This is a genomic window from Pseudomonas sp. Fl4BN1 (genome assembly GCF_009908285.1).
Taxonomy (GTDB): Bacteria; Pseudomonadota; Gammaproteobacteria; order Pseudomonadales; family Pseudomonadaceae; genus Aquipseudomonas.
In genome coordinates, this window is the sequence record NZ_JAAARM010000004.1 from 1 (window position 1) to 57,671 (window position 57,671).

51 protein-coding genes and 6 pseudogenes (1 of these 57 running past the window's edge) are annotated in these 57,671 nt (G+C 55.2%); 17 read left to right on the forward strand and 40 right to left on the reverse strand.

Annotation, left to right across the window (positions count from 1 at the left end):
* The 11 genes and pseudogenes from GV818_RS05455 to GV818_RS05510 all read right to left on the reverse strand — a co-directional run.
* A pseudogene (locus tag GV818_RS05455) lies at positions 1-370 on the reverse strand (transposase); the annotation flags it as partial.
* 345 nt (positions 371-715) lie between these two features.
* Positions 716-997 (reverse strand): sensor histidine kinase, encoded by a 282-nt coding sequence (locus GV818_RS34920; RefSeq protein ID WP_372242062.1) that lies wholly within the window; start codon positions 995-997, stop codon positions 716-718.
* Positions 998-1,016: 19 nt separating this feature from the next.
* Entirely contained in the window at positions 1,017-1,379 is a 363-nt protein-coding gene (locus GV818_RS05470) for a copper-binding protein (RefSeq protein WP_161776005.1), read from the reverse strand.
* Entirely contained in the window at positions 1,376-4,534 is a 3,159-nt protein-coding gene (locus GV818_RS05475) for an efflux RND transporter permease subunit (protein ID WP_161776006.1), read from the reverse strand. Before GV818_RS05475 ends, GV818_RS05470 begins: the two co-directional genes overlap by 4 nt.
* Positions 4,531-6,015, reverse strand: coding sequence for an efflux RND transporter periplasmic adaptor subunit (locus GV818_RS05480; protein WP_161776007.1), 1,485 nt, complete (start codon positions 6,013-6,015; stop codon positions 4,531-4,533). The genes GV818_RS05475 and GV818_RS05480 overlap by 4 nt, the downstream gene beginning before the upstream one ends.
* Positions 6,012-7,268 (reverse strand): TolC family protein, encoded by a 1,257-nt coding sequence (locus tag GV818_RS05485; protein WP_161776175.1) that lies wholly within the window; start codon positions 7,266-7,268, stop codon positions 6,012-6,014. The genes GV818_RS05480 and GV818_RS05485 overlap by 4 nt, the downstream gene beginning before the upstream one ends.
* A 98-nt stretch (positions 7,269-7,366) precedes the next feature.
* Complete coding sequence (locus tag GV818_RS05490) at positions 7,367-7,708, reverse strand: hypothetical protein (protein WP_161776008.1); 342 nt, start codon at positions 7,706-7,708, stop codon at positions 7,367-7,369.
* Between the two features lie 140 nt (positions 7,709-7,848).
* A pseudogene (locus GV818_RS05495) lies at positions 7,849-8,603 on the reverse strand (ISL3 family transposase); the annotation flags it as partial.
* Between the two features lie 240 nt (positions 8,604-8,843).
* Positions 8,844-9,428, reverse strand: coding sequence for a GNAT family N-acetyltransferase (locus tag GV818_RS05500; protein WP_161776009.1), 585 nt, complete (start codon positions 9,426-9,428; stop codon positions 8,844-8,846).
* Positions 9,429-9,551: 123 nt separating this feature from the next.
* A pseudogene (locus GV818_RS05505) lies at positions 9,552-9,701 on the reverse strand (ISAs1 family transposase); the annotation flags it as partial.
* Positions 9,702-9,790: 89 nt separating this feature from the next.
* Positions 9,791-9,997 (reverse strand): annotated as a pseudogene (locus GV818_RS05510) (transposase domain-containing protein); the annotation flags it as partial.
* 13 nt (positions 9,998-10,010) lie between these two features.
* Between GV818_RS05510 and GV818_RS05515 the strand changes: the two are divergent.
* A pseudogene (locus GV818_RS05515) lies at positions 10,011-10,261 on the forward strand (transposase domain-containing protein); the annotation flags it as partial.
* A 143-nt stretch (positions 10,262-10,404) separates the two neighbouring features.
* Here the strand turns inward: GV818_RS05515 and GV818_RS05520 are convergent.
* From GV818_RS05520 to GV818_RS34925, 4 genes and pseudogenes are all read right to left on the reverse strand, one after another.
* Positions 10,405-14,184, reverse strand: coding sequence for a response regulator (locus GV818_RS05520; RefSeq protein WP_161776010.1), 3,780 nt, complete (start codon positions 14,182-14,184; stop codon positions 10,405-10,407).
* A gap of 136 nt (positions 14,185-14,320) precedes the next feature.
* Positions 14,321-15,262 (reverse strand): diguanylate cyclase domain-containing protein, encoded by a 942-nt coding sequence (locus GV818_RS05525; RefSeq protein WP_161776011.1) that lies wholly within the window; start codon positions 15,260-15,262, stop codon positions 14,321-14,323.
* Positions 15,263-15,743: 481 nt separating this feature from the next.
* Positions 15,744-16,131: pseudogene (locus GV818_RS05530) on the reverse strand (Tn3 family transposase); the annotation flags it as partial.
* A gap of 830 nt (positions 16,132-16,961) precedes the next feature.
* Complete coding sequence (locus GV818_RS34925; protein ID WP_161776012.1) at positions 16,962-17,501, reverse strand: N-acetylmuramoyl-L-alanine amidase; 540 nt, start codon at positions 17,499-17,501, stop codon at positions 16,962-16,964.
* Positions 17,502-17,727: 226 nt separating this feature from the next.
* Between GV818_RS34925 and GV818_RS05540 the strand changes: the two genes are divergently transcribed.
* Both GV818_RS05540 and GV818_RS05545 read left to right on the forward strand, forming a co-directional pair.
* Positions 17,728-17,913, forward strand: coding sequence for an AbrB/MazE/SpoVT family DNA-binding domain-containing protein (locus tag GV818_RS05540; RefSeq protein WP_161776013.1), 186 nt, complete (start codon positions 17,728-17,730; stop codon positions 17,911-17,913).
* Positions 17,914-18,058: 145 nt separating this feature from the next.
* Positions 18,059-18,508, forward strand: a complete 450-nt coding sequence (locus GV818_RS05545) for a hypothetical protein (protein ID WP_256679423.1) — start codon at positions 18,059-18,061, stop codon at positions 18,506-18,508.
* 266 nt (positions 18,509-18,774) lie between these two features.
* Here the strand turns inward: GV818_RS05545 and GV818_RS05555 are convergent, their stop codons facing one another.
* The 3 genes from GV818_RS05555 to GV818_RS05565 all read right to left on the reverse strand — a co-directional run bounded on the left by GV818_RS05555 (position 18,775) and on the right by GV818_RS05565 (position 20,705).
* Positions 18,775-19,137 carry a hypothetical protein gene (locus GV818_RS05555; protein ID WP_306108692.1) on the reverse strand — a complete coding sequence of 121 codons (363 nt, stop codon included), beginning with the start codon at positions 19,135-19,137 and terminating at the stop codon, positions 18,775-18,777.
* 282 nt (positions 19,138-19,419) lie between these two features.
* Positions 19,420-19,719 (reverse strand): hypothetical protein, encoded by a 300-nt coding sequence (locus GV818_RS05560; RefSeq protein ID WP_372242064.1) that lies wholly within the window; start codon positions 19,717-19,719, stop codon positions 19,420-19,422.
* A 257-nt stretch (positions 19,720-19,976) separates the two neighbouring features.
* Positions 19,977-20,705, reverse strand: coding sequence for a metallophosphoesterase (locus GV818_RS05565; protein WP_161776017.1), 729 nt, complete (start codon positions 20,703-20,705; stop codon positions 19,977-19,979).
* Positions 20,706-20,986: 281 nt separating this feature from the next.
* Between GV818_RS05565 and GV818_RS05570 the strand changes: the two genes are divergently transcribed.
* From GV818_RS05570 to GV818_RS05590, 5 genes are all read left to right on the forward strand, one after another.
* Positions 20,987-21,466, forward strand: coding sequence for a helix-turn-helix domain-containing protein (locus GV818_RS05570; RefSeq protein WP_178124739.1), 480 nt, complete (start codon positions 20,987-20,989; stop codon positions 21,464-21,466).
* A gap of 189 nt (positions 21,467-21,655) precedes the next feature.
* Complete coding sequence (locus tag GV818_RS05575; protein WP_161776019.1) at positions 21,656-22,414, forward strand: GNAT family N-acetyltransferase; 759 nt, start codon at positions 21,656-21,658, stop codon at positions 22,412-22,414.
* 100 nt (positions 22,415-22,514) lie between these two features.
* The gene (locus GV818_RS05580) at positions 22,515-22,847 is read left to right on the forward strand and encodes a hypothetical protein (RefSeq protein ID WP_161776020.1); all 333 of its coding nucleotides are present in this window, start codon (positions 22,515-22,517) and stop codon (positions 22,845-22,847) included.
* Positions 22,848-23,776: 929 nt separating this feature from the next.
* Positions 23,777-24,598: a GIY-YIG nuclease family protein gene (locus tag GV818_RS05585; protein WP_161776021.1), complete on the forward strand. Its 822-nt coding sequence runs from the start codon at positions 23,777-23,779 to the stop codon at positions 24,596-24,598.
* A gap of 105 nt (positions 24,599-24,703) precedes the next feature.
* Positions 24,704-24,922 (forward strand): hypothetical protein, encoded by a 219-nt coding sequence (locus GV818_RS05590; RefSeq protein ID WP_161776022.1) that lies wholly within the window; start codon positions 24,704-24,706, stop codon positions 24,920-24,922.
* A gap of 171 nt (positions 24,923-25,093) precedes the next feature.
* Here GV818_RS05590 and GV818_RS05595 read toward each other — a convergent pair whose 3' ends face one another.
* From GV818_RS05595 to GV818_RS05615, 5 genes are all read right to left on the reverse strand, one after another.
* Positions 25,094-25,519: a hypothetical protein gene (locus GV818_RS05595; protein WP_161776023.1), complete on the reverse strand. Its 426-nt coding sequence runs from the start codon at positions 25,517-25,519 to the stop codon at positions 25,094-25,096.
* Between the two features lie 104 nt (positions 25,520-25,623).
* Positions 25,624-26,517 (reverse strand): TIR domain-containing protein, encoded by an 894-nt coding sequence (locus GV818_RS05600; RefSeq protein ID WP_161776024.1) that lies wholly within the window; start codon positions 26,515-26,517, stop codon positions 25,624-25,626.
* Positions 26,518-26,584: 67 nt separating this feature from the next.
* Positions 26,585-27,685 carry an XRE family transcriptional regulator gene (locus GV818_RS05605; protein ID WP_161776025.1) on the reverse strand — a complete coding sequence of 367 codons (1,101 nt, stop codon included), beginning with the start codon at positions 27,683-27,685 and terminating at the stop codon, positions 26,585-26,587.
* On the reverse strand, positions 27,678-28,295 hold the full coding sequence (locus tag GV818_RS05610) for a hypothetical protein (protein ID WP_161776026.1): 618 nt from the start codon (positions 28,293-28,295) through the stop codon (positions 27,678-27,680). The genes GV818_RS05605 and GV818_RS05610 overlap by 8 nt, the downstream gene beginning before the upstream one ends.
* Before the next feature lie 260 nt (positions 28,296-28,555).
* Positions 28,556-29,305 (reverse strand): hypothetical protein, encoded by a 750-nt coding sequence (locus GV818_RS05615; protein ID WP_161776027.1) that lies wholly within the window; start codon positions 29,303-29,305, stop codon positions 28,556-28,558.
* A gap of 226 nt (positions 29,306-29,531) precedes the next feature.
* Between GV818_RS05615 and GV818_RS05620 the strand changes: the two genes are divergently transcribed.
* Positions 29,532-33,614 carry a KAP family P-loop NTPase fold protein gene (locus GV818_RS05620; RefSeq protein WP_161776028.1) on the forward strand — a complete coding sequence of 1,361 codons (4,083 nt, stop codon included), beginning with the start codon at positions 29,532-29,534 and terminating at the stop codon, positions 33,612-33,614.
* A gap of 1,477 nt (positions 33,615-35,091) precedes the next feature.
* Complete coding sequence (locus GV818_RS05625; RefSeq protein WP_256679424.1) at positions 35,092-35,433, forward strand: GNAT family N-acetyltransferase; 342 nt, start codon at positions 35,092-35,094, stop codon at positions 35,431-35,433.
* Between the two features lie 283 nt (positions 35,434-35,716).
* On the opposite strand, the gene GV818_RS05630 is transcribed toward GV818_RS05625, so the two are convergent.
* The 3 genes from GV818_RS05630 to GV818_RS05640 all read right to left on the reverse strand — a co-directional run bounded on the left by GV818_RS05630 (position 35,717) and on the right by GV818_RS05640 (position 39,011).
* Positions 35,717-36,202 (reverse strand): P-loop NTPase fold protein, encoded by a 486-nt coding sequence (locus tag GV818_RS05630; RefSeq protein WP_161776029.1) that lies wholly within the window; start codon positions 36,200-36,202, stop codon positions 35,717-35,719.
* Positions 36,203-36,523: 321 nt separating this feature from the next.
* Positions 36,524-37,990 carry a hypothetical protein gene (locus GV818_RS05635; protein WP_161776030.1) on the reverse strand — a complete coding sequence of 489 codons (1,467 nt, stop codon included), beginning with the start codon at positions 37,988-37,990 and terminating at the stop codon, positions 36,524-36,526.
* Complete coding sequence (locus tag GV818_RS05640) at positions 37,959-39,011, reverse strand: hypothetical protein (protein ID WP_161776031.1); 1,053 nt, start codon at positions 39,009-39,011, stop codon at positions 37,959-37,961. Before GV818_RS05640 ends, GV818_RS05635 begins: the two co-directional genes overlap by 32 nt.
* A gap of 681 nt (positions 39,012-39,692) precedes the next feature.
* On the opposite strand from GV818_RS05640, the gene GV818_RS05645 reads away from it, so the two are divergent.
* Positions 39,693-39,860 carry a hypothetical protein gene (locus GV818_RS05645; RefSeq protein WP_372242065.1) on the forward strand — a complete coding sequence of 56 codons (168 nt, stop codon included), beginning with the start codon at positions 39,693-39,695 and terminating at the stop codon, positions 39,858-39,860.
* A gap of 172 nt (positions 39,861-40,032) precedes the next feature.
* Here GV818_RS05645 and GV818_RS05650 read toward each other — a convergent pair whose 3' ends face one another.
* Both GV818_RS05650 and GV818_RS05655 read right to left on the reverse strand, forming a co-directional pair.
* The gene (locus GV818_RS05650) at positions 40,033-40,263 is read right to left on the reverse strand and encodes a DUF2188 domain-containing protein (RefSeq protein ID WP_123487351.1); all 231 of its coding nucleotides are present in this window, start codon (positions 40,261-40,263) and stop codon (positions 40,033-40,035) included.
* Between the two features lie 118 nt (positions 40,264-40,381).
* Positions 40,382-41,689: an RES family NAD+ phosphorylase gene (locus tag GV818_RS05655; protein ID WP_161776032.1), complete on the reverse strand. Its 1,308-nt coding sequence runs from the start codon at positions 41,687-41,689 to the stop codon at positions 40,382-40,384.
* A 209-nt stretch (positions 41,690-41,898) separates the two neighbouring features.
* Between GV818_RS05655 and GV818_RS05660 the strand changes: the two genes are divergently transcribed.
* From GV818_RS05660 to GV818_RS05670, 3 genes are all read left to right on the forward strand, one after another.
* Entirely contained in the window at positions 41,899-42,255 is a 357-nt protein-coding gene (locus GV818_RS05660) for an MbcA/ParS/Xre antitoxin family protein (RefSeq protein ID WP_161776033.1), read from the forward strand.
* Positions 42,256-42,321: 66 nt separating this feature from the next.
* Positions 42,322-43,215 (forward strand): ribonuclease H1 domain-containing protein, encoded by an 894-nt coding sequence (locus tag GV818_RS05665; RefSeq protein WP_161776034.1) that lies wholly within the window; start codon positions 42,322-42,324, stop codon positions 43,213-43,215.
* Positions 43,216-43,481: 266 nt separating this feature from the next.
* Positions 43,482-44,156, forward strand: a complete 675-nt coding sequence (locus tag GV818_RS05670; RefSeq protein WP_256679425.1) for a hypothetical protein — start codon at positions 43,482-43,484, stop codon at positions 44,154-44,156.
* Here the strand turns inward: GV818_RS05670 and GV818_RS05675 are convergent.
* From GV818_RS05675 to GV818_RS05685, 4 genes are all read right to left on the reverse strand, one after another.
* Positions 44,141-44,452, reverse strand: a complete 312-nt coding sequence (locus tag GV818_RS05675) for a hypothetical protein (RefSeq protein WP_161776035.1) — start codon at positions 44,450-44,452, stop codon at positions 44,141-44,143. The two genes, GV818_RS05670 and GV818_RS05675, sit on opposite strands and share 16 nt — an antisense overlap.
* A gap of 73 nt (positions 44,453-44,525) precedes the next feature.
* Entirely contained in the window at positions 44,526-45,260 is a 735-nt protein-coding gene (locus GV818_RS34355; protein ID WP_256679430.1) for a Mov34/MPN/PAD-1 family protein, read from the reverse strand.
* Complete coding sequence (locus GV818_RS34360) at positions 45,260-45,706, reverse strand: ThiF family adenylyltransferase (protein ID WP_306108694.1); 447 nt, start codon at positions 45,704-45,706, stop codon at positions 45,260-45,262. Before GV818_RS34360 ends, GV818_RS34355 begins: the two co-directional genes overlap by 1 nt.
* 483 nt (positions 45,707-46,189) lie before the next feature.
* Positions 46,190-47,242 (reverse strand): NAD(P)-dependent alcohol dehydrogenase, encoded by a 1,053-nt coding sequence (locus GV818_RS05685; protein WP_161776036.1) that lies wholly within the window; start codon positions 47,240-47,242, stop codon positions 46,190-46,192.
* A 460-nt stretch (positions 47,243-47,702) separates the two neighbouring features.
* Here GV818_RS05685 and GV818_RS05690 point away from each other — a divergent pair, with 460 nt between their 5' ends.
* Positions 47,703-48,680: an NAD(P)-dependent alcohol dehydrogenase gene (locus GV818_RS05690; protein ID WP_161776037.1), complete on the forward strand. Its 978-nt coding sequence runs from the start codon at positions 47,703-47,705 to the stop codon at positions 48,678-48,680.
* A 105-nt stretch (positions 48,681-48,785) separates the two neighbouring features.
* Here GV818_RS05690 and GV818_RS05695 read toward each other — a convergent pair whose 3' ends face one another.
* Entirely contained in the window at positions 48,786-49,265 is a 480-nt protein-coding gene (locus GV818_RS05695) for a GNAT family N-acetyltransferase (RefSeq protein WP_161753413.1), read from the reverse strand.
* 256 nt (positions 49,266-49,521) lie between these two features.
* Between GV818_RS05695 and GV818_RS05700 the strand changes: the two genes are divergently transcribed.
* Together GV818_RS05700 and GV818_RS05705 are read left to right on the forward strand one after the other, a co-directional pair.
* Positions 49,522-50,163 carry an HD domain-containing protein gene (locus GV818_RS05700; RefSeq protein ID WP_161753415.1) on the forward strand — a complete coding sequence of 214 codons (642 nt, stop codon included), beginning with the start codon at positions 49,522-49,524 and terminating at the stop codon, positions 50,161-50,163.
* 114 nt (positions 50,164-50,277) lie between these two features.
* A complete protein-coding gene (locus GV818_RS05705) occupies positions 50,278-51,495 on the forward strand; it encodes an MFS transporter (protein ID WP_161776038.1) in 1,218 nt (405 codons plus the stop codon).
* 286 nt (positions 51,496-51,781) lie between these two features.
* Here the strand turns inward: GV818_RS05705 and GV818_RS05710 are convergent, their stop codons facing one another.
* The 7 genes from GV818_RS05710 to GV818_RS05740 all read right to left on the reverse strand — a co-directional run.
* A complete protein-coding gene (locus GV818_RS05710) occupies positions 51,782-52,702 on the reverse strand; it encodes a PfkB family carbohydrate kinase (RefSeq protein ID WP_161776039.1) in 921 nt (306 codons plus the stop codon).
* Complete coding sequence (locus tag GV818_RS05715; protein WP_161753421.1) at positions 52,695-54,161, reverse strand: purine-cytosine permease family protein; 1,467 nt, start codon at positions 54,159-54,161, stop codon at positions 52,695-52,697. The genes GV818_RS05710 and GV818_RS05715 overlap by 8 nt, the downstream gene beginning before the upstream one ends.
* 112 nt (positions 54,162-54,273) lie before the next feature.
* Positions 54,274-55,272 carry an ADP-ribosylglycohydrolase family protein gene (locus tag GV818_RS05720; RefSeq protein ID WP_161776040.1) on the reverse strand — a complete coding sequence of 333 codons (999 nt, stop codon included), beginning with the start codon at positions 55,270-55,272 and terminating at the stop codon, positions 54,274-54,276.
* Positions 55,269-55,982: a GntR family transcriptional regulator gene (locus GV818_RS05725; RefSeq protein WP_161753425.1), complete on the reverse strand. Its 714-nt coding sequence runs from the start codon at positions 55,980-55,982 to the stop codon at positions 55,269-55,271. Before GV818_RS05725 ends, GV818_RS05720 begins: the two co-directional genes overlap by 4 nt.
* A gap of 69 nt (positions 55,983-56,051) precedes the next feature.
* Positions 56,052-56,615, reverse strand: a complete 564-nt coding sequence (locus GV818_RS05730; RefSeq protein WP_161776041.1) for a DUF1285 domain-containing protein — start codon at positions 56,613-56,615, stop codon at positions 56,052-56,054.
* 22 nt (positions 56,616-56,637) lie between these two features.
* Positions 56,638-57,240 (reverse strand): DUF4823 domain-containing protein, encoded by a 603-nt coding sequence (locus GV818_RS05735; RefSeq protein WP_161753429.1) that lies wholly within the window; start codon positions 57,238-57,240, stop codon positions 56,638-56,640.
* Positions 57,241-57,339: 99 nt separating this feature from the next.
* Positions 57,340-57,671 carry the 3' end of a GTP 3',8-cyclase MoaA gene (locus GV818_RS05740; protein ID WP_161753431.1) on the reverse strand. Its footprint extends 637 nt past the window's final position, so the window shows 332 of its 969 coding nt (coding positions 638-969); its start codon lies beyond the right edge, outside the window — the gene reads right to left on this strand; it ends in the stop codon at positions 57,340-57,342.

Here is a 57,671-nt window from a genome sequence, read left to right on the forward strand (position 1 = left end):
TTGTGTAGCCATTGGTAGAACCCGGCACGAGCGATCCGCAATACCCTGCACATCGTGGTAATTGCATACTGATGACGATGCTCGTTCATGAAGCGGTACTTCACTCGGGCTCTCTGGCAAAGTACCGTGCGGCTTTTTTTAAGATATCCCGCTCTTCTTCAAGGCGGCGCATTTGGGCCCGTAGCCGCAGGATCTCACTCTTGGCTTCGAGCAATTCGCTGGCCTGCTTTTCTGATTTATCAGGGGTGACGGCGCTCACCCATTTATAGAGGCTGTGAGTCGAGACGCCGAGGCGTGCGGCAATCTCCGCGACTGAATAGCCGCGTTCAACCACCTGCCTGACGGCTTCCGCCTTGAATTCCGTACTCATAGACTTCCTCCTACGCTCAAAGCATAGGCCGGGGATGTCTACCTTTCCGGGGGCAGTCCAAATGAGCTTGCAAGGTGTCTAGAGAATCCGGGGCGATTCATAGCACGGCAAGAAACCCTGGCAAAATAACGGTTGTTGTCTCGTAGCAAAAATCCCCTAGCGCGCTGGTTATACCAGCCCCTACCACAGTTCGGTTAAGCCAGCCGTGAGGCTTTGACGGCTCACTTTCACTGGTTTCATGAGGCTCATCGGTATCCTCAACCAGCTTGTTCATCTCGGTTCTCTCTATGAGGTAATTGGAAAAAATCACTGGCCTAAAGCCGTTTGGCTATAGCAAAGACGAGGCTATGTAACGATTGGAAGCAGCAATGTGAATCGACTTCCGCCATTCGAAGCAGGGTCATGCTGGATCCACCACCCAAGGTGATCTACTACGCGTTTGACGATGGATAGGCCCAAGTCCGAACCGCCTGCGAAATCATCATCGCCTCGAACAAACCGATCAAAGAGGCGGGCTTGCACCGCATCGGGTAACCCTGTACCGCTAGCTGCTGCCGATTCCGCATAAGAAATCACCAGGATCCAAGTCTTGCAGCACCTTGCTGCAAGGCTTGGAGTTGCCGACACAGCCAAGGATGATTCAGTCTTACTTCAACTTTTTAATGGAAATAATCGTAGCTTTCGCGCCCTCGACTTGAAACTCGAACGCTACTTGATCTCCAGCCTTCAGGCCTGCCAGTTGTTTGGTTGTTGCATTGAATGCCATAGTCATGGCGGGCCACTGCACAGCCGGCACGGCGCCATGGGCGATGGTCACCGTCTGTTTCGTGGTATCGACAGCCTTGATCGTGCCCTCGGCTTTGGCCACAGGAACCTGCTGGGTCTCCTGCTTCATCTGCATGCCTTCCATGGGAGTAGCGTCCATCTTCATACCCGGCATGTCCTCTGCCTGAGCGGAAAGAGACAGAGCCACAACGGTGCTTGCAACGGCAATCAGGGTCAGTTTCATACGACTTTTCCTTGAAGGTTGGTGGGTACAACGGGGAGGTGCCGACGGCGCATCAAACGGTAGGCCGCCGGAATAACGAACAGGGACAACAATGGTGCCGTGACCATGCCACCGACCATGGGAGCTGCGATGCGACTCATGACCTCGCTACCGGTACCACTCCCCAAGAGGATGGGTAACAGGCCGGCGATGATGACCGCCACCGTCATGGCCTTGGGTCGAACGCGTTGTACTGCGCCTTCGCGAATCGCAGCGACGAGCCCACGCTCAGTGTTGTCGCCAAGGTCTTCACGTTCGGCCCAGGCGTTCTTCAGGTAGAGCAGCATGATCACGCCAAACTCAGCAGACACACCGGCCAGCGCGATAAAGCCAACGCCCGTGGCCACAGAGAGATTAAAACCGAGTAAATAGATGAACCATGCCCCACCACTGAGAGCAAAGGGCAAGGTCGCCATGATCAACACGGCTTCATCGAATCGGGCGAAGGTTAGGTAGAGCAAGACGAAAATGATCAGCAACGTGGCCGGCACCACCAGCTTGAGCCGGGCATTGGCCCTTTCGAGAAACTCGAACTGCCCCGAGTAGCTCAAACTCATGCCTGGCTGCAACTTGACCTGCTCACTGACAGCCCGGCGCAAGTCGGCGACCACGGAGGCGATATCCCGCCCGCGTACATCGATGTACACCCAACCTGAAGGTCGAGCATTTTCGCTCTTGAGCATCGGTGGGCCGTCGCTGACCTTGATCTTCGCCACCGTGCCGAGAGTGATCTGGCTCCCCAGTGGGGTGTAGATCGGCAACTGCTCCAGAGCACCCAGCGAGTCACGCCACTCCCGGGGATAACGGACGTTGATTGGGAAGCGGGCGAGCCCTTCAATGGTCTCCCCGATGTTTTCACCGCCGATAGCCCCCGCCACAATGGACTGCACATCGGCGATATTCAGTCCGTAGCGGGCGGCTGCCTTGCGGTCGATATCCACGTCGATGTAGCGGCCACCAGTCAACCGTTCGGCGAGCGCAGAACTTACGCCGGGCACGTCCTTGGCCACATGCTCGACGGCCTGAGTCGCCGCATCGATTTCTGTCAGGTTGGTACCGGCAATTTTTACTCCTATCGGGCTCTTGATCCCAGTAGCGAGCATGTCGATGCGGTTACGAATCGGCGGTATCCAGATGTTGGTCAGCCCTGGGACGCGCACCACTCGATCAAGCGCTTCCACCAGTTTTTCCTGGGTCATTCCGGGACGCCATTGGTCACGCGGCTTGAACTGGATGGTGGTTTCGAACATCTCCAGCGGCGCCGGGTCTGTGGCGGTTTCAGCACGACCCGCTTTACCAAAGACGTGTTCGACCTCAGGGACGGTCTTAATCAGACGGTCAGTCTGCTGCAACAGCTGTGCTGCTTTCTGTGCTGATAACCCCGGCAGCGCCGAAGGCATGTAGAGCAGATCGCCTTCGTCCAGCGGTGGAAGGAACTCGCCACCCAACCGAGACATAGGCCATAGCGCGCTGAGAAACACCAGTACCGCGATAAGCATGGTGATTTTTGGCCGACGCAGCACCGCATCCAAGGCCGGTTGATAGATATTGATCAACCAACGGTTCAACGGGTTCTGTTCCTCATTGGGAATCCGTCCGCGAATCCAGTAACCCATCAGCACGGGCACCAGGGTCACCGATAATCCGGCCGCCGCCGCCATGGCGTAGGTTTTGGTGAAAGCCAAAGGGCCGAACAGCCGCCCCTCTTGCGCCTCCAGGGTGAACACTGGAATGAATGACAGGGTGATGATCAACAGGCAGAAGAACAACGCCGGCCCGACTTCGGCCGCCGCCTCGGTCATCACATGCCAGTGATGTTCGCCCTTCAGTTCTTCCCCTGGATGGGCCTTGTGCCAGGCTTCAACTTTCTTGTGGGCGTTTTCGATCATGACCACGGCGGCATCGACCATAGCGCCGATGGCAATGGCAATCCCGCCCAAGGACATGATGTTGGCGTTGATCCCTTGATGGCGCATGACAATGAAGGCAATCAGCACTCCCACCGGCAGCGAGATAATGGCCACCAGGGATGAGCGCAGGTGCCAGAGGAAGATCCCGCAGACCAGCGCGACGACGACGAACTCTTCAATCAACTTGTGACTGAGGTTTTCAACGGCGCGGTCGATTAGCTTACTGCGGTCGTAGGTGGTGACGATTTCCACTCCGGCCGGCAGGCTGCTTTTCAGTTCGTCGAGCTTGCCTTTCACCGCCGCGATGGTCTCGCGAGCGTTCTTGCCGCTGCGCAGGAGCACCACCCCACCAACAGTTTCACCTTCGCCGTCGAGTTCGCTGATGCCGCGACGCAGCTCCGGCCCCAGTTGGATCGTGGCCACATCGCCAAGAGTCACTGGCACGCCACCAGCCCCGAGTTTGAGCGGGATCGCGCGAAAATCATTCAAGGTCTTCAGATAGCCGGAAGCGCGCACCATGAACTCGGTCTCCGCCATCTCCAGCACAGCGCCACCGGTTTCTAGATTGGCCTTGCCAATCGCCTCGGTGACCTGCACCTGAGTGATCCCCAGGCTGGCCAGTTTGAGTGGATCGAGCTGCACCTGGTACTGCTTGACCATGCCGCCAACGGTGGCCACTTCCGCCACATTGGGCAGGGTCTTCAGTTCGAACTTGAGAAACCAGTCCTGCAGCGCGCGCAACTGCGCCAAGTCGTGTCCACCACTGCGATCCACCAGGGCGTACTGATAGATCCAGCCTACCCCGGTGGCATCTGGCCCCAACGCTGGCTTGGCGCTGGCCGGCAAGCGGCTTTGTATCTGGCTCAGGTACTCCAGCACCCGCGAGCGAGCCCAATACATATCGGTACCATCTTCGAACAGCACATACACGAAGCTGTCGCCGAAAAAGGAATACCCGCGCACAGTTTTCGCTCCCGGTACCGAGAGCATGGTGGTGGCCAATGGGTAGGTCACTTGGTTCTCAACAATCTGTGGCGCTTGTCCCGGATAAGGTGTACGGATGATCACCTGAACGTCGGAGAGGTCTGGCAGTGCATCGATGGGCGTGCTCTGAACCGACCAGACGCCCCAGGCGGTGACGAAGATCGTGGCTAGCAGCACAAGGAAACGGTTGGCCACTGACCAGCGGATCAAGGCCGCGATCATGGCTGGCCCCCTAGTTTTTCCAGGCGCTCAACGCGCAAACCACCATCGGTTTGGCTCACAGCGATCCGAACCTTGTCACCCGATTTGAGCCCTTGCACGAGTGCCGGGTTCGCCAATGGGAAGGTCATGGTCATGCCTGGCATACCCAACGTTTTGAAGGGGCCATGGGCGAGCGTTACGTCTTTGCTATTGATCTCTAGAACTTGCCCCTCCGACTCATGAAAAGCAGTAGCAGTGGTTAGAGGTGCTGGCATGTCCAGCGCGCTGGCGACGATGCCCTTCAGGCTAGCCTCGGAGTCGAGAAGAAACTGTCCGGAGCTGACCACCTGTTGCCCCTCTTGCAGGCCTTGCAATACTGCCGTCCTGCCGTCGTTTTCCTGCCCGAGTCGCACCTCTACCGGCCGATAGCGACCCGCGTCTTCGGCGAGCATCACCAGCGTGCGCCGGCCAGTACGGATGACTGCCTCGCTCGGTACCCACAACACACTTTGCTCGGTCGCCTGGTTGAGGCGCACCTGCGCCGACAATCCGGGTCTAAGTCGCCCGTCAGGGTTGGGCAGCTCGACGCGTACGCGAACGGTGCGGCTGTCCATATTCGTTTCAGGCAGAATCGCACTGACCGTACCGTTGAGCACCGCCTCTGGGAAGGCTGGAAGGCGTGCTTCTACCGTCTGGCCGACGACGATCGATCCGGTCTCCGACTCTGGAACCGCCACCGCCAGCCAGACGCTGCTCAAGCCATTGACGCGAGCCAGTGTCTCGCCGGCCGCCACAGTCATGCCCGTACGAACATCCAGTTCCTGCAGCACACCGCCGATAGGGCTGGTGAGCGTCAGGTTCGGCTGAGTCTTGCCACTACGCTCTACCTGGGTAATCAGCGCTGCCGGCATCCCCGTGAGGTGCAGCCGTTGGCGGGCCGCTGCCAGCAAGTCGGCATCGCCATTACGTTTAAGTGCGAGGAATTCTTCCTGGGCGGCGGCCCATTCGGGTACCAGGATATCCGCCAATGGCGCATTGGCCTTGAGTACGTCACCGGGTGCATGGGCATAAACTCGCTCGATAAAGCCAGCGGTACGCGCCTGGATCACCGCGACATCCCGCTCATTGAACGCCAGCACGCCGACCACGTCCAGGCTGGAAGCGAGGACTCCACGGGTGACAGTGGCCAGACGCAGGCCGAGATTCTGGGTCAGACCGGGGTCGATGCTGATGGCCGCACTGTTCGTTGCCGCGTCGGCGTATTGCGGTACCAACTGCATGTCCATGAAGGGCGACTTGCCCGGTTTGTCGAACTTCTGCTGCGGGTACATCGGATCGTACCAATACAGGGCCTTGCGTTCGTCTTGCGTCTTGGGACTCTGCTCGGCGAGTGCACCAGGTATTCCGTTCATGCGTTGCTGAGCGATCCAGTAACCGCCAGCTCCACCTAGGGCGATCGACAGGCCAGCCACCAATACTACTTTCCAAATTCGAGTACTCATTGGCTGGTTTCCCCATAGCTGAAATACAAGCGCGCGTTGGTCAGCGCTCGCTGTTCTTCGACATCGATCTGTTTGAGGCGGGCCTCGATGAGTTCACGTCGGGCAGCGATGACTTGCGCCAGGTCACCTTTACCGGCACGGTAGCTGGCCATGGTCAGTCCGACCTTTTCCTTGGCCAAAGGCACCAGACTTTCCTGACTGCGGCGCACCGCACGATTCAAGCGTTCGTACTCGGCCAGATCTTCCTCCAATTGCTGGGTATGCTCACGCACCATGGCTTCACGCTCAGCTTCCAGCTGGTTCAGCTCCGCGTGTTTGGCGGCGATCTTCGGGTTTTGTCGGGAACCGGGAAACAATGGCAGGTCGAACGAGAACTGCACGCTGACCATGTCACCGAACTGACGGTCACGGTGTTGGTAGTCGAGCTCCCAGCTCCAGTCGGACTGCTTTTCTGCTTCAGCTTCACGGACTTTGGCCTCCGCTTCGCGCGTCATCGGGACGAAGGCTACCAGTGCGGGGTGATGTTGCAGTTTATGGGAGTAGCCCGAGGTCTCGACGGGCCATTGCGGCAAGCTGCCTGTGGGTGGGTCATTGGCGGCCGGGCCAATCCAGCGCTTGAGTGCAGCTCGAGCCTGCGCACGCATTCGGATCAGGTCGTCCTGTTGATCCGCCAGTTGCGCCGCCTCTTGCTTAGGTGTCACCGCGTCGGCTGGTTGTGCACGGCCCCCGGCGATCTGTGCCCGCACGGTATCGGTCAGCAGACGATTTTCTTTGTAAAAGTCCTGGAACAGCGCCTCTTTACGTTCGACGGAGTAGCTGCTGATCCAGGCCAATGCCGTGGCCTGACGGACGTTCAGTCGCTCAACACGGCCTTCAGCCGCAGCTCGGTCAACGGCCGCATCGGCCACTTCAATGCGTGCTTTGCGCTTGTCGCGGTTGGGCACTTCCTGCATGAGCCCAACCATCTGCATGGTCATGGAGTCCTGATTAATGCTCCAGCGTTCAGGCCCGCCAATGGGATAATTCTGTACGCCGAGTTTTAACTTCGGGTCAGGTAATTCACCGGCTGGAATGGCAGCACTGCTGGCAGCTTGCAGTTTGGCCGCTTGGGCGGTCAGTGACGGGGCATTGTTTTCGGCCAACCGCAAGGCTTCATCGAGCGTCAGGGGGGCGGCTAGGCTCGGCAATGCCAGCACGCTTGCCGCCAAGGCGGCCACGACGGGCCAGCCTGTGCAATAGCGTATGGAGTTCATGCTCACGATTCCTGTGATGTTCCACTGCGCGCCTCTTAGACATGCACGCAGAAATGCCATCCCGCCAAGGCAGGATGAGACTCAGTGTGGTACAGGAATCAGGCGCGGGGCGGTCGCCATACCCCGGACGGGGTTTGGTCAGGCAGGAAGTCGCTGGAGAAGGAAGGCGCTACGGGGCTGGAGAAGGTAACAGGAGGCTTAATGACTGAGACTTGCAGAATGCCGCCAGTCTTGCATTCCTGGCCTGGCTTGCAGGGTTTGCCGTGCTCGGATGGACTTTTCATATCGTTACAGCAGTCCATGCCCATGTCGTCCATCATCGCCATGCCCGCCATTTTCATTGGGCAGGGTTCTGTCGGTGCCTGAATGCCCGCCATCCCGCTGAGGGGAAGCGCCAGGCTAATCAGGAAAATGAGGCAGCACCGCAGGTAGCGTTTCATGCGGGGGAGTCTAGTCGTTGGTAACGAACCGGACAATTACAAATGTGTCAGCAAGAGCCCAGTGGCTGGAGCTTGAGGGTCAATACTCTCCCCTCGGGTACAAAGACTCGCTGAACAACCAAGTTCGACGCCCTGAGCATGGCCTCATCGACTCGTACACGATCAATGACTTCACGGCCGTATTGGCCACGACATGAAACAGGTCATAGACCACACGTGCTTGCGGACAATGCTGGCGCACCTCAATGTTAAAGGCAGTATTCATGTCCATCGCCACGGCCTCGATTTGCGAACAGCCTTCAGGCCCCAATTCCTCGAAGAACGGTCTGATTGCCGCTCGGCTACGTCATTCACCGATCCACAGTATTCGGCAGGTATCGGCATCCAAGACAACGCTGGTATAGCGATGCCCTTTGAACAGGGCAAATTCGTCCATGACCAATCTACGCGGACGGATGACAGGCCGCTTATCCAGTTCTGCTTGTAGCGCCCGTCGCTCCAGTAATCGCACGCTGTCCCAGTGCAATCCGAACAGCTGAGCCACATGCAGGGTCGGCAGTCGCCGGCAAGTCTGGATGACGGCTTCAGCCAAGCGACGCGTCATCCGGGAGTAACGATCACGCCAGCTGACAGCTTCCATTCGTTTGCCGCAAGCACCGCATCCAACTCGCCTGAGTTCGACGTTTAACCGCACCGGATGGCCAAGAATAGGCAGGTCGCGGACGAGCCGCTGACAGTACTCATGGGTGGTTGTGCTGGGCTTGTTGCAACCGCTACAAGTAGGAAACCGGGTGGCCTGAGGGATGAGATCGATCTGCAGTGCGTAACCATCAGGCTTGATAGAGACGACAGAAAAGCCCTCCCAAAACGGAAGGAAATTATTAATATCGCGCATAAGAACGCCGGCTTTTTAGATGTGTTTGCTCGCACGAATATCATCCATCAAATCGGCGTTCTTGCTTCTGTGTTTCCCGGGACTCCGTGAATAACCCAAAAGAAGGGGGCATGAGATCACAGGCTTATCGCGAGGTTAAACCAAACCCATATGCAATATAATCACATCATATCACTAACCGTGATCTCACCCAGGGGGGTTTTCCCATGATGACACCAATGTTGCACGTTAGTTTACAATTTACATAAATTCACCAACTGGGAAATTAAGGTTAATGGTCATATTAGATGGCAAAGGCATTAGGGAGGTTGCTTTTTTTGAAAAAAGACGCATCAACACGGCGCAATCTAACGAAGTGCTAGTTAGCGCACCTGCTTCTAAACTACCTACCACTATAACATTTGGTGCTACTTTCCACCCACTGGCACGACTATAAAATGGAACCAATGATGGCTTGCATGTAAACATTCCAAAGTCAATTTGCGGTTGCTTTTCTAGCCAAATAGTAGCTTGTTTTACTAGCTCAGTTCCAATCCCTCTTCCACAATAGTTTGGAGAGGTGGCAACACAGGTAGGCCCAGCAACATGAAACTCTTCATCACCAATTTTTATGGTTGTTTGTATAATCGCAGCATAGCCCACTAGCTTTTTATCCATATAGCAATAAAAAGAGCGCGCATTTAGCTCTTTCCTATGCGTTTCTGAAGTTTCGGCTTGCTCATTTTCAGAAGATGGGAAAGCATCATCTAGCAAGGATGTAATTTCTTTTTGCAAGCCTTTATCCACAAAAGCATAGTCTTGCGACTCTATGAGAAATGAACTCATATAATATAGCAACTCCTTTTAGATTAGTTCTAGATTTATATTTTATTGCTTTTTCACTATTATATCAAACCCCCTTATTCCCAGATCGAACTGAATTTACCGGGTGAGAGTGTGACCACTCTGTTAACTGACAGTCAATTTCTGGATGCCTGCAGTGAGGACAACTTCCAAATATTCGCTGCTCATTCCTGCTATTTTTTGCTTCTGACGGATACTCGCTTTGCATGAACCCTCAGCCCTGAGCATGTTCAGCGCCATATGTCTGATGCAAGAAGTGCGATCCATAAACCCCACCTGCCCAACACTTGGGTAGCGGGTTACGGTTGCATCTCTGGCGAGTAGTTCCACGATAGCAGCGCTTCTTAATCCGCTACCGACGAGGCGTGCGGCAGTCGCTCAAGTACGTGGCGCAGCCACGTATAGGGCTCCTGACCGTTGACCTTGGCGGTCTCGACCTAGCTGTAGATCTGTGCACTGGCAGTGGCGCCCTTGGGCGTGCCGCTGAACAGCCGCGCTTTGCGCCCGATGACAAACGGCTTTATCGCACGCTCCGCCAGGTTGCTGTGTACGCCCTGACAAGGCGTACACAACAACGCCGCCGAGCGGGCGCTGCGCGGTGTCGCTTTGGTGCGCAAAAATGGCTCCGATGCCGGCGGCGAACGGGCGGCTGTAATTTACAGCCTGGTGGGTTCGGCCAAGCTCAACGGCCTGAACCCGCAAGCCTATTTGACCTATGTTCTGGAGCGCATCGCCGAACATCCGGTCAATCGAGTCAATGAACTGCTGCCTCGAACGTTTCTCTAACACCTACAGAAATTTACGAGGCTGCCTGACCCATGGCCAAAAATGTCCATTTGCTAAAACCCGAGCCTGATTTGCTGCTGTTGCACACTGAGTTGAAGCGGGTCGAACCCACTGTCTGGCACCGCGTAGGGATGCCTGAAAACATCACGCTGGGCACATTTGACAGATATCTCTACCCGGCCCTTGAGTTGGCTATGCTATCGGCCGCACTCAACGTTGACTGAATGCACGCCAACGCTGTTTGAAAATCCAGCCGCTCCATTGCTGCGTCCAACTCCTTAGCTAGATCGTGACCAAGCTTTAGTAGAAACGACGACCGCAAAGCGTTGTAGAGCTCACAGGCATCCAAGCTCTGTTGCTGAAGCAGTAGGTGAAATTCAGTTATTTGGGATGGATCCCAGTTCTCAGAAGTATCTTCATTTGTTTCAGATACTTCCTGTTGTGCAATCCATTGTTTAGCAGCCGTCAGCGTTTCCTCCAGATCCAGCGTGATCACATCAAACAATTCGTCGGCACGCGCCCTATCGTTACCGTTAATGGCCAATTCGATTTGTAGAGATTTTTCTGCAAAACGCCTGGCGCCTAACGTACCGAGGGTTCCTCGCAGTGTGTGGAACAGGCTCGCCGCATCCCGGCTCCGCCCTTCTTGCCATGCGATACGCGCCTTAGTGATCGGAGCGACGCCATCCTCTACAGCCCTTTGGATCAATGTAATGAGGGTGTCAAAATAGGCTTTGTCGTTCTTGGCGAGGGCGAGTAACGGCCCAACATCGAACGCCAGAAGGTCATCAACCGAAGGTGTTGAAGTCATTGCTGTTGGCGTTGTTGATGCATGTGTGATGGTTGGCACATGTTGGCGGATCGTGCTTAGCATCTGCTTGACGTCAATGGGTTTGGCGATAAAACCATCCATACCAGCGGTTACACACTGCTCACGCTCCGACTCAAATACCCCCGCAGTCATGGCCAATATCGGCAATGCCAATTGCAACTCATTGCGGATAACTCGGGTGGCGGAGAAACCATCCATGACGGGCATTTGCACATCCATTAGCACTACTTGATAACGCTGCGGATCGGCACGCAATCTATCGACAGCCTGCTGACCATCGCTGGCGACCTCCACAATCGCGCCAGCTTGCTCCAGTATGTTCGTTGCCACAAACTGATTCAGGGAGTTGTCTTCCACCAGCAGTAGGAGAACGCCATCCAATGGCAAACTTGAAGATAAGTTCTCGCTTTTGAATTGGATGGACACCTGGGGATCTATTCGCGCTGTCAGAGCTTCATGCAGCGTATCGAACAGATTCGAACTGGTGACTGGTTTGATCAAGACGGAATCGATCTCTGCCGATGCTGGCTCTTGCATGAGTTTGCCCTGATCAAAGGCATTGACCATGATGATAATCGGCTGCGTATACGTAGGCAGTATCCTTCGGATCTCCCTCATGGTTTCTAGCCCATTCAAGCCAGGCATCTGCCAGTCGACTATCACCGCGTCATAGTGCTCACCATGCAGTTCAAGCGAGCTCACTTGCTCTGCAGCCTGCTCGCCTGATTCCACTCCATCAGCTTGCCAGTTCCAACCAAAAATCGTTTTGCACAAATACTCACGGCTGGTCGCGTTGTCATCGACAACCAAAATGCGCAAGTCACCCAAGGCACTTTGTGGTTGTTGGATGTGTTCAATGGAGCTGTTTTGTCGAAGCGGAATAGTTACTTGGAACTCACTTCCGACGCCAACAGAACTCTCCATCGTGATGGTTCCCGACATTAAGGAAACCAAACGCTTCGAAATAGCCAGCCCAAGGCCAGTACCGCCAAAGCGACGGGTGATAGAGGTATCAGCTTGGGAAAACGGTGAAAACAAACGTGCTTGTTGTTCATTCGTCATACCAATGCCGGTATCACGCACCCGGAAACATACGTTGACGATGCCCTCTTCGCTCCCCACCTGCTGCACGAGAACAACAACCTCTCCATGTTCAGTGAACTTAATAGCGTTACCCACCAGGTTGACCAGCACTTGCTGTATCCGCAGTGCATCCCCAATAAAAGCCTGCGGTACATCTGGCTCGACGCCGATAACCAACTCCAAATCCTTGTTGACGGCATTGATGGACATAATGGTTGCCAGTGCGTTAAGAACATCACACAACAGGAACGGAACGGGGACAATCTCTAAGTGCCCGGCCTCAATTTTGGAAAAGTCCAGAATGTCATTCAAAATTTCAAGCAATGACTCCCCAGCACCTCGCAGCATTTGTAGGTATTTATTTTGGTCGGTGGATAAAGGCGTATTGGCCAGAAGATGCGTTATACCCAACACGGCATTCATCGGCGTGCGAATTTCATGACTCATATTGGCAACAAACTCACTCTTCGCTTGACTGGCGACCTCAGCACGCTCCTTGGCGATCAGTAACTGGGTAGTACGCTCGGCGACCTGCTGTTCTAGATTGGCGTTCAGCGAGAGAATCCGAGATTCGTTGGCCTTTTCCTGGCTGATATCACGAATTGTTTGCGCCACGACGGTCACTTTACCGTCAGCCTCTCGGACGGGAGAAATAGCGATAGAGACGTCCACGGACGTGCCATCGCGTCGGCGTCGTGTTGTAGCAAAATGGGGGACTGCTTCTCCATGCTCAATGGCCGCCGTCAGGCGCATCTGTTCCGCTAAAAGCTCCGGCGAGCCAATCAACTCGGCTAAGGAGCGGCCCACTGCTTCATCTTCACCGTAGCCAAACATGCTCTCTGAGGCCTCGTTCCAGCTGAGCACAAAGCCTTGCGGCGTTGTACCAACGATGGCATCGCTAGAGCTGGCGACAATGGCAGCAAGGCGTCTCTGCTCCATCATTACTTGTAACTGACGTCGCGTACTGAGCCCATACAGGTAAAGAAAGCCGGCAGCGATGCCGGAAATGACCAGCATCGTAAACAGGGTTATCTGCCTCGAACTGGTCACACTTTCGATGACCGCTGTATTGCTGACAGTAGTAAATACTGTCAGGTGGCGTTCCGCCCCCTCACGGCCTAGCACCTCATCATGCTGCACCACATGCAGCAAGCTTCCCACTTGGCTTATCCAATTTTGGACGGAGCCTTCCTCGCCAGGAGCAGACTGGCTCACAGCCTTAAATTCATCCTCCCATCGATAGCGTTTACCCAGATCAAAACCGAAGGCGCGAGCTGAGTCAGGGTGCAGCAGAAAGTCCCCTTCCTGATTGACGATGTAAGCAGAATAGTTATCAGGTAACCGCTCTCCCACCTGGGGCAATATAGCGTTGCTGTCGATATTGAGTACCACGATACCGAATAGGCTGCCGTCGTTGGCATAGATGGGGGTTGCTACCCGTACTGTTGGTACGATGGGTAGTTCCAGCTTGCCAAGCTCACGATTGAGGTTGAACTCGGAGGTATAAACCTGTCCCTGACGCAGTTTACTGCTGGCTTGGAAATAATCGCGGTCGCCCTTGAACTGCAACTGGTCGGCAGGGGTCACCAACACAGTTCCAGCTTTGTGCTCAACACGCACCAACTCTTTGCCATTATTCGCTACGCCAATCAACCTTGCCTGCAAGTAGTGCGGGTTGGTTTCGAGGTATGCGCTGTAGAGTTGTTCGAGCTGGTGTTTCCACGCTTCATAGCTGTCGCTTTCTTTAGCGTCAACACCTCCGGCAAGGGAAGTACGGGCCATTCCCGACACCGCAGGAACCTTGGACAGAAACAAAACATTGTTGTGTAAGTCGGCCATCCGTTGTTGCAATTGCCCAAAGCGCACTTTGGCAATTCTGACCAGTTCTGCATCAAGTTCCGAGGTGGCTTTTTGCCGAGTCCGATAGTCAGCGATCAGTACCACTAATGTGGTGGTCAGGCATAACACAAGCAAAAGGCAAGGCCATACAAACCAAACGTTTGCAAAAAAATTGGATGCTTTCTTCTCGGTCTGCAAGCTGCTGCTCCTTGGTTAACCATCAAGCAAGGCACTCTCTAGGTGTGTCTCTACACCCTCTCACTGGGTGCTCAAGAGGCCTAAGCCTGCCCCGTAGATATAGCTCAGTCAGGCACGAAGCTATTGCCGCTAACGGCTACCCGCCAGCGTTTTCGAATCGCTTCGGTGTACTCACTACCGCACGATTTCTCCCAGCTGACTTTGCTTGGTATAGCGCCTGGTCAGCTGCTGCAATCAGTTGCTGCATAGAATCACTCTGATTAGGCACAATGGAGGCTAAACCGGCACTGATCGTAACGCTGCTGGCGGTTACTGAAGACTGATGTTCGAGGTTTAAATTACGAACCTGCTTACAGAGCCACTCCCCGTGCTTTTGTAAGTCATCTGTTCCCGTGTGCGGCAGGATGACCACAAACTCTTCACCACCATAGCGTGCGACGGCTTCACCCGGTCGTCTCGTGGTAGCGCCAATGGCAGCCGCCACGCGCTTCAAACACTCATCACCCCCCTGGTGACCATAATGATCGTTGTAAGCCTTGAAGTGATCGATATCGATAAGTATTAGGCCTAAAGGCATTTTCTGCCGTCGGTGCCGCTCGAACTCCAATGCGAGTGCTTCATCAAAAAAACGTCGATTATATAGTCCTGTCAGACCATCCCGATTCGCCAGTTGAAGCAACAATTGATTGTGCTGTTGCAGTCGAAGGTGCGTCTGAACGCGTGCGCGCACGACCGGAGGATTGAACGGTTTAGTAATGTAATCCACTGCACCAGAAGCCAACGCTGCGACTTCACTATCCACCCCCGTATGTGCCGTAATAACAATGACAGCACAGCCAGAGGTGCTTGGGTCTTCTTTCAGCGCCGCGCAGACTTCATAGCCGCTCATACCTGGCATTTCCACATCGAGCAGGATCAGTTGCGGTTTTCGCTCTTGGGCCAGGCGCATCCCAGTTTCGCCGTTGGTGGCAAACAATATCCGGCCTTGATCTTTGAGCATGCCGCTCAATAGACGAATCGTATCGACGCTGTCATCAACAATGAGTATCAGGTTCTGGTCGGCAAAAAGATCTGACATCGATTCATCCCTATCGCAATCATCGTTTGCCGTAATGGCGCCACGAGCCCGTCATCACGTAGGCACACTGAGTGCCATTGCCATCAACACGTCTTCCGCCGACGGCGGCGTATGGAGTCACTGCAAGGCTATCGTTAAAAAGTAGCGCTTCAACGAGTCTACTGATACTGGGGTAAGCCTTCGATGTCGCAGAAGAGCTCGGTTGTACTGATATGCAGCAGTTCATCTCCTTGCCCAAAAATTTATTAGCCTAATCTGCTGCACTAGCCTAGTACAAAAAACACGCTTACTCGGAATCTACGTTCAGACGCAGGTTTGAACAGGTATTGGCCACCCATCGCAAGGAAGAATCTGCTTGCGACGAAGCTGCTTATTGGCATAAATCGCGGTATCGGCACCAACGAGCAGTTCACCCAGAGGCGTCAGCTCCTTTGGCCATCAACGAACAGCGCCGACGCTTAAGCCGATAGGCTAGCCGTTCCACGGCATCTGTCATGTAGAGGGTGTTCCACAGCACAATGATGTTCACCGCCAGGCCCAAGGCGTCGAATTTATCCTCCTGACCTTCGTGGCAGCGCTAGCGAAGCTCATCGCGTTTGCCATGAAATACGGCGCGGGCCAGGCTGTGTCGACCTTCACCCCGATTCAACTGGGTCAGGGTGGCGCGACGCTTGGATTCATCATTGATGTTCGTCAGTGTGTGCAAGGTTTTCTCGACCCGCCCGAACTCTGCCAGCGCCTGAGCCAGACGAGTTGGACGATCCCCTGTTTGCAGCGTACGCATAATGCCGGTTGCCGGTACTCGACCGAGTTTGAGTGAACCTGCCAGACGCTGGAGCGTCATTCCAGTGTTCGGCGATCAGGTCGAGCTTGGCCGTCGAGAACAACGGCAAGTTCGTGCGTGGCAAAAAGCGGGCAAAGGAGAACATCGAGCGTTACGGCCTGGAACCCTATGGCATGAGCCACTGGAATCGGGTAACTACGCGCTGAGCATTCCTTCCGCCAATGATGAGGCACTCGATAAGTGCGGTACATGACCTGCTGGCCGAGATGCGCACTTGTTTTGTTCAGATGGACGCTTGAGAAGAAGGCACGGAGCGGCGCTGGTAGGGCTTACGTTGATTTTTGGTTCCATTGCGCCCCAAACCCCGTAATGGACGTGCGAGCCTGCGGGTGTTTCTGTGCCTATCAGCCTATCACAGGGGCGGCACCATTTCACTTCGCGAGTGGTGCAGGATAGTCGTGTTCTTTGTTCGCCAATCATCTATGGCTTGGCTCAACTGCTAGTAAATTCGTCTGGCTTCACCATGCGCCCGCTCCTGACCACTTGGCTTGGGAATGACATTCTGCTGGCATGGGTGCCCGCTTTAAAAAGATAAAAATGATGCCCACTCAATTTAGGTGGACACCATCACCTCAAACGGCGGGCGTCAGGAAGATATGTTGGTAGGATGATATGGCTCAAGGTAGAAGACATACGGCTGTGGCTAATCTCGGTAGTCCACTCACAAATCAATGGCCACGACTATCTATTGCATGATGGCGTTTTTCATATTCTCAAGGCGAGCAGCAACTATTTGCATCTTTGACCTCAAGCTCTACCGTTTTAAAAACCAATGGATTCCGAAGTGGTAGTACAGAATGCGTCAACACCATATCTTTGAATCCATCCCATGGAAATTGAATGCCCGGATCATCTCTACGTGTAGGGTCTAGTTTTGTGTGAGAGATCACGTGCCTGAGGTTGGGATACTTGGCCCAAGCGTAAAGCACAATCCTGGCCGCCATAGTGACTTGCCAAGTTGAGAATGGATCTTGATAGTTTTTCAACATCTTGAGTGTTCACTATTTCGACACCTAAACTCCTGTTGTTGACATTCGGCCCTTCGCCCAGAACTGTCTCCTTGAAAACAATAGCGTCTCGAACGTGATATGCGGATTTTGCCTCTGCGACAGCTCCCCAAACGAAGTGACCATGCTGGGGCTCTCTCTCGTCTGGAATGATCCAATGAGCACTTGCAACCCTTTGATGCCAGTTTTCAACCGCATGGGCCGTCGCGTATCCAGCTGTTGCATGAATAACGACAGTGTCAATGGCTTCGAATACGTCTTTCCCTCGCGAGCGAGCTCGGTTTTGGGTAAGCCATGCGAAGTCTGGATGGAGTTCTTCCTGTAGAGGGGAATAGCTTGGGCGTGCTTCAGGCGGCAAGTAGAAATAATAGTCTACGGGCTTAGTCATTTCTATAGTGGTCAACTAATCCCGGACACGACGTTAAGTTTTTTCTCTGCCTGAGCTGGGGCCACCCCATCGTTGAACTGGTGCGGTCGAATCCAGTTGTAGCGATGCATTAGGTACCAAACGGTCACTTCACGCTCGCAGCGTAGACGCGCAAGATGGTCTGTCCGTGCCCGAAAAGGATGCGGAGTAGTAGGATAGGGATCATCGCAACCATAGTGGAGAGCTTATGAACGAGCCAGTGCATACGACGGTGCAGTGCCATGCCAGTGGAGACGGCACAGGTGATGTCATCGTCGAACTACCTGCAGAGGTTCTGGATGCGGTGGGGGTCACTGTTGGCGACCTACTCAGTATCGAATTGATTGATGGTGAGATCGTGCTTAAGCCGCTACGTGAAGCTGACCCGAGCTAGTGTGGGTATGATCGTTTGCTTTAGAATGCGATGGTGTCTGCTGTAGGGCTGGATTTACGCAAGGTGAGTTGGCCGGACACTTACTCAGGTATACCCTAATCGATAGTCAGAAAGTGTAACCTTGCACAGTCAAAATCGGTGAAATATGGAAAAGACTCTCTTCGATCGCCATGGGGGGGCCATGACTCAGGCGGATGAGATCAAGCGCGGTGACTTTCAGCCATCGCGTGAACTTCACGCAGGAGCAGCCCAGAATTATGTGCCTCTGTGCCCAAACCGACTGATTATCGCTGTCGAAGCCGTGCGAGGCTCAGGCTTCGCGCTTGAGCTGCTGCGAGAACACCTACACCTTAGGGCTTCAGCAAGGGTCGTATTCTCTTCGTACAGCGACTGCTATTTTCTGCAGTTAGATGACTTCGATCGCTTTCAAAACCGAAAGGTTGGATTGCTGGAGGCGGTTTCAATAATGCCTTTCCGGTCGAGCGAAATCTTCAGGCAGGAGATCGCGACCTGGAGACCCTCGGATCTCGCTCGAGTGGTGGACGGCGATGGAATGAAGGCGCTGGCTGAGCTTGGGCTGATTGTCGGGCGTTGAGTCAGCACACAAACCCGTGTTCGATTCTGTTCAAGATCTCCTTTGCACGCAGATAGGTGGCCTCGTCCTGGACAAACTCCAGCGCACTGAGCACATCGAAGTAAGACCGTGGACACCTCAGCCACACCGCCCCGCTGGTTTGGTCACCAAAGACACGCTCAGCTTGATCCCGAAGCTGCTCTAAAAATTCCATCGTTACCGCCTTCTAATCGCTCAATAGCGCATACCTAGCGCCGTTGCTGTTAGGCGTGCGCACAAGCTATCGGCTAGCGCACAACAATACCATGGGCCGCAAGATCACTTACCAATGTTTTTCTGCGTAACATCCCCGGGATCTTAAACACGCCTCGATATGCGTAATAAAGTGCACCTGGAATGAACAACAGACCCAAGCCATAGGTTGCAGTACCAATAATCACTCCCGCAGGAACTGCCCCCAATGCCATTAAAAACTCTTTCACCACACTAGACCTTACAACTTTTCGCATATTATCAAGATCGCATTCCACTTTACCATTGCCTTTCTCAACAGCAATCAGAACGATTGACTTCTTGGCAAGATAATTATAATACCAAGTACAAGGACTATCAGTAACAAGTGCGCCATACCTTCTCAAATAGTCAACCATCGCAACTTCCTTGAAATGGAAAGTGTTACCATTAATATTCTCACACCTAACCCGATCATAAAGCGCATCAAAATCGCTACTCATTCTTAGGTTGAAGTTTTTTATAGCAAGTGTCATTTTTTGAGATAAGACATACCTTTCCTTAAGTATTGAAACTTATTCTTAATAGCCGTAGGAGACTAATGAGCAGGCGTAGTGCCTCACTAGGGACAAGTAAGTGGTTCAATCATCAAGATGAGCAGGGTCACAAGCAGTGCGGCAGATCATGGTGCGACGGCGGCATCATGCCTCGCATATGGCGCCGGGCAGTTCAGACACAATCACGTAATGGTCTAGACCGGTCAGGCTCCGCACCAGTGTGAATCCGCTGACCTGACGAACAGCCCGAACCTCAGGGGTCACGACGGTCATACCGTCGCTACTCACGCGTGACAGGTCGCCGTAGACCAAGGCTGTGAGCCGATCACCGACTCGCGCGGCATCAAGCAGGTACGCGTCAATCGTGACGTCCCAATCAATCTTGGCTGCCTGGACGACCTGCAATGGAAGTTCGATCAATTCACACGCACTCAAGCTACTCACCATTCCTCACACAATTTCAATAGTTCTTCCGGGGTCGATCGGCAGCTTCTGCCGGATGTCCGCGCAGATTCGAAAGCAACCGACACCCACACACCGTGTCGTCGCCGAATTAGTGAGAGCACCCGAACGCCCAGTAATTTGCCTGCTCGACAAGCCATACCTACGCTGGTGATACACCGCGCCGAAATGCACATCGCACCCAGCCTCGGCGAGCTCATCCAGCGGTGAATTGTGCTAACCCTACACTGAATTCCACATCAAAGCTCAATCTCAAAGAATAGGTCAAAATCAGTATATTCACCGGGATAGCCCCGCGGGTTGGAGATCACCCTGCACCCTGCCAGCTCAACATCAATGCACTGATGCGTATGGCCGAACACCCACACATCGGCCTTCTCAATTAGCGTCGACCACTCATTGGTGTAGGCAGCGTTAAGGTGCCTCTCATCCTTCACCCCGGCCACGAATGACGTTGGAGCATGGCGGGTAACGACGATCGTTTTGCCTTCAAATTGTTGGTCAAGCTGGTCGGCTAACCATGCTCTAGCCGCACGGTTGCGGGCAATGAGGTCATCGGCCCTTAAACGTCTGTAGTTTTCCGTCCGGATGTATTTGAAGTCGCTCATCCACTCCCCGGCCATATTGCTGGCCGCGACCTGGTCGCCAGTGCTCGTGAAGTCCGTCCATGCGGTCGTACCAAGGAATCTGATGCCGTTGAGGATCAGTTTCTCGTTTTCCAAAACATGAACGTGACTTAAGGCCGCGTCCTTCATCTTCTGAAGCGTGCGATCGATATGACCGTCGTAAAATTCGTGGTTGCCATTGATGTAGGCGACGGAGCAGCTAAATGTATCGTTTGCCCATTTGATACCCCGGGCTTTTTTGTCGATGTCACCAGCCAAAATCACGAGGTCGGTGTCTGAGCAGTCTGGAGCGTCCCAGGCTTCGAACTCGTTGTGCAGGTCACAGTAAATTCGAACTCTCAAACACTGGCCTCCTTTGGCGGGCAAACATTTGACCAAGCGATAGATTGCGATGCGATTTAGCGATTAATTGAATGTCAGCAGCCAGTTCAACCCCTTCGAGGACTGAGGATGGGGCTAGCTCTACCTCATGAGAACTGACTCATCCTTTCCCCCCTCCTTGCCAGCAGCCTTAACTAATGCGCACTGTTCAGAAGATCGGTCGAGCAGTTTTATACACCATATGACGTGTAACTGTACACGACAACGTGGCTACATCCTCGCTTTTTGAGGGCATAGTCTTGTTGAAGCCAGCGCTGGCGGCAGTCGTTCGAGCAGTTCGAGGGAATCTGGGCTTCACTCAGGAAAACCTGGCCCATGCAGCATCTCGCACATACTTGAGCAAAATCGAGAATGCCGAGAGCAGCCCCACTATTGATAAATTCGTAGAGCTCGCCGAGGCTCTCGGTATGAGCCCTCTGGCTTTCATGGCACTGGTTCTCTCGACGCGCGACAAGACTCCCTCCTCCACTTTGCTCGCAAAAGCCGCCGAGGAACTGGAGGCGCTACAAGAACGCGTCAGCGACGATGATATCGCCGCGCATCTTGCTGGATTTGATCTAGTGAAGCGGCCTGCTGCGCGACCAGTAAACCTGGTCAAGCTGAAAAAAGTGCTGGAGTGCAAGGAGATTGGCTTGAGCAAAGCAGAGACCGCGAGGCGACTCGGGATAAGTCGATCAACCGTGGGGTTTCTTTGGGAGCGGTCGGTGCCAGCTGAAGGCTGACTGACTCAGAGAGAAGCTTGCAGCATGCCAGGCCAGACCAAGCCTCAAGGTAAGTCAACTGCCCTTACAAGCCTCAAGAACCGCCCATAGCTCGATGGCTTTAGGTAATCAAATTTTCCGCTCGCGCCTTGACGGTGCACCCAGCCAAAACGAAAAATGGCAATTTGCCTGCCACAAGATAGGGAATTCATGTTGCTGAAACAACCTCACCCAAGAGCCAATACCCCTCGTGTGTCGCTTGTTGAGATCGCCGGTGAGAACGCGCTTGCGAGAGTCGAAATCGTACCGATGACTTCAAAGCACACTACGTGGTGGCAAAAGGAAGTACAGCCAATCATTGAGAATAATTACCGCGACCTAGCTGATACGAAAAGCACTAAAAAAGTCCGTGCTGATCGTGGATGGAAATGGCCGCGCATCCGCCGCCTTTTATATGTTCACAATATCGGTCACGTTGGAACCTGGATAGGCGCACATGCAATTGGCCTAACCATGGTAGCCATCAACAAAGAAGATGAGCGGATTCCCGTGGGACTACTTACCTTCGTGCCCAGTTACCTCTGCAGAGCCGATAAATTCGGGCGCAAGACCTACATGTGGTTTGTATCAGCAGCGCCGAAAGAAATTTATAGCAAGCATCTCGATGGCGATACCCTGGAAGGCGTGGCCAAGGCGCTTTTCGATGCAGCCATCCTCGAATCCTACAAATGCAAACTAGACGGTTCGCTTCTATTACACGCCTCTCCTGACGGAGGCATCAAACTCGTCGACATCTACGAGGACATGGGCTTTCGGCGCCTGAGGCCAGTTTTGGGCCCGCTCACCTTTTACAGATGGCGCAAAAGAAGCCAGTACATGACGCTGAACTCTACAGGCGCCTTGAATCTGAGCAAAGAAAACGACGTCTATCGGAGTAATCTTGGCCCCTCTGGCAAACCGAGCACGTAACACTTTTGAGAGGCCAGCCATGGCGTCACGCCGAGTATTAGACAGGGCTTTACAGCCGCTGATACGCCCGTGCTAGTCTGATTCATATATGGAGGTAATCATGGATCACGTAGAAGAGAACAAGCATCTGGGACTGCTGGCGCAAGCTGCCAAAATGGCCCTAGGGAAAAACTTTGATCTGCGCAGCGCCGAAGGGCTTGAGGCTCTTCGCGACTTTGCCAAAGAAATCGCAGCGACCCCGGACTCGGATGAGTCCGAGCGGATCCTGGATTTAATGGAAAGCCTGGATCCTGAAGAGCCGGAACTCATTCATATAACTCCAAAAATTGGAGTTCAGCGAGTTGAGTGTTTCATCCCTCAGAACCAGCGAGTACTCAAAAAAGGCCGAAGCTATAGTTCAGCGAGCCAACGTGGTTTCGACCCCAAATCTTAATGCTGCTGCCGGCGCTTCGTGACTCAGGGCAAGGCTTATCCGCCCTATTGTCTCAACGCTGCTGGCGATAGCTCCTGAGCAACCTGGCAGTTCACTCCAAAGGCAGGCCCGTGTAGGTAGGTTGCGACATATCCAACAGCCCAGCAGCGCCGCCCGATGCTATCTGGCATACCGCCTTTCATCCCCCTCTGCGGAAAAAAGCTCACCTTTAATACTGCCAGAATACGAATAGTGCAATATCTTCGGATCTCATTGAAAGGTAGAACGCGGCTCAGTTACAGAATAACGACGCGCAACCGTTAATAAATGTCTTAAAAGCAGCAGTGAAGTCACCAAGGATGAAGTCAGCCCTCAGCTCGACACCTCGGCCCCAGAGAAGCCGGGCAACGCTGCAAATGGATCGCGCTGAGCTACAGTGCCTAACTGTGAGTTCGTGAAAAAAACCACCTTTCGAGGTGTTTTTTGGCTTGCCGTGGACTACCCCAAGTACCGCTGACATCTTCAGCCTATAGGTTTGGATGCAGATGTTTAAGCCAACGCTTGGCTCACGTTATCTAGACGGCTATCAAACGTCACCCTGGTCAGTCCTCCAGCTGATGGGCATCCTGCCCAGCTTCTGTGAGTTCCGAACGTCCTACCCAGCATGCAGCTTCTGCATACACCTCCAGCAATGCAGGCCGCTCCATTCAGCCCTTTGTTCTCCCTTCAACACGCTGCTCGTAGCCTTTCAACATAATGATCTGATAACCCACCTCATCATCCAGATATCTCAAGCCGAGCCTGCTGGCCGCAATCCGCAGTGCCCAGTATGCTCATCCTCACAATAGCCATTGGCCATATAGATAGGCTTAGGGTCATACGCTCGATTCACGCTGGACTCTGCTCCCCGCGCTGGATCGCCACGATGAATCTGATACGGACATTACCCGATGTTGCTCTTTGACCTGATCAAACTCTGGGAGCCTGCTTTCACTCCGGGCCATACCAAGGTTCATCTAGCCCGATTTAACGGCGAAGAACGCCCGCTAGACGTATTCCTGGAAGGCCGTTTTGATAAATGGCAATCATGGCAATCCCAGAGGAATTTCGAGAAGGAGTATGTCGTTTCACTGATCCAGGCCGAGCGCACTACTCGCTGGCTTTTTGCAGGTCTATTTCGCAGGAAGGGTTGTCTCGATTACACCACGCCGCGAAATCACCACATCTACGAGCTGGAACGTATCGAAGGTGCCGAAGAATGGGTCGGTCGCCTCTATCTCAAGAGCACGTACAAGCAGCGCAATTCATACCCACTAGGAACCACGCTAGTGAATGACCTTGTCGTCTCGGAGCTGCTTCCCAAACGCCTCACCATAGGTGATTTCCCAGGGTTCAAGTCAGTCAACTTGACCAAGGAGCATCTGGATATCGTCGTACGTCAGAACATTCCAACCTGGCGCGCAGCATTGTCGAATGTTAAGGGCGTCTATCTAATCACTGACAGTGAGACCGGCAAACTGTATGTCGGCAAGGCCGACGGCGAATGCGGCATTTGGGGACGCTGGTGCACATACGCGGCGACCGCACACGGTGGCAACGTTGCCCTGAAAAAGGAGTTTGGCATCGACGCCCTTCCCGGGCGACAGCAGCACCTTAGATTCTCAATTCTGGAGATCGCTGATATACACGCCATGCCAGGAGAGATCGATACGCGAGAAAGCCACTGGAAGCAGATTCTGCTAAGCCGAGAATTTGGCTACAACCTGAACTGAGGAGCACTGCAGGCAACGTGTCCAGAATTGGTTGCCAGCGGCTAACGCAAGCACATGCGTCATGAGCGAAGGGCTCATGACGGCCAAACACTAGGAGTATTACCCATGGTCATCTGCGAAGGTCAATTGCGCGGCGCATTCAAAGGCTTCAAAAATACGGACACCGTGTTTGAATTCTACGGCGGCAGGAAGTGGAAACAAGCGGTCTATCAGTACGAATATTTCTATGCCTACATGCCGCAAGCAAAGGTCATTCAGGAGGGGGGTGGATACGTACTCAAGGTGCAAGGCATGAGCAGCAGCGTTGCTGTCAGACCAGTCTGAAGCATCTTCGATTGGATTTCGGGGGGCTATGCTGAGCGCCCCTGAAGTCAGACATGAGGTCACTTGCTTGGACACATGTTAAGACTTGTGTAACGCGCACTATGGAGTAAGCAGTACAGTTTCCTCAAGTTCTAGATACAGCGCGAAGCGTGCGCCGATTGTGGCCGCCACCTAGCGATGTAACTCAGTGGATCGATGAAAATGAATTTCTGTTTGGTAGGCGGGCCATTGACCTGCCTGACGAATCAGATAGACCAACTCGGCTTCCACGGTTTCGATGTCAAGACAATCACCATCGACAGCGTCGACCTGGCACCAGATGTCCATCGTCGCAGCAGAAAAATGACGACGCCAGGCATAACCGTGGTATCCGTTCTTGCCGTTGGCCGCCCACCCGATCCGAAGACGATTGCTCATCGATTGCTTGGTGATTCCGACGTAGACGGGGTATGAATGCCCCTCAACGCTGATCACGTAAAGCTTCGGAAGTCGAGATGTCGCCAGCCCGGAAAACCTCGACTTGTTCTCTGGGCACTTGATGGCAAAGGTCAGGGCATCAAACGTAAGCGCGTAACGTCCTACGTAGGTCATTTCCATAGAAGCTCCTCATGAGAGCGACTGCATGCCAGATGGCGATACTGAGGAAACCAATGCCCCCCTTACCCACCAGATGCCAACCCATTACAGGCTGGCTGGCTCAGTTACGCACGCATGACCTTGTTCCAATCAATCTCATGGCCAGCAGCTTCCAATTCTCGCCCCAGTGCTTGCTTCCAGCCATCCTTATCCATCGACTCCCAAACCACACCAGCAAAGTCACTTGGAATTTCCACAGCTCCTCGCTTCAGAGCGCACACTTTGGCACGGCCTAGGCGGCCTAGGAAATAACCCAATTCCAGCAACACATTTTGGCGAGCGCGAGGTTCTGACATCCCACCTTTCACACATCCTTCATCGTCCGGGGTGAGCAGTACTACAGCAAACCCGACATCACCATGTGCCTCGACCTTTTCCATAACTGTCCGGCCCTGATTCGCTTGCTCGTGCAAGATGATGGACTGAAAACCAAGTCGTTCAAGGAAACGAGCCACTGTTTCGCGGGCCGCATCATCATGGCCGTGCACGATGAACACCTTGCGAGAAAGCTCTTGCGAGCCCTTCGACGTATCATTCGCGGTATGGGTTACCGGGGCTTGTTCATGGTCGGACAGGTCTTCCCTGAGCGTCCGCTGCGCCTCACCCAGCAGAGAGATGGACTGGGCAATGCTATCCTTCGTCCCTTGGACGTAATCGTGTCTGCGGGGATAGTCCTCAGAGAAAACACCTGGGGAGAAATGCAACTGGGCTGCAGATGAAAAACGATAGTAGATTGCTGTGTTTAGGCCGAAGCACCTATCCAAAGTATCCTCAATTGACGTAGACAACGCTACGAGTCTTGGCGAGTCCCCATCATCGTTGAGTTGGGATACATCAAATTCTTGGAGGTCATTGATGCGCTCCTGCAGGCGTTCAATTCCCCTCTCCATCTGAGCGGGAGACAGCAGAAACTTCGGAGCGACGTTGTTGGCGCCAGATTGGGATTTGCTACGTGCCATCAAACAATTCCTATGCGTGAATATGTAAGCAAAACGAGTGAGCGCACTCAGTGCGCTGCGTCTCGAACTATTTCACCAATGCCAATGGTGCTGCGGGTACCTTCAGCATGAAGCGATCCACGACCAAAGCATCTGTGAGCCCAGAGTCCTTCAGGATTGTTCTCCAGCTCGAATGATCAAGCAGATCTACCGCCCTTTGTACCAAGGTGGGCGCTTCCATCTCGATCTGATCGTCGAGTTCTTCCCGCTTGGTGAAGCCGTTGCGACTGAGGTAGGTGAAGCCTGACCGGGCTTGATCCTGGGTGATCAGGTTGAGAGTCTGCGCACGGTAGATGATCGCCTTGAAGCTGACTTTCCATCGCAGCTTGAGCGCCCCTAATGCCGCCCAGTTCAGATACTGCCCGCGCATGGATGGGAACTCACCGCCAAAGCTTGCACGTGGCATGAGCAGCGCGCTAGCAAACTGATTTGCCTGAGCTTCGGTCGTTCGGCAACCCGTTTCAATACCCTGGTGCATCACAAGGTGGCCAAGCTCATGGGCAATGTCGAATCGATGCCGGCACGGATTTTCTTTGGCGGTGTTGCGCACGATCAGAGGACGCTTGTTGAACAATGAAAACGCATCGATACGATCATCAGCATCAGCAAGATTCACCACCAAAACGCCCGCCTTCTCTGCCAGCCGGGTGACATTGGCGATGGGGCCGATGCCTATCGAAAGTTCACGCCGAAACCCCTCTGCCGCCTTCTCAATGACGTCATCACTGGTCAGCGGCAATTCAAAAGGGTTGAAACCAACAGGAGGAAAATCAACCTCTTGTTCAAGCTCGTTGACCAACAACTCAAAGAGCTCTACTTGGGATGCAATGCTCTTTTTGATAGTCTGCGTCGACGATCGCAGACTGCGAAAATGGCACTGTTCCAGCTCTACAGAACCTCGGCGCGGGCTCGACAGAAAGTCTTCCGTTACCCCTAGGGCTTTGGTCAGCACCTGGATCTGGGCGCGGTTCGGAATGGAATTGATTTCTAGCTTGTGAGCGTACTGTCGGCTCACCCCGAGCAGATCACCCAGCTCAGCAAGCGACAAGCCAGCAGCGCACCGAGCCAATCTCAGTTTGTCAGGTGAAAACTCAGCTTCAAAAGCAAGCTGTTGTGTTCTGTCATCCATCTACGGATTCGTCATCGTCAGTGGTCTTTCTATCAATGTCTTTGCGCTTACGCTGCAATTCGGCCTCAGGCACGTCCACCGCAGCGTGCTGCTCAGTCGCCCTGACCGACAACATCGATCGCTCGTCATGCTTCCATAGGCAGATCACATTGTGATTCACGTCAAAGCCGACGATCGCCACTTCAACCTTCGGAAATTCAGGATCGTTGTTGCTGGAGACGTAGACTCGCCAGGTGCAAATCTCCGGCGACTTTTCAAACAGAGATAGCTGATGCTGCTCAAGGGGGTTAGGCTTGATTCGGTAAGCTTTTTTGATGTCGAGCGGGTTATCGGTGACGATCTGCAGCAGCACATTGTTCAATGAGACGGTGAAATCCAGCGTCGCGTTACGCAACTGCAACCATGGCATCGACTTGTCGGCTGCCAGCACCTGGCAAAGTCCTTGCTGCCTCCCGAAGAGCATCGTGCCTCGTGTGTAGTTGGTGTCGTAAGGACTGCTGGAATCTTCCAGGGCGCTGTATGCAACATAAGCGACTTCCTGACAGAAGCGATCTACATACTCAGGCAGCAGCCTGGGCTCGAAATGACTCGGATGTTGTGTCACATGCATCAGACCGCCCCTTTCAAAAGTCTGCAAATCAAGAAAATTGTCAACTTGAATTCTATGCAGATTTGAAGGTATGTCAACCGACTACGAGACTGTGGAAGTACAGACACGGAGGACAGTGTATGGCTGGATATGGAAGATGGGGGCAGTCCACGTGAGCTTGCGAGGTGTCTAGAGAGTCCGAGGGGATTCATTTTTCTCGATAGTTGCGACATTACCCGATGGGCGCAAAGGACGCTGGCGCTCAACTTCGCGATACATCATCAGGCCAACGAGAGCTTCGCATCAGCAGCTTCAGGTGACTTGCGGAGTTGATTTGCCCTATGGCGCTCATCAAAGATCACCACGATCCCCGGAAAATACCGATGCCCATCGACGTAGTTTGGGCTTCCCACCTTGGGGAAGATGTAGGCGAATTGTGTGGGTTTCAGTGACCACCCCGCAAAATAGGGTTCATCTGTAAGCCAACGATTCAGCGAGGCCTTGACCTTGTCAGGACAGATCTGAACCCGCTTGCCCGTCCCGATCCGAACTTCGCTCAGGGGGATTGTTGGCACAACGAATGTTACTGCGAATCGACGATTGGCCTCCCAATGGCCAAGGTCACCTGAATCGTCCCATGCCGCTTTCAGCGCTTTGTTCATGTAGCTTTCGCCATCCGCCCTGGCGCCTATCCGCTGAACGGCCTGCTTGGCCTCGATGGCGAAGCTTTCTTCTGGGTTGCGGATGAACAGGTCACAGCGACCATGGCGTAGATGTCCCTCATCTACGCCCGGTGTGAGTGTCCGCATACGCTTGATGGTGCTGAACTCCTCAAGCGCGAACCAGTCCTTCAGCGTCCAGGCCGCCCCTGCCAGAACACTCAGCGAGGCGCGCTCGTTGTACCACCACGGATTATCTTGAAATGCCTTGGTGTAACGCTCCACCGCCTTGATCCAAGCAAACAGAAGCTTGCGGACAGATTCGTCATCGTCATGGGTATGCACACACTTGAGGGTCTTCAGTTGCTGCACCGCGCGCTCCTTGCGAAAAAAGCGCGACGCTACCACATGACAGAGGAAGCTTGTGCAAAGTTGAGACAGACATCCCAACCTAAGTCGACTCTGCAACTCTTCATGCCTCATAGCACGCAAGCGCTAGCAATCACTGCCCTCACAATCGACCTACTGGTCACCCGACCATGAGATCAGTAAGCTCCCGCCAAGGTAGCTAATTGCCATAGTATTTAGGGATGATCGAATGCAAGATACGCGCCGCATGATGCCCGCCGTTCTGGATCGCCACATTCAAAGCGAAGACCAGGACGCCTTCGGACACCGCCACTACGCCCAGGCGCTGCGCTGCCTGATCGAGGATGAAGGGCATCAGCCCCCGTTCAGCATCGGTTTACTGGGTGGTTGGGGTACCGGCAAGAGCTCGGTGAAGGAGCTCTATACACGGGCACTGGCAGACGACACATCGACTTCTGGTGGGCAGCGGCCAAGAAGACAACGTTTCAAGAGCATCACTTTCAACGCCTGGCGGTTCGGTGGAAAAGAGCAGGACATTAAGCGAGCGCTGCTACGTCACGTGTTCCTTGAGTTGGGCGGTGATGAGAGCAAGCTGCAGGACGACCTGTACCGAAACGTCACTCACACCACGTCAGTGCCCAAGAAGATAAAGGAGCTTATCAAGGAGCACCTTTTCAGCTGGGCAGCGCCGGCACCTGCGTTCGCGATCGCCTTCGTTGTCTATGTCATGCTGGTGATCGCCGGCCTGCTGTGGCTACCCTTGGATGGCGGCATAGCCCAAGGGTTCTTTGTGACCGCTGTCAGCGCGGTATATACCTACCTGGTTAGCGTCATGAAACCCTCAGTTGTTAACCCGTTTAACACCATCACCCGGGTGCATATGCCTAGCGTAAGTGCGGAGCAATATGAGGAGTTGCTGCTGCAACAACTGCGTAAATTCAAGCCTGCCCGCGACAACTCGGTACCCTACGAGCGGCTCGTCATTTTCGTGGATGATCTTGACCGTCTTTCCGCTGAAGAGATGGTCTTGGGTTTGGACGCTGTTCGCACGTTCATGGAGATTCCCACAGACAAACTGCCAGACAACCTGGGGCTCGTTTTTGTGATCTCTTGCGACGAGGGTAAGGTTGCAGACGCCCTCTTCCGTCGCCGGAGTAACCCTGAGCAACCAGGCTCGATTTTCAGTTCCGCCGACGCACGCCGATATCTCGACCGCATTTTCCAGTTCAGGCTTGAAATTCCACCACCGCCACGAAATGACATGCGTCAGTTCGCACTTTCTAAACTCAAGAGTTTTCCCGAGCTCGTGACGGATATTGCGGCCAAAGGCGCATCGGTGGAGCAGATCGTGGATCGTATGATTCACATTAATGTCACTGACCCACGCAATGCCCTTCAGATCGTCAACGCCTTTATGCAGACATGGTGGCTAGCCAAGACGCGCGAATTCGACGCCATTGGAAGTGCACGCCCCGGTGGTCTGCATGAAGGGGCAGTAACGAAGCACCCGGTTGCCCTTGGGGCGATAAGCGCAGCACGCGTAAGTTTCCCGGGCTTCTACCGTGATCTCCAAGATGACCCGCAACTCCTGCTACGTCTGACCAACCTGATGGTCAGGCAGACCTCACTCAATGACGAACCGCTGGAGGCACACCACGTCCTGAAGCGATATGTCACACAAGATGGAAATGACAAACCTAAACTCGTTGAGGGTTGCCGCGATCTGCGTCAGTTCTTGGCGAGCCTGGTCGGCATCAAATGGCCCGAATCTCTGCAGAGCCTTCTATTGCTCTCAGAAGACACCGCCACACGCCAATATGGCGCCCATGCGTCGAGGATCTACAACCAGTTGGTATCAGGTGATACTCAAGGCTTCCTGGAAACCCTTTCTCCACGCACGAATGGTCTGCTGAGCGATGTAGAAGGGCAGTTGTTGCACAACATGCTCAGTGAGCTACACCGCACTGAGCAGGCTCTGAAATTCAACGCCATGCGCGTTGTGGCAGACATTATCGATCGTCTGCCAGACCGTACCCGGGAAATGGTACTCGGCATACTTTGTAACGACCTCGTTACCTCTTCGGAGCTGAGGACAACTCTGGGCGTCGAGAAGATCGACCGCATCGTTAAAGTCGCCAATCCAGTAGACCAGCAGCACGTAGCTGCTGTAATCATCGATGACCTGCTCAATCTGGAGAAGCCAGGCACCATAGACCTTCCTACAGGCCAAGCGCCAAATATGGAAGAGGCAATAAGCATGGCCAAGTGCGCCGCAGGCACAGTGCTACAAGTGCTGGATACACAGGGCCTACCTGCCCAAGCCAAGCTAACGTTGATGAACTGGCTTACAGAACGAACCGTCACCACGGCCAAAGACTCCTTCAAGCTTCCCTTCCTCGACTTCCACATATGGATGGACAGCTTCGAGTCGACGCTCCTTCCGGAGATTGGGCCTGCGTATGTCGATCAGCTCACTGCTGCCCTGTACAGGCACGAAATGGAAGAAATTGACGCCGGGGAAGTACTGGATACGCTGAGAGCTGCAGTCACCGTTTCTCGGATTGATCACGTGTGGCGCCAAATGGCCTTGGAAGGTGAAGACAGCCGGAACCAGATGTGGGCACAGATTAGGGTTGCATGCCACCTGCATGCGCCCGAACCGATCAATTGTGTCTTGAATGCACTAGAGCGGTACCAGACCTCAGCCGACGATGAGCAAGTATTGGAATGCCTGAGACTTTTGTGCATACGAGTCGGCGAGGTCATGCAGGCGCCACTGGATTACCAACGGGCGTTCCACCTTCTGCTCGACATCGGCGCTTCGCGGCTCTCAGGATTCAAAACCAAGCATCATCAGGCATATGCCGGGCTATGCATGAGATTGAGCGAAATCGAAGGTTACGAACACGACGCTGCCACAGTGCTGAAGAAATTCGTAATACAAAACGATGAAGCACTCTACGAGATCGTCGATCATTGGATCACAACGCCGCTGGAAGATGTCCCTAGCGAATGCCGCAATGTTGTGTTTGAGGCCTATGAGCACCTGTCCGAAGGAAACCAGGAGGCTCTCGCAACGCACCTCACTCAGCTGACAGAACTCTCGGCTCTTGATGGACGGGGTGAGAGCCTCTACACCGACGCAGCCACCCACATTCCTCTAAGCCATTGGGGCAGTTCAGTGCTGCAAGCGCATCTTGACAAGGTTCTACCGACCTTGCAGAGCAAAGTAGATGAGTGGGATACCTACCTCAAGTTCCTGCTTCCAGGAGTGGGCCGCATCATTTTGCAAACCAGCCCGATCTATCTAGGCCCTGCTCTGCAAAATCTGGTGAGTAATGCCAAGGACTATCCATATGTTTATGAGGAGCTCCACCGCATGATGGTCGACCGGTGGCCGTCAGAGAATGTCCTCACCAATGGCTACAGTCCACAGGCGATGTTCAGTGATGCGCGTCTCGCCGTCACAAAATCCCCTAACTACGTTGGACGCCATGCATTGGCTTCGTTGAACAGTATGCTTGCGAACAAAATCGTACCTGCCTCGCTCGCTACGACGCTCGTGGAAACGTCTCGCTTCATTTGGGAGCAAAACCCAGAAGAAGCAGTTGAATTCCTAAGCACCAGTGGCCTTGAGCTCTCCGTCGAGCAGATGGCGAACCTGCCTGACCCGATCGACTTCGGCAAGCCTGCTGAAGTGGCATTACTAGAGCGTGTATGGAAGGCATTGACACCTAACTTGTCGATGAAGGAAGACCTCGATACCACCAAAGCTGTACTGCTCAAAGGTATGCAGGGCAACACACAAGATCTAGATCTGGCGTTGTCATTATGGTGTCGGGCCCTGGCAGCAGAGGCCCATGGCAATCTCAAAAAGCTTCTGCTCGACGCGAATACGACCGATGAACACCGCGCTCGGCTGTTCAAGCAAATCGTGCGAGCAGAAGGTGGCCAGGATCACAAAGAGTCGCAGGAGGTGCTCGCCCTCGCAATCGCAATCTTCAAAATGCCCGACAGTCCATTGAGCTGGTCTGCCGTCAATGCGCTACGTACTGATATCAACGCACGACTAGTAACGCATGAGGATCGGATCGACTTCGCCAAACAGCTACTGAACGAACTCCGCAGTGCAGCCTCTGATACAGCCAAAGGGCATATGGCGACCTGGGCCAAATCGTTGGGCAGCGACGCAGTACTCAAGGATGTGAGGCCAGCAGGACTTCGCGAAGAAGACCTGGGCATCATCAACAAGTTTTTTGGTGACAGTCGGACAATGAAGGGCTTGGTGACTCGTTGGAACAACCGTAAGTAAAAGCCCGATCACAGGCTATCCTGGTAGGGTAGCCTGGTGACAAGACGGTCTGATCTTCACCGATTGCCACGCTCACGAAGGCAGCGCAGTAGTCATCGCTACCAGCGTCATCCACCATTGGCAAACCTCATGGATGGCATGTGCCCAGCCTCGCCATTGGGTTAGCCCCATTGCTACGCCCATTGTTATGGCCGTTCCGACAAGAAATGAAGCCGCACGCCTCAGCACCCATAGGCGCTTCCAAAGACTAAACTGCCGCGCGAAGTCTGGCTCGTGTTTTCGGTAATCTGTCCCAACCACGCATACACGCAGGAACACCCCAGCCGCCAGGACTGCAGCTATCCATTGTGGCATCGAAAATTTGAGCAGGAATGAAAGGAGCATTCCCGGCAACACCAGTTTTTCAGCGTACCGCTTGGCTGAGGTTTCGCTCTCAGTCGTGAAGTGCGGGCTGTACTTCCGGAACATAAACATCACTCAATCCTCACGCCAGGGCCGATCACTGCAGAATAGCAACAAGCTATCAAACTCAAAGCATGACTGATATCCCCACCCTTCAAGGCAGAAAATCCCAAGGCTCCGGTTGTAATGGTCAACTAATCCTGGACACAGAGATGAGTTTTTCTTCCAAAGCAGTCAGAGATACGAAACCGGTGTGCTGATACAGCCCTGTCCAGTTGTGCCGTTGCATGAGATAGCGGCCTATGCATGCTCGGCCAACGTCGTCGTCATGTAACCCACCGCTGGCACGGCAAGCTCATCCGAGATGAGGTGCATAATCTTCATCTTAAGAGTGGTGACCGAACAACGCTGCGGGCCGCCGCTAGGATCTATTTTCAGAATTCTATATACGACCAATTGCTCTGGGTTTTCTCCTCTACGTTGGCCCGCCCCGGATACCAACATCACTCGCAAGATTGACCTGCAGAAAGCCCCCTCTTAGAGTTAGTCGTTTGGCAAGTAAGGACGTGATCACTCGTCTGCAGCCGCAGGCTGCCAGAGCCATTCGATACCCCACAGCGGTCGACCGTCTTGGATTCATTTCACCACCTCAATGTGTGCGTCATACGCTGGCTTATCGAATGTCGTCCAGCAGTTTCCGTTTTTGAGGGCTTTTTTAAAGTTCTGCTGAAACCTCGACTGGGTGGCCCTGACCGGCAGAAATCGCCCCATTACAGAGGTGTGCTAAAGGGCATTTTCGGCCAAGACGAGACAATCGCACGCCGATAATGCTGCAATATTGGAAAAACACTCAGCAAATTGTTTTTTGATAGGCCCCATGCATGAAACCTAAGGAATAAAATGAGCAATAACTCCCGCATGCACAACATTGAGATTCGACGCCTTCAAGCAGACGATGTCGAAGACTTTCGGAGCATAAGACTTTCCTCATTGAAAAAAGCACCCGAAATGTTCGGAACTGTCTATTGTGATGAGGCAAAGAAGCCAGTACAGGCATTCCTTAGGCGACTGATCGATGCCGTTGCGTTTGGTGCTTATGTTGATGACAAGATCGTTGGATCTGATGGTACTCAAGCAGGAAAATGGAATAAAAGACGCTCACAAATCATACCTATCAGGTGTGTTCGTTGAGCCCGAACTACGAAATCGAGGTATTGCAAATTCGCTTCTAGATAAAGTCATAGAATATGCTGCAGAACATGTAGAACAGATCATGCTTACCGTTGTAGAGGGTAACAACGCGGCTATCTGCCTTTACAAAAAATACGGTTTCGTACCCTATGGGGTGGAGCCTCGCGCCATGAAAACAGAACAAGGCTATCTCAACGAAGTGCTTATGGCGCTCGTTCTCCATTAAACGAATGCGGGCCAGCGCGCAATCACGAAGCCACACCTTACATCACCGAAGCTCTTGGAAGGCCTAGCAATAGTTACTCATATAGTCAAATTTATAAAATATAAGGCAACATCTAGCCCAACAAACATAAACACTGGATATTGGTTCAACCTATTACGTGATGGAGGACTTACACAAGCGCTGGGAAGTTCTCAAAGCCTAGGTCATAGTCAACTTACCACCACGCCACCCTATTTCGAGGCAGTGCCTTTCTTCACATAATCCTCGCACGCGACCAAAGCGATCAATCCTTGATCGCCGTCACCGGTGATTCCGATAAGCCATCTTTCCAACCTGATGTAATGACAGGTGGCGAACGGAAGACGACCGGGAATTTCTTCGCTATGAAGTCCCTGGCATCGTACCGTCGATCTCCGTCTGCCTTCAGGTATTCCGCCACTTTGCTTGAGCAGAACGGAACGATCACCGTCAGATTCGAAGCCTTGGTGGCAGCCTCAATGAAGATCTCCAAGTCGCTCCACACCGACCGAAGGCTTTCTTTTGGCAAGCGATCTAGGTTGTCCAGGATGATAACGAAACGCTTGCCCTCAACCACCTTCAGCTGTTCGAGAAGCGTCTGTTTGAGATCAAGAGGCGTGACCTCCTTGCCCACCTCGATCTTCTCCGCAATATGGTCATCACTGGAGCCTTTAAACAGCCTCAGAAGGCTCCACTTTTGGCCACCGACTTGCACCTTCCTATGACAGAATTTGGCGGCAACAAGGATCAATGCAGGGCTGAAAAATTAGGCAAGGTGCACTGCAATAAGCCACCAAAACGGGTCTTGCAGCGTGTTCGTGATCGCGGCGGCTTCGGGCGATGTCCCTGTGATGGCAGCATGAGAACTACGCGAAAGTGCAAAAAGCTCCCGGAATGAGGTGGCGGCGAAAAACAGGCTGGCCACAAGTGCCAATGCCCAAGCACTGACGCGACTCGTTGTTCTTTTGTTGTACTCGAACAAGCGTCCACGCATCCGGCAAACACTCCGATATCTCCGTGGGCCCAGCAAAGATCCCTTGGCCAAAGCTCGAAGAGTGGCCTCTTATTTTTCTTAGGGCTTCGCCGGGGTTGTTTGTTCTGGCACCAGTTTGGGCTGGGGGGGTGGCTCACTGGTTGGTGGCTGCGGGCTTCCAGGGGCTGCCGCTGGAGTAGGGAGCAATGCAGGGGCTACCGGTATTGCCGCAGGTGGAGTGGTGTAAACGAAAGCGAAGACTGCAATACCCAGCGCTGCAGCGCCGAGCATCGTCAGACCTTGGCAACTGATCCTGTAAAAGAAGCTTTCGGCCTGTTCAATAGGATCGCCTACCATTTTTTTGTATTCGGATTCCGAAAGGAAGCGATACAACTTCGACTGCCAATCCCGGCGCAACTGCCGCTGAATGTTTATGAATTTACGACCCGACATCACGTTCAACGTCGTGTAGCCGAATGCAACCGCCATCACGAGTGAAATGAGGTACGGGTTGATCTGCAGCGTTAGCCGCGCCGCAATCAATCCCATACCCACGGTCAGCGCTGTCGAGATCGCTGCAATCGCCTGGCGAGTCGCATCTGTCGCTTTAGAAGTTTCTTCAGTGACGGCCTTGCGAAGGTCTCCTAGGGATTTGAGGGTATCCTTGGTGATCTCCGAGACCGCCATCTGATAGGCGATCTTTCCGCAATCCAGCGCCGCAGCAAGGTTCTCTCTGAAGTACTGAAGTGCCTCTCCATCCGCCCTACCCGATCGAGCGATCTCAGCGGACAGCAGGATATGCTTCACTTCGGCTTCACGTGCATTGTCGAACACCCAAACTGCGGCATCCTGTACGACCTTGAAGTCATTCAGCGTGATCTGCACGGCGCAATTGACCGCTTCCGCGAGCGTGAGATTAAGCTTGGGCGGCCCTTTGAAACTGAGCTTGCTCCCGGTCACGTCGATCTCGTTCGCGAAACAACGGCTCAGGGCGTCAAAGGCCAGGGTCGCCCAAACAATGTGCAGCGGGTCAGCCTCATTGAGCTCATGGCCATCAGCGAGCAACCATTGGCGAACGTCCTCGGGCACAGTGCGGACGTCAGCTGACTCTTTCACCAAAAGCCGGGGCGACTTCGTCGCTTGAGATTCGACGTAGGGCTCTTCTATACCCCAGTCGGAATACGCGCAAGCACGAGTATTGAAGGGCTTCAGCAGGCCCAGGACGTGCCATCGTGATGCGGAATGACCGTTGTCGAGGAAGGCTTTAAAGCCAGCCTCTGTTGCCACGTACAAGACCGCAGTCTGATCATGCTCCTCCGGAAGCGGTTTCACGAGCTCAGCGCGAAATGGCCCGAAAGCCTCATCCCCCTCCTCGACCTCGGCTTCGCCACCAGCGCTGTCATACATGGTGATCGACCAGGCGGCAGCGGAGGCGGCTTGAGCGATTGACCGAGCAGCATCAGCAGGTAGGTCAGACACAATGAGAGTGGCATTCCCCTCAGTGATCAACGCCTGACGCTTACGTGACAGATCGTTAAGTAGGTTGGCCAGGCTTTGGTGTGACAACGCTGTCCTCCGTGACTCTGTCTGTATCCACGATGATTTGCACCTTGCCCCCTTCCAGCTCCACGACCTTTACGTTCGGGTTTTCAGACCTGTCGGGGAATAGGATGGTGACGCCTTCGGTCGTAACGATCTTGCGCATGTATGGCTGCCGGAGGATCTTGCGATCAGGCTTGAAGCTGAGCTCATGCAGCTTGCTTTTTCTAACGCGCGTGCGAGTCTCTTTCTCAAGGCGACCAGCTATCTTGTCATCCTCTGGATGACCAGCAGCCAGCATCACCGCCTCCACGATCGCATCTTCATCGATCAGAGCCCGAGTCCCAAGGTTGGCTTGTGCTTTCTTCAGGGCCTTGGCCACATTTTTGCCAGGAAGGTGCTCGATACAGGCTTGAAGCGCCCCTTTGAGCACCTTACGGGTAAGCTCGCTCAACTCAGTGTCAGATACATCCCTAGTCACCGACAGAAAGTCGGTGAAGTAATCTGCTAGGTCTACGCCATGCTTCGTACGATCAGTGGCCGAAACATTCTTATCAGCAACACCATTAACCACACGGACGAGCGCCGTCTTCTGGATAGCTTTCTTTTCGTCTACCAAGGCGTTCACGATTCGGCGCAGCTTATTGCCTGGAGCACCGTCGTTCTGCTCAAGAGCCAGCTTGTAGTCGTACTTGATCAGGCTATAGATCTTCACACTGGGGTCTTTGACCGACAGCTCAAACATCAACAAAACTCCGTCAGCGCTGCCGACGACATGCGCCCGGTTGAAGCTAGCAGCCAGGCTCTGAGCACCGATGACAAACGGCGTGGCCTCGGTTGCAATCGCTTCAATTTCATTCCGCGTAGTAGAGACAGCCTTGAACATGAACACTGGCGCAGCAGCCATATCCACAATTTTACCGATAAAGAATGCTTCCTCCTCCAGCGCGCGCTCCGGTAGTGCCTCGAAGTTCTTGGTACCCACCACATGCAGGATCATCCGAGTGATCTTGAGGGAATCTATTTCTTCGTCCGAAAAATAACTCATGCAATCTCCATGTCGTAGCTCCCTACTGCACGGTAGGAGGGGTGGCTCGCCTCGGTGGGTATAAAGGCGGCAATGACGCATCCGTTACAGCCTTGCAGAGGCCGATGCCATTCCCGTAATCGCGGGATCGGGCGTGATGCAGTGGTCGGAGCATATACGGAAAGACTGGCAAGCAGCCAGTACGTCGGCCACGGGTCAATGAGGATCGGATAACGAGGAAATGTACATGCGCAGGGCATCCTCGGCGCAAGGGAGCGCATCCGAGAGGTGCAACGGCACTGGAAGCCCGCTATCGATTAAAGCTCCTCGGTGTACTCGCGAACGAACATTTCGCTCATTATCAGAACACCCGTTTAATCGTGGTGGGTCAGATGAGCATAGCCAGAGCCCCCCCTATCAAAATTACTGCAAAGCTCTCCAGTAGAAGTAAGAGCACCAAAGCCTTGTGGGTTTTGACACCAAACAAGGGCTAGGCTAGAAAATATCAGCAAGCATGCAACCGACTGCATGCTTGTCTAGACAATGAAGGGTTCCCTGGGGCCGTGCTCATCGAACTGCCTTTCGACGAGCACTTCATGACCTTGAGATGGCCCGCCATTAATCTGAAAGGCTACGCCCGTTTCATCCGCGAACTGCTCCAGTGATCCGCATCGAAGCCATCTGGCGCGTCACCGAGGCATCCTGGTAGTTCAAGTACCTGAGACTGACGCCCGGTACTTCATGGAGACGCTTGATGGAGGGGTTCTCTTGAAACAGATCAGAGCCAACAGCGAGCCGCTTGCCCGCCAGGAGATCGAACAAATCGTGGAGCGCACCGTAGATGCCTTCCTGCGATCGCTCCGGCACTGAGATCCTGCAGGCCAGGCAGAAGATCGCTCCCTGCCTGCTGGACAAGCACCATGCCACGAGCGTTAAAACGACCATGTCGGATCTGATGGCCCCTCTAGGGACGGCGTGAGAGGGCTCCTCCTAGAGCCCCGCCCCCGCATCTGCCAACTAAAACCAAAGGCCAAAGGTCAACTCACCCCTTAGGCGGATGCGGATCATTGCCGTACGAATCCCGCTCCCTGATCTTGTTATCCCTTCCATGAATCAGCACTTCGCTCTTTTGGTTCTGAGCGATCGCCCGCGCCGCATCGGCGGCTTCCTGTTGAGTCCGATGGTGAGATGTATCCTTGGAGTTGCCTTCGCCCCGGACTGCCCAGCCATCGTCGCGCTTCACCACGTGTTGGTTTTTGCCTTTGCCTGCCATGAGACACCTCGCTCAATAAGGGGTATCTGAAAAGTTAGCAGCTCGATTAAAAAACACAACATGTAGCGCTTAATGACCCGAGAGACACACCACATAGGACAAAAACCAAAAAAATCGTTCAGAAATCCTCATCCACCAGCAGCCCTTCCCTGCTCACGGGCATTGGATGTGCGCCTTTCAGTGGCGACCGCTTTTTCTCTGGCAACTCCTGGTCATCAGTGTCGTACTTCACCTGCCGAATCCCGTGGTAGACGAGGCTGTCACTGACATACTCGATGCAAGGCCCATCGGACTCCTTGGGGCCTCTGAGCATATAGCCGTTCTGAATCCTTCCAATCAAAGCGGTGGCAGCGCAGGCAACGTGCGAGAACAAGACGATATTGCTACCGTCGCTCTCCTGCACCGACTTGAAGATCACGCCGTCAATTCGGGGCTTGCAGTGGGTCGCCAGGTACTCAGCGATGACTTGAGTGGTCAGATAGTCGCGCTCTGCTCCAGGGAGCACCGGCACCGTGATCGCGTCATGCAGGTACCTCAGGAAATCCCGTCGCCCCACCTTTGAATGGTATTTGGAGTCAAAGAAGCTAGGCATGGGCCCGAGGTCTGCTTTTTCGAAGCGTCCGAAATCCAACACCTTGACCTCCCTGACCAATCTGAACTCGCCACTCACGACGGTGCCGCCGACTGGGGGACGGAGCTCAGCGACGCAGGTTTTGCGCTCGAAGGCTCCGTAGAAAGCCGGAACACCTGCGGGGTTCATCCTGCCCTCCCCAGCCCGCTCCTTCGGAGGAGCCCCAAGATTACGCGCAGGATTGGCTGTGATCTCAGAGACGCTTTCGGAGCTCATGCAGGTTCGAGCGCGGTAGATCGATGGCGAACCTTCAGGTGTGAGCAATCGCACCACAGCATGCTCATCAGATGAGGCTGAGTACTTGTCCAAATCTTTGAAGATCCAGTCCAGGAACGCCTTGGCGCTGTCGTTGAAGAAGCGGATTCCATGCTTCATGCCTTCCTGGAACTCGCACCATTGGTGGCCGATGTCATCCAAGCTGAAACGTTGCCTAGTATACTGAATGTCGTCACTGTATGACGTCAGGCGCCGGCACACTGCATCCACGATCGGCTCGATGTTGTCGCAGCCGAAGATTTCGCTGACCCAAATTTCGATGCTCTCGCCTTCTTGGTGGTCAATCCGACCACCGTTCCAACGCCAAACGTGATCACCTTCTGTGATGTAAGCACCAAGGATTTCCGTGACACGAGAGACGATCTCAGCGAGTGGCACGCACTTGCGTTTCGAGTCGCAAAGGCTGCACTGCGAGGAAGCCCCACTGCGCTGAATCTGCCGCCCTAGGAAGGGGTCGTGCACGCACTGATAACACACCATCTTGATAGCCTTGCCGTCCTTCACACTTTCCTTTCGCATGGTGCTGGCAGTACCTGAGCCTGTTCAAAAAGACGGGCATAATGGCTGAAGTACCTCGATTGGAATACCATCCAATATGGCTCAAGGCCCAAATTGCTCAGGAATAACCGCTGCCCTCCACAGCGGACAGGGTGCCCTCTAATGCGCTGTCAGATACCCGATCCGGACGCTGCCATATCCCGGATACTGAGCCCACTCAAGGAATCGACATGCTGATCGAGTTCGACCTGAACCATAATGACGCGCAAGCGCTGTTGCACCACTGCACTGAGCACCAGCCAAGCTCTGAGGATTTTCGAGAAGATGCTCGCCTGAGGGAGGCTCTGGAAACGCTCGCAGAGGCGATCAATGACGCGATGAGTCCAAGTGAGGAAAGCCCCAAGTCGTCGGAAACGATTGACCCACGGGTGCTTGATGCAGCCATGGCTATCTTCGGCGACAAGAAAAGTGCGGTGGACTGGCTATCGAAACCCCAACGAGCGTTGGGCGCGAAACGCCCGAGGGATGTCTCCATCGAGCACGCCCTGACGCTACTTGCGCGTATTGAGCATGGGTTTGGTGCCTGAAAAGCCTTACGAGGTTTGCAGATCCAACCCGCAGGCCGATTAAGTCATTCATGGAGGTTGCACAGTATGGCCAAGAAACCGAAGTTCTATGCTGTCGTCCATGGACGGAAACCCGGGATTTTCAATAGCTGGGAAGGTGGGGCCCGCTTGTCCATTGACCGCTTTCCGGAAGCGAAACACCAGTCGTTCGCCACGCTGGAGCTCGCTGAGGAGTGGTACCGCCAGAACACCCCCACGCCAGGCTCGAACCACTCACCGGTTCTCCACTTCAGCACGCAAGCGCCCGCTCAACAGCCAACGGCTACCCCTCAACAGCCGACCCTGGACGGCGTGGTTGCCAAGGACTATGTCGTCTATCTGATCATTGATCCCGTGACGGAGGAGCCCTTCTACGTAGGGCAGACAGGCGACTTCGAAGGCCGGCAGCGAGGCCATCTTGGGAAAGCCAACCACGACTGCAAGCGCGCGGCAGCCAAGATCGCCCAGATACTCGATGACGGGATGACTCCAGCGTTCAAAGTCGTGGAAACCTGCGAGTCTAAAGAAGCCTCATTGGAGGCCGAGACACGCTGGATCGAGCACTGTACCGCCAGGGGTATCACGGTTTGGAACCGCACGAGGGAGCATCGCCAAATCCAGGCATTACGCATGAAGCCCAAAATCGAGTTTGATCGAATCATCGGGGACGGCCCCCTCACCCTCGGCCCCTATCCATACGACTCCAGGTTTGAGCTGAAGAGCAAGCTCAATGCCTTCCTGGTCAAGTCTACCCAAGGTGCGATACAGCTGCACATGGCCACCGAGAAGCTCAGGTTGATCTGGAAACTGACCCGCCAGGCAGGGGAAGTGAGCGAATTTCGCATCGTCAAGAACGCATCCAAGCATCAGATCGAAGCAGTCCTCGTGTCCGGATCAACCGTGAACTTTGACTACGGCGCCGCGATCGACCGCCTCCCCTAACCCAGAACAGTTTCCGCCGTTGAACGCCCCTATACGATGACTTCCATCAGGGCAGCCAACAAATCCGCCTCATAGGCAAGCCTGTCCAGCTGGCAAGCTACAGTGTTGATCAGCACCAGGAGCGATACTACCGTACTGACCACGGTCTTCCTGGATCGAGCGGTCGGCATGTAAAGCCTTTGCGCCTCAGGTGTTTCTCCCCTTCTTTCGCACGCACTTCGACAATTGCCAGCGGGCAGCCGACACCGTGACATTGGAGAATTGCCATGCGCGTTCCGGTCTATCCCGAAGATCTGCTGCCCCAAGCCGCCTTCAAAAAACTCGCCAAAAGCATCCAGAAACTATGGCTAGGCCATTCACCCGTCCAGCTCTCTCTTGCCCAAGAGACCCTGTCCAGGGGGCTAGGGTATGCCAATCACCACGACCTCATTAAAGAGTCCGTCATCTGGCCTCGGGATGCAGAAACACCTGCCCTGAACGCCGTGCACACCCAGATCGCGGCTGCGACTTCTTCGGTACTGGCCTTGTCCAACGACACCTCAGTACCGCGCAGCGTGCTTCACCCTTTTGTCGAGACGCTCCCGTTGAAAGCGCTCAGCACGTTCAAGGGGGATGCCTCACGAGGCGTGGAAGTGACCAAGAGCCCAATGCCTGATTTCAACCAGACTGAAATCTGTCCTGTAAACACCACCGCACCAGAGTCCGAAGTCCCGTGCTACACGTGTCCACCAATAACGCACAAGCCATCGCGACTCCACGCCATTCCGTTGGGACTGGATGTCTTCACTCACAGTGATGCAATCAAGCAGACCGTCGAAAACTCAGGAAGCCTTCGCGACCGGAGCCTCTTTACACTGCTGGAGAGTGGGTTTCGGGGGCGCGTCATCCTTGGTGCCAAGGTTTCCCAGGTTGTCAGCTTCGAAACCTACATACTGAACTGATTCTGAATCATTTGCTGGCGCCAATCGCGATAGAATTTTTCATATTTCTGACCGGAGTCTTTTATATAGAATTCAAACCCTTTTTTATCTGTGCTACTTCTTAGCTGTTCAAGGGCGTTATAATCCTGCATTAGGAGTTTAGTTGTTGCTTGGGCCGTCACCTGCGCTCCATCTAAAAACCGAGTTCTTTCTGCTGCATCATTTTGATATTTTTGCAGAACCGCTGTGCCCAGCAGCGTCAATCCTGTGGTGATCACCGCGCCGGTGATCGTTTGGAGCAATGCATTATCTTTCATAAACCCTGCAGACAAGTCCCAATTATGCGAAACCCATACTATTTCTAAACTGAACGATCTCCACGCAACTGACTTAGCGCACGAATATGCCAACGTCCGTCTGTCTAACAATAACCATTAGAGCCGGCAGTCCTTCGGCACTCATCTTCCAGTGCAAGGTATCGAGGAGCTTTTCGTCATTATTGCTAGGCCAAGCAGGACATCCATCAGGATGGAAGTGCCATTCTCCCACGTAGTCCACGGCCCGGGCAGTATGCTTGTGTACCTCTTCCAGCGCTTGCGCCTGGCCTTCCTGGCCCCAAATGAAATGGCTCGGACTAAAATCACTATCAGGTGGCGTCGGGAGCAAGTCGACTATCACAATGTTTTTTGTTTTCAAATCCGTCACGCCCAAGATGGCACTACCGGTTTCTTTTGGGAGGGCACAACATCGAGACATTCGTAACTTCTCAACGAGCGCCACGTCATACTTGACCGTCCAGCCCGCCGATTCCGTGAAATACACCTCAGCCAATTCGACTTCGTGAGCAGTAACTGCCCCAGATTTATCATCTGACTTCCACACACAAATCCTCGCATGGGGTTGAGCAACTGACTGTCGAAGCTGGCGAGAGAGAATCCCTGCATGCGTGTGAATGCATTCATTGGACATCCGAACAGAAATATCTCGGCACCCACCACCTACCCAGCAATCTCCCAGGTGCTCGGCCAGATATTCCTGACCCCAACCGTTTTCCAGAATTGCTCGGTAATATTGCCCTACCAAACCATCGATACGCTGACTCCTTTCGGAATCCTCAAGAATCATCACACTAAAAGGCCCGATGGTGTGACGAACAGGCTCGCTGTACGCGGGGAATCACTCCTCCTGGCTAACTCGCGCGGCGCTTCCAAGGTCGTTGTTACATCCACCACAAGCCCTGCAGAACTCATGGCCGAAGCAATCTCCTCACCCCCTGCAAGAACGCTTGTCGCAATCGCTTTGGGCGGATCCCAGTCAGGGAAAACGGCAGCGGCGGTGTCCCGCACAATGTTTACTTTGGGCTGTCCCACGAAAGCGTCAAAGCCCTTATGGCGAATCAGGTTGTGAGGCAAGAAGCGATCTGGATCCACGAACGTCCAGTGCCCCCCCTGTAGAACCCACAAGTCTCCCAGTACGCTGCCCAGTACACCCACTCCCGCTAAGATGCCGGACGTACCCGACATATCGCAAGCGGCTTTCTGGGTTAAACCAGACCGGATCTCAACGGGCATCCGCCCGATCACCAGCACGACTGCAGGCGCTGTTAGTTACCTGTTTCTAAAGGCGGGCCTGCTAGTACTGGAGTCCAGCTCGAATCAGGGAGCCAGCGAAATTGGTTTCTTCGCATTGGCATTTATCGTCGGTTTCAATGTTGATAAATCTGTGGCCAAGATTGAGGAAGTGGCTAAGGCTGTGTGGGGAATCGAGAAGTCCAGAAACCCTCAGAACCGTGCGAGAGAGGAAGAATCCGCTGCCCGACCAGACTCATCACAGTCCACACCACCATTGCCCAACGTGGAAAACACTTGAGGAAGGAGCCTTGTTCGGTAGTAAAGGCTACGGAGAGTCGGGGCAAGAGTGAGCTCCCTCGCGACGCCAAAGCCTCTGAATAGCCTCGACTCGTATCGCTCTTCAGTTCTGAGTATCAATCTAGTCAAAGAGGTCAATCAGCCCGAGCTCGCGAAGTTTATAATATGCGAGCTCGGACGATTACATCAGACCTTGAGAGTTGCCATATCGATTACAAATCGATATTTAACGTCACCAGAAATTACACGACTAAAAGCCTCGTTGATGTCTTTTATATCAAGCATCTCAATGTCACAGCTAATGCCGTGTTCGGCGCAAAAATCCAACACCTCTTGTGTTTCGGCAATACCGCCGATCAGCGAGCCGGCTAGCATCCGGCGCTTCATGACCAAGTTAGCGGCATGTATCGGCGGATCGACCGGCTCGATTAGTCCCACCAAGATGTGCACGCCATCAAATCGCAAGGTTTCCAAGTAGGGATTTAAGTCGTGCTGTACAGGAATGGTGTCCAGCAAAAAATCGAAATTACCAGCAACGGCCTTCATATGTTCGGTATTGGTGGACACAATCACGTGATCAGCACCCTGACGGCGGGCTTCTTCAACCTTACCCGCCGAGCGAGTAAAAAGTGTGACTTCGGCACCCATTGCCTTGGCAAACTTGATGCCCATGTGGCCCAGACCACCCATGCCCAGCACACCTACTTTGTCGCCTGCCTTAACGCCATAATACTTGAGCGGCGAGTAGGTGGTGATGCCGGCACAGAGAATTGGCGCGGCACTGGCCAGATCTAGCTTCTCAGGGATGCGCACCACGAAATGCTCGCTGACCACGATGCTGCTGGAATAGCCTCCCATAGTATTGCTTCCATCGAAGCGATCCGGGGTTGCATAAGTCATAGTCGGGCCCTCAGAGCAATATTGCTCCAGATCCGATTTGCAAGCAGCACAATGACGGCAAGAATCGACCATACAGCCGACGCCAACAACATCGCCAACCTTGTACTTAACTACGCCACCGCCCACGCTTATAACTTTGCCTACAATTTCATGCCCGGGCATTAGGGGGTAGACTGCAATTCCCCACTCGTTTCGTGCCTGATGAATATCGCTATGACATACTCCACTAAATAAAATATTAATAACCACATCGTCCACCCTTGGGCTACGACGCTCGAACTTAATTGGAGTGAGTGGGGATGTAGCAGACTGAGCAGCATAACCAATAGCGGTATACATAAAAACCTTTTAGAAAGTGCAAGGGATGCTCCAATTTTCTTGTAATTAAGGACTATTGGCGATACCAAATCCTCCGCCCTCCATGCCTGTTTCACCGATTTTCTGAGCGTCGAGACTATCGAAATTGAAACATGTACAACGCTAAGTCCAAGCTGGCACCACCGATTTTATATCGGGGTATCTGAACATTCATGGAGATTTATCACCATATCCTAGAAGCGTCTGCGTGAACTCAAGGCATTCAGGCTTCGTCAAAAGGCACGTCGATTTCGGGGGACGTTAGGCCCTGAATAGGCAACGCTGCAGGGCGTTCAGAGGTGTCAATCAGTGGAAATGAATAAAATAATCGCCCAATTTTTGTCAATCCCAGCGTGGCCTAGGGCAAGATTTGTCAATCTTGGGTTGAAGGATCAGGTTGTCAATGTATAAGCCCATAGAACCGCTTTAACCCTTTATTTACATGGCGTTAGATGAATGTCAATCCAGCGCCTTCAAAACTGCTGTTTGTCACTCCGACATCCACCAGGCCCGCAACGAATGGGGCATCGCCGTATACCCGCTGATGCCCGGCCACGAGATCGTCGGCAAGGTCACCGCTGTCGGCGCCAACGTCAGTCGGCACAAGGTCGGCGACCTGGTGGGCGTCGGCTGCATGGTGGACTCCTGCCGCCACTGCGAGGCCTGCGCTGCAGATCTGGAACAGTACTGCCTGGAAGGTCCGACCATGACCTATGCCACCCCGGACCGGGTCGATGGCAGCAACACCATGGGCGGCTACTCCGACAGCATCGTGGTCAGCGAGCACTTTGTCGTACGTATCCCAGAGAAGCTCGACCTGGCCAGCGCCGCACCGATTCTCTGTGCCGGCATCACCACCTACTCGCCACTCAAGCATTACGGAGTCAAGGCCGGGGACAAGGTGGGCATTCTCGGCATGGGCGGCCTGGGCCACATGGGCATCAAGTTCGCCAAGGCCCTGGGAGCCGAAGTGACCCTGTTCACCCGCTCGGCGGGCAAGGCCGAAGAAGCCCGGCGCCAGGGCGCCGATCATGTGATCGTGTCCACCGACCCGGCGCAGATGCAGTCAGTGGCCGGGCATTTCAACTTCCTCCTGGACACCATTCCGGTGCCCCACGATCTCAACCCTTACCTCGACACCCTGCGCTTTGACGGCGTGCATATCCTGGTGGGCCTGATCGAACCGGTGGACCCGGCACTCCACGCCGGCAAGCTGGTCATGAGCCGTCGCGTACTGGCCGGCTCGCTGATCGGCGGCATTGCCGAGACCCAGGAGGTGTTGGATTTCTGCGCCGAACATGGCATCACCTGCGACATCGAAATGCTCGACATCCGCCAGATCAACGAGGCCTACGAGCGCATGATCAAGGGCGATGTGAAGTATCGCTTCGTGATCGACATGGCGACCTTGAAAGCCTGAGCCACGGTTTTTGCAAGCATGGCTTGCCAGCGAAATGCGCATTTGTAGCCTGGGCCAGGCTGTCGTGCACTGGCGCTGGCACTCCAGAACCTGCGCCGGGGAACTTCAACCGCGGGCGAAAGCCCGCAGCACTTCACCGTCCATGCGGTACTTGACCCATTCTTCCTGAGGCTGCGCGCCAAGGGACTTGTAGAACTGGATCGCCGGTTCATTCCACTCCAGCACGCTCCATTCGAAGCGCCCGCAGTCGTTATCACAAGCAATCTGCGCCAAGTGCCGCAGCAGTTGCTTGCCCGCTCCGCCCCCCCGCTGTTCCGGGGTAATGTAGAGATCTTCCAGGTACAGGCTGTTGCTGCCCAGCCAGGTCGAATAACTGAAGAAAAACACCGCAAAGCCGATCGGCAGACCCTCGCGCAGGCAGATCAGCCCATGGGCCGTTGCTCCTTCGCTGAACAGACTGCGCTCGATGTCGGCGACGCTGGCGATCACTTCATGGCGAGCGCGCTCGTAATCGGCGAGTTCGGTGATGAAGGCAAGAATCTGCGGGGCATCACTGGGCAGCGCAGGACGGATTTCGACGGTCATCGACGGTTCTCATGGCGGAATCAGGCGGCCATATTAGAACGACAGGAGAAAAACATGCACGGGCATTTATGCACCTGGGCGAACCTCTGAACCCGACCGGTGCTGCCAAAGGCTGCGATCAGCCTGGGCGGCACCGCGACGTAACAGGCGTTGCTCTTGAGCACCTCGGAACACCTGCGGACCTGATCATCCGAACGCGGCCCGAGCCTGCGGCAACTGCTACAGTGACGCCGAACTGGCTATCGCGGAACGCCGAATGACCTTCGCCCCCCTGCAAACCCTGGCAGCAACCCTGCTGCCTCACGCCCTCGCCCCCGTCGATGACGGCGCCCATGACCTGTCTCATCTGCAACGGGTCTGGACCAACGTAAAACGCATTGCTGAAGAGGAAGGCGGCGACCTCAAGGTGTTGCTGGCCGCAACCCTGCTCCACGATTGTGTGGCCGTGGAAAAAAGCTCGCCGCTGCGCTCCCAGGCTTCACGGCTGTCGGCGGACAAGTCCCGCGAAATTCTCGAAGAGCTCGACTGGTCGAGCCCAGAGATCGACGCCGTGGCCCACGCCATCGCCGCCCACAGTTTTTCCGCCGCCATTGCTCCCACGACTCTGGAAGCCAGGATCCTTCAGGACGCCGATCGGCTGGACTCCCTCGGGGCCCTCGGCGTGGCGCGCACCTTCTATGTCGCTGGGCGACTGGGCCGAGTCCTTTACGACCCAGCGGATCCCTGTGCCAGCCAGCGCGATCTGGATGACTCGCGTTTCACCCTGGATCACTTCGAGACCAAGCTGCTGCACCTTGCCGCAGGTTTTCAAACCCCGACCGGTACCCGCCTGGCGCAGATCCGCCATGAGCGCCTGCAACACTTCAGGCAAGCGTTGCTGGAGGAAATCGGCCAGTAAGGCCAGTCCTTACTCCGCTGCCAACTAACCCTGAGACCAGCAGGAACACAACAAACACCTGGCATCGCCATGTTAGAAAGCCCGGCATAACTCCAAGGATAAAGAGGCGCTTTCATGTCCGCGCGTGCTACGCAGGAATCCCAGGGGGCGGGCCCCCTGTTCGGGCTGTTCTGCCTGGGCAGCTATCTGCTGTCACTGTCTTACGGTTCGACCTTTCTCTTGTCGCTGCTGATCAGCACCCGCGGCGGCAATGAGCACGACGCCGGCAGCGTGATTTCCGCAGCGATGCTCAGCACCTTTGTCGCAGTGATCGGCTCCGGGCACCTCTCGGACTGGCTTGGCGCCGCCCGCTCGGTAGCCCTGTTCGGCTGCCTGCTGGCGCTGGCCAGCCTGGGCTTCGCCCTGACCCCGGGGGTCGGCCACGCCTTGCTGTTCTTCGGTCTGACCCTGGGCCTGGGCTGGGGGGTGTTCTACACCCTGGGACCGATCATCGTGGCGATGCTGGTGGAGCCCGCACAACGGGCACGCTACTTCGCCCTGCTGTCCGGCAGCATGATGAGCGGGATTGGTTCCGGGCCCCTGCTGGGTCGCCTGGGCAGCGCCTTGGGCTTTCCATTGACCAGCGCCTTTTTCATCGCGGCGGTGGCCAGCCTGCTGGGGGTGCTGATCTTCTGGAAGCTGGATGCCCGCTTGCGCCAACGGACCAATCACCTGGGCGCCTCAGCCGCGAGAATCACCTGGGTCGGCATGGCTCGGGTACTGTCCTCCAAGGCGCTGTTGCCGATCCTCATGGTGGGCCTGGGAGGCTGCGTATTTGGCGGCCTGTCGAGCTTCCAGACCAGCTACGGGCCTTCCCGCGGCGTGGACTACTCACTGTTCTTTCTCGGCTTCATGAGCGCCGCCATCGCCAGCCGGATGCTGATCGCCGGCATCGTGGTCAAGCGCGATCCTTACCGTGCCTCCTGCCTGCTGTCAGGATTGATGGTGGTGTCGATCCTGCTGTTCCTGTTTGCCGTGGACAGCAGCGCCAGCTACCTGCTGGCTGCGGTGGTACTGGGAGTCGGCTACGGCCTGACCTATTCGGTGATCAATGGCCTGGCAGCCAACGAAGCACCGGCCGGCAGCACCTCACAAGCGTTGCTACTGTTCAGCCTGTCCTACTTTATCGGGGTATTCGGGTTTCCCTTGCTGGCGGGGAGGATCATTGTCGATGCCGGCATGCAGACACTGCTGTTCACCGTGCTTGGCATTGCCTTGCTGAACTGGCTGATAACCCTCGGGCGCCTGGGCTGGCGCCGCATGTACCATCCACGGACTGCACGCAGCACCTGACACCGCTCGTCGATCCTCAGGCACCAAGCGCAACCCGGCACCGACCGACATCAGGTAACGACTCTAACCCATGGAGGCGACACCATGATCAAGGTCCAATTCTCTGCCCTTGCCCTGGCCGGACTGCTTCCACCGCAGCACTGGCCGACGCCAGCGGACCTACCGCCCCCGTGGAAGGTCCGAGATACCCCGCCCCCCAGGGCACGCCGAAGATCAACAACAACCCGCCAGCTATGGACGAAGGCTCGTTGCCACCGGCCACCGGCAGCGAGCTCCCTCGCGGCAATCACTGGGCGTCGAGCAGCGCATCCACTTCGGCACTGCCCGGTGCCGTGGCCGGCCCACGGCGGGTAACCGCAATGGCCGCGGCCGCGTTGGCACGACGGGCCGCCGCCAGAGGCTCATGGCCGGCCGCGAGCGCGGCGATAAAGACCCCGGCATGGGCGTCACCGGCGCCATTGCTGTCCACGGCCTCGACCTTGAATCCCGGGACCTGAACTTGATGTCCGTACTGACTGATCCAGCAGCCCTGAGGGCCGTCCCGCACCACCAGCAAGGTGCTAGGTGACAACCATGCTCCAAGTCGCGGCAACGCCTCGGCAATCGTCGAGGTAGCAGTGAAATGCAGCGCTTCGATCCGGTTACTGCTCCAAATATCGATCCGCGGCAACAACGCCGCCATCAGCGGCGAGTCCGCCGAATCCACCAGGGGGCCTGGGTCGAACATCAGCGGCACCGAACGCGGCAACCCCAGCAACCAGTCGATCAGGGCCTGGGCCTTGCTCGCCTGCAGCAGGCTGTAGCCGCTGACGTAGAGATAATCCCCAGCGGTCACGGCGACCTGTGCCAAGTCCTGCGCCGACAACTCGCCCTCGGCGCCGATATGGGAAATGAAGGTGCGCTCGGCGGACGCTTCAGTCACCGCCACGCACAAACCGGTGTCAGCGCCAAGGCTGCGCGCAAGGCTCACCTGAATGCCTTCGGCCTGCATGGCCTCCCGCGCCAGGTCGCCAAAACGCCCCTGACCGTGACGGCCGAGATAGACCACCGGCAAGCCGTTGCGCGCAGCTGCGGCCATGACGTTGAAGCCGCCACCGGCCTCGAAGCACGCCGACTCGGCCAGCACATCACCACCGGAGGCCGGCAGACGGTCTACGGCCATCACCAGATCGACGATCACCTGGCCACTGTGGAGCAACCTAGGCATTGGCATTCTCGACAAAGCCGCTACGCCGGTCCCGGGCTCCGCCGAGCAAGCCATAACCGCCGCCGGCCACCAGGAAGGTGACGATCCAGCCCAGGCCGTTATGGCCCAGCCAGGAGTCGGCCAGCGGCCCGTTGAACCAGACGTCTTCAGCGGTGGTGCCAATGCTGGTGAAACAGAACCCCAGGACGATGGCCAGCACCCAGGCGCCAAAGGCGCGCCACTCGATACCACCCTGGTACCAATAGGCACTGCCGGGGCCGACATTCAGCAAGTCCTCGGCGCTGTAGTAGTGACGGTGGATCAGGTCCACCACGAAGATCCCCACCCAGGCGGTGATCGGTACCGCCAGCAACGAGATGAAGCTGATGAAAGGACCGTAGAAACTGTCGGCGATCAGCATGAAGTAGATCGAGCCGATGAAGATCGCCACGATGTCCACCAGCACTGCATAGACCCGCTTGACCTTGAGGCCCAGGGTCAATGCGGTGAGGCCGGCGGAATACACCGAAAGGTTGTTGGACAGCAGCAAGCCACCGAAGGCGGCGATCAGATAAGGCACGGCCATCCAGGTCGGCAGCATGCCGCGGATCGCGATGATCGGGTCGACTGCCGAGGCCAGTTGGTCATTGCCCACCGACAGCAGCCCTCCCAGGGTAATCAGCAGCACCAACGGGATACCTGCACCAAAAGCCGCCGAGGCGACCAACCGCCCGGCGCTGACCGAACGCTGCTGATAGCGCGACATGTCTGCCCCGGAGCTGGCCCAGCCAATCCCGGTGCCGGCAGCCATGGTGCCGATACCGATGATCATCGCGCTCAGGGGCGCAGGGGATGCATTGAACACTGCGGCCCAGTCGATGGTGGCGCAGAGAAAACCGCCCACCAGTACGTTCAACGCGCCGAAGCCGTAGGTGGCCCACTTCTGGATCACCAGCAGGGTGGCGTGACCCAGGCCGGAGACACTCAAGGTCATCAACACGAAGATGCCGATGAACAGCAGGGTCAACAGTGGCGCATCCTTGGCGGATGCCGGGGTGTGGAACAGGATCGAACTCAGGGACAGCAGGACAAAGGCCGCAGTGGTGGTATTTACCGTCTCCCAGCCGACCCGCGAAAGCATCGACACCAGGGTCGGGCCGATGTTGCCGCGCACGCCGAAGATCGCCCGGGACAGGGTCAGGCTTGGTGCCCGCCCACGGCGGCCAGCCACCGAGATCAACCCGACCACGGCGAACGAGCCCACCGAACCAAGGATCGCCACCAGCAGTACCTGCCAGATCGACAGGCCGCGGAACGCCACCAGGGTCGCCCCCAGGGGCAAACCGAGGATGCTGATATTGGCCGCGAACCAGACCCAGAACAGCTGCAGTGGATGCCCGTTGCACTCCGCCTCGGGAACCGGCTCGATACCGCGGGTCTCTAGTTGCCCGGCGCCTGGCCCGGCGGTCGATGAACTCATGAAGAAGGCTCCTGTTGCCGTTGTTATGGTTTTAGGCAATTTCGGAAGTCACTGAACATCCCGGCATTCCTGGCCGTAATCAAGCTTTCCATAGCGTTCGGCGCCAGCCAACTCAGCGCAGGGCCAACAACTCTTTTACCAGCGGCTGCAGATCCAGTTGATTGACCTGCTGAACCTGGCCAATCAACGCTGCGGGCCATACATCCAACCCCAGGCACGCACCGAGCATCGCCCCGAGAATCGCCGCGATAGTGTCAGTGTCTCCGCCCAGGCTGGCGGCCATGCACAGCGCCTCGAAGGCCTGCAACTGCCCAAGGGCGACTTGCCTGGCCAGGGCAAAACAGACCACCACCGATTCCTGGGACGCCACCGAAGTACCGACCAGCTCATACAGCATCCGCGCGAACCGCTCCTTGTCGCGGTCAACCGTCAGGGTGCTCGCCCACTCCAGGCGGGCAGCGATGCTCGCGCCTGCCACCCAGTGGCCATGAGTTTCTGCCTGGCGGGCAATCTGTATACCAAGAGGTAAGGCCTCGCTCAGGGCAGCGCCGTTGATCCCGGCGGAAACCACCGCCGCCACTGCCGCCGCACTGGCAATCCCCAGGCTGGTGTTATGAGTCACCTGGCACGCCTGAACCACTGCCAGGATAAAGTCCTCGGGCACCGCCACGTTGGCAGCGATCCCCACTGGCGTGATGCGCATGGCCGCGCCATTAGTGGTGCCGTAGCGGCCAGCCTCTTCCACCGAGTGGCCGGCAAGAATCATTTCGATGGCGCGCTTGGTGGACGGACCGAGCAGATCCTGGGATCCCTTGGCCTGCATCATCGCCTCCCACTCGATCAGAGTCCGAGCCAAGGTCGCTGGGGCGATCCGCCCCTTGCCCTGCACCAGCAGACGGCCCACCAGGATCGCCTGCTCGGTGTCGTCGGTGATCGAGCCTCCGGGCATGTTGGCAGCAATCGGCTGATCGGGACCGGCGTCTTCCAGGGTGCGGATGGCGCCGAAGCGCTGCAGGATCTGTTCGCGGCTCAAGGACTGGGTCGGCATGCCCAACGCGTCGCCCAAGGCCAGTCCGTAGAAGGCCCCGAGCCCGCGCAGGAGCTGGCTCATCGCGACTTTCCAAATTGCAGGTGCATACGAAAATGCTGCGGGTCCAGCAAACTCTCGACCTGCTCCATGAAGCGTCCCTGGCGGTCATAGGTGGTGCACAGAGCCTTGAGAAACACCTCACCCGGTGCGCGCCCCAGCAATTGGGCATCTTCGGCGCTCAACGGCTCGGCGCTGACCCACTGGTCGCCGCGCTCGCCAATATAGCCGTAGGCGGCCAGGGTAATGGTCAAGGAGTCATCGATCAGACCGACCCGAGGCAAGCCTTCCAACTCGCCGGAGGCCGGGATCAGAGAACGCTCGAGGGACAACACTCGGCCATCAGTACTGCGCCGGCGGCGATCAAGGGCAATGAACTGGTCGGTGCCCAGGCGATGCTTGAGATCCGGCCGCAGGATTGGCTCCAGGCGCAACACCTCGGTATTGACCAGCGTACCGCTGTCGGCCAGGGCCTGGGCCCAGCCGTGATGCTGGTCCAAGGCCACGCCGTCAAAGGTGACGATCGAGCCGACGCCGCTTTGCGTGGCAATGTAGTTACGACGCTTGAGCTCAGCCAGGGCCTCACGCAAGGTACCGCGGCTGACACCGAACTCCTGAGCCAACTGGTGCTCACCCGGTAGCTGAAAACCGTCTTCCAGCAGACCGCTTTCAATGCGCCGGATCAGTTCGTCGACCACGCGTGTTTTCTTATCAAATCGAACATGTCTAATCATGTCCGGCTTGATACATGAAACGTCGGATCCAGATCAAGAAATATCTTTTGCAGAGACCGAAGCCTCTATCTAGGGCTCAAGATCAATTGGGAAGAACTTCCCGCCGCTCCACACACCAAGCCAGCGTTGGCCATCAACGACACGAATCTGCGCCAGATCCACCAGTTGATAAAAGACATTGCGATGGATCAGCGCTTCAAGATTGTGTCGAACCAGGAGGTAAGGCGCCGGCTCCTGAGTCACAGGATCGATCATCACCCGCAACGGGTGCTCGCCACCGGCAACCACTTGCTCATCGACGTTGGTGGTAAAGCGCAGCACCTGGTTTTCGCCCTGCCCTTCGACCTCCAGAGTCACGGCGACGAAGGGTGCGTCATCGACCTTTATACCGACCTTCTCCACCGGCGTGATGAGGAAATAGTCGTCGCCATCGCGGCGGATAATAGTGGAGAACAGCTTGACCATGGGTTTCCGCCCAATGGGCGTCCCCTGGTAATACCAAGTGCCGTCGCGGGCGATACGCATGTCGATATCACCGCAGAAGTCAGGGTTCCACAGGTGGACCGGCGGCAGCCCCTTCTCGGCCTTGGGAATCTGCGCCAACAGATCATTGGCCTTGCCTGGACCACTCATGCCTACCTCCTTAATCTCTCACTCAGTCGCTCAGGCCCAACAAACCCCGAGCGTATTGCTGCAAGGGCGGGCCTAGCAGGTCCTGTGGCTTGTTGTCATGGAACGTCAGTAAACCGCCACGACTGCGAATCCGCGCCGAATCGATCAGATACTGGGTGCTGGTTTCAATCAGCATGATCTGGATGGTACTGGTATCGATACCCAGACGGTCCAACGCTTCTTGATCCAGCCACTCATCAGAGTTGCCAATACGGTCATCAGCCTTGGCAAACCGGGCGTAGAGCAAATAGTGCGCCCCGACTTCACGGGCTTCGGCCATGGCTTCGTTCAGGCCTTCAGGTGCCCGGGCCCGACGCACCATGGGGAAATATTCGACAAAGCCATTGAAGGCTTCTTCAGCCACCACGTTGGGCCGTGGATAGGCACCACCAGGCGGTACGAAATGCCCTTGGGCAATGAAAATGAACGAATCCGGCTGAATGCGAAATGAGCTGGTACGGCGAGTGTCACTGTGATCAAGCACTCCCGCATCACTCAGGTGGTAACGGACACCTTCGCCCATATCACTGACATTCATGCAGCCGCCGAGCGCCAAAAAGGCCAGCAGCAAAACCAGGCTACGCATCCTACCCTCCAAAATCCGGTGACGGAAAACCGCCGAATGGCCACAAGATGCAGCTTCCGCGCCAGCTCCGAAGCTGAAGGGAATTACGCAGGAACAGAATTAACCGCCGATGATCTTCATCACCGTGGCGCCACCGGAAAAGGCCACATCCTGCTTGTCCCCCAGGGCTTTGACCAACAGGCGCTGCAAGGCTGGCAATGCTTGATGCCGCGGCTTGTCCAGAAGATCGCCAACATAGTGACGATTGCTCGATGACAGGCAGCCATGCAACCAACCGGTGGAGGACAACCGCAAGCGTGAGCAGGTCCGGCAAAATGGCACGCTTTCATTGGCGATCACCCCAAAATGGCCAAGCCCGGGAATCTCGTAGCGCACGGCGGTAGCGTCCACCGGTGCATCGGCCTGAAGGTACTCATAACGTTCGCCGATCA

Bases quoted from the DNA above. Each gene is read 5' to 3' on its own strand.
- GV818_RS05470 (WP_161776005.1), bottom strand. From the start codon at position 1,379: ATGAAACTGACCCTGATTGCCGTTGCAAGCACCGTTGTGGCTCTGTCT.
- GV818_RS05475 (WP_161776006.1), bottom strand. From the start codon at position 4,534: ATGATCGCGGCCTTGATCCGCTGGTCAGTGGCCAACCGTTTCCTTGTG.
- GV818_RS05480 (WP_161776007.1), bottom strand. From the start codon at position 6,015: ATGAGTACTCGAATTTGGAAAGTAGTATTGGTGGCTGGCCTGTCGATC.
- GV818_RS05485 (WP_161776175.1), bottom strand. From the start codon at position 7,268: ATGAACTCCATACGCTATTGCACAGGCTGGCCCGTCGTGGCCGCCTTG.
- GV818_RS05490 (WP_161776008.1), bottom strand. From the start codon at position 7,708: ATGAAACGCTACCTGCGGTGCTGCCTCATTTTCCTGATTAGCCTGGCG.
- GV818_RS05500 (WP_161776009.1), bottom strand. From the start codon at position 9,428: ATGAGTTCATTTCTCATAGAGTCGCAAGACTATGCTTTTGTGGATAAA.
- GV818_RS05525 (WP_161776011.1), bottom strand. From the start codon at position 15,262: ATGTCAGATCTTTTTGCCGACCAGAACCTGATACTCATTGTTGATGAC.
- GV818_RS34925 (WP_161776012.1), bottom strand. From the start codon at position 17,501: ATGACTAAGCCCGTAGACTATTATTTCTACTTGCCGCCTGAAGCACGC.
- GV818_RS05540 (WP_161776013.1), top strand. From the start codon at position 17,728: ATGAACGAGCCAGTGCATACGACGGTGCAGTGCCATGCCAGTGGAGAC.
- GV818_RS05545 (WP_256679423.1), top strand. From the start codon at position 18,059: ATGGAAAAGACTCTCTTCGATCGCCATGGGGGGGCCATGACTCAGGCG.
- GV818_RS05555 (WP_306108692.1), bottom strand. From the start codon at position 19,137: ATGGTTGACTATTTGAGAAGGTATGGCGCACTTGTTACTGATAGTCCT.
- GV818_RS05575 (WP_161776019.1), top strand. From the start codon at position 21,656: ATGTTGCTGAAACAACCTCACCCAAGAGCCAATACCCCTCGTGTGTCG.
- GV818_RS05580 (WP_161776020.1), top strand. From the start codon at position 22,515: ATGGATCACGTAGAAGAGAACAAGCATCTGGGACTGCTGGCGCAAGCT.
- GV818_RS05585 (WP_161776021.1), top strand. From the start codon at position 23,777: ATGTTGCTCTTTGACCTGATCAAACTCTGGGAGCCTGCTTTCACTCCG.
- GV818_RS05590 (WP_161776022.1), top strand. From the start codon at position 24,704: ATGGTCATCTGCGAAGGTCAATTGCGCGGCGCATTCAAAGGCTTCAAA.
- GV818_RS05595 (WP_161776023.1), bottom strand. From the start codon at position 25,519: ATGGAAATGACCTACGTAGGACGTTACGCGCTTACGTTTGATGCCCTG.
- GV818_RS05600 (WP_161776024.1), bottom strand. From the start codon at position 26,517: ATGGCACGTAGCAAATCCCAATCTGGCGCCAACAACGTCGCTCCGAAG.
- GV818_RS05605 (WP_161776025.1), bottom strand. From the start codon at position 27,685: ATGGATGACAGAACACAACAGCTTGCTTTTGAAGCTGAGTTTTCACCT.
- GV818_RS05610 (WP_161776026.1), bottom strand. From the start codon at position 28,295: ATGCATGTGACACAACATCCGAGTCATTTCGAGCCCAGGCTGCTGCCT.
- GV818_RS05620 (WP_161776028.1), top strand. From the start codon at position 29,532: ATGCAAGATACGCGCCGCATGATGCCCGCCGTTCTGGATCGCCACATT.
- GV818_RS05625 (WP_256679424.1), top strand. From the start codon at position 35,092: ATGCCGTTGCGTTTGGTGCTTATGTTGATGACAAGATCGTTGGATCTG.
- GV818_RS05640 (WP_161776031.1), bottom strand. From the start codon at position 39,011: ATGAGTTATTTTTCGGACGAAGAAATAGATTCCCTCAAGATCACTCGG.
- GV818_RS05650 (WP_123487351.1), bottom strand. From the start codon at position 40,263: ATGGCAGGCAAAGGCAAAAACCAACACGTGGTGAAGCGCGACGATGGC.
- GV818_RS05655 (WP_161776032.1), bottom strand. From the start codon at position 41,689: ATGCGAAAGGAAAGTGTGAAGGACGGCAAGGCTATCAAGATGGTGTGT.
- GV818_RS05660 (WP_161776033.1), top strand. From the start codon at position 41,899: ATGCTGATCGAGTTCGACCTGAACCATAATGACGCGCAAGCGCTGTTG.
- GV818_RS05665 (WP_161776034.1), top strand. From the start codon at position 42,322: ATGGCCAAGAAACCGAAGTTCTATGCTGTCGTCCATGGACGGAAACCC.
- GV818_RS05670 (WP_256679425.1), top strand. From the start codon at position 43,482: ATGCGCGTTCCGGTCTATCCCGAAGATCTGCTGCCCCAAGCCGCCTTC.
- GV818_RS05675 (WP_161776035.1), bottom strand. From the start codon at position 44,452: ATGAAAGATAATGCATTGCTCCAAACGATCACCGGCGCGGTGATCACC.
- GV818_RS34355 (WP_256679430.1), bottom strand. From the start codon at position 45,260: ATGATTCTTGAGGATTCCGAAAGGAGTCAGCGTATCGATGGTTTGGTA.
- GV818_RS34360 (WP_306108694.1), bottom strand. From the start codon at position 45,706: ATGCCCGTTGAGATCCGGTCTGGTTTAACCCAGAAAGCCGCTTGCGAT.
- GV818_RS05685 (WP_161776036.1), bottom strand. From the start codon at position 47,242: ATGTATACCGCTATTGGTTATGCTGCTCAGTCTGCTACATCCCCACTC.
- GV818_RS05690 (WP_161776037.1), top strand. From the start codon at position 47,703: ATGGCGTTAGATGAATGTCAATCCAGCGCCTTCAAAACTGCTGTTTGT.
- GV818_RS05695 (WP_161753413.1), bottom strand. From the start codon at position 49,265: ATGACCGTCGAAATCCGTCCTGCGCTGCCCAGTGATGCCCCGCAGATT.
- GV818_RS05700 (WP_161753415.1), top strand. From the start codon at position 49,522: ATGACCTTCGCCCCCCTGCAAACCCTGGCAGCAACCCTGCTGCCTCAC.
- GV818_RS05705 (WP_161776038.1), top strand. From the start codon at position 50,278: ATGTCCGCGCGTGCTACGCAGGAATCCCAGGGGGCGGGCCCCCTGTTC.
- GV818_RS05710 (WP_161776039.1), bottom strand. From the start codon at position 52,702: ATGCCTAGGTTGCTCCACAGTGGCCAGGTGATCGTCGATCTGGTGATG.
- GV818_RS05715 (WP_161753421.1), bottom strand. From the start codon at position 54,161: ATGAGTTCATCGACCGCCGGGCCAGGCGCCGGGCAACTAGAGACCCGC.
- GV818_RS05720 (WP_161776040.1), bottom strand. From the start codon at position 55,272: ATGAGCCAGCTCCTGCGCGGGCTCGGGGCCTTCTACGGACTGGCCTTG.
- GV818_RS05725 (WP_161753425.1), bottom strand. From the start codon at position 55,982: ATGATTAGACATGTTCGATTTGATAAGAAAACACGCGTGGTCGACGAA.
- GV818_RS05730 (WP_161776041.1), bottom strand. From the start codon at position 56,615: ATGAGTGGTCCAGGCAAGGCCAATGATCTGTTGGCGCAGATTCCCAAG.
- GV818_RS05735 (WP_161753429.1), bottom strand. From the start codon at position 57,240: ATGCGTAGCCTGGTTTTGCTGCTGGCCTTTTTGGCGCTCGGCGGCTGC.